The organism is Streptomyces sp. NPDC029122 (assembly GCF_055569445.1).
Map to the genome: position 1 here is coordinate 93,669 of NZ_JBVHWK010000021.1, position 44,487 is coordinate 138,155.

The window sequence follows — 44,487 nt, forward strand, 5'->3', positions numbered from 1 at the left end:
CCCGGCCCCCCCCCCCCCCCCCACCTCCCCTCCCCCCCCCCCCCCCCCCCCCCCCCCCCCCCCCCCCCCCCCCTCGGCAAGGCGCCGCGCGAGCCGGATCCTGCCCAACTCGCCCCGCATTCAACCGTGTTGCGAAGCGGTGCCGCCGTGAAGAGTCGGGGCCGCGGCTCTTGTCGTGCCGTCGGCGTTCCCCAATGATGCTTCCGGCGCACCCGCCGGCCCGGCCGGGATCCGCGCTCCGCCGAACCCCGACCCGCCGGAGGCCCGCTGTGCGGACGAGTCATCACGCCCGGAGATCGTTCGTCACCGTCGGCGCCGCACTCGCGCTGGTCGTCGCCGTGCCTCAGGTGGCCTTCGCGGCTCCGCCCCCGGCGCTGCCGGCCAACGCCGACGCCATGGAGCTGGCCTTCCAGCCGGCGTACGACTACGACACGGACGGCTGCTATCCGACGCCCGCCATCGGTCCGACCGGGGTGCTGAACGGCGGCCTCAGCCCCACGGGCGCGCTCAACGGCAACTGTCACGACGCCTCGGACCTCGCCAACACCAACGGCTACGCCCGCTCGGCCTGCAACAACGGCTGGTGCGTCGTGGTGTACGCGCTGTACTTCGAGAAGGACCAGGCCATCCCCGGCATCAGCCTCGGCGGCCACCGCCACGACTGGGAACACGTCGCGGTGTGGATCCAGGGCGGCGAGGCGAAGTACGTCGCCACCTCGGCCCACGGCGACTTCAACATCCACACGCGCGACCAGATCCGCTGGGACGGCACACATCCGAAGATCGTCTACCACAAGGACGGCGCCGGTACGCACTGCTTCCGTCCGGCGAACTCCAACGACGAGCCGCCGGAGAACCACCTGCGCGCCTGGCAGTTCCCCGCTCTGGTCGGCTGGTCGGGCTACCCCGCGACGCTCCGGGACAAGCTCAGCCAGGCGGACTTCGGCAGTGCCCACTTCGGTCTGAAGGACGGTTCCTTCTCCTCCCACCTCGCCGAGGCCAAACCGGCGGGCATCCCCTTCGATCCCCACCAGTAGGCGGGGAGTAGGGGATGACGGTGCGGCCGTACGTTCAGCGGGGAGAGAAGTCGTCCCGGGCCAGGGCGTAGACGGTGCAGGGCCGGCCGAGGACCGCGTCCTCGCGGAGGCGGGTGAATCCGAGCCGCCGGGCGACGGTGGTGGAGGCGGTGTTGCCGTGATGGATCATGGCGGTGATCTGCTGGAGGCCCAGGGTCCCGAAGCCCCATTCCAGAACCGCCCGGGCCGCTTCCGTGGCGTAGCCGCGCCCCCAGTGCGCCCGGGCGAGGGTCCAGCCGGCCTCGGTCTCGTCGAACTCCTCCCACCAGTTCAGGCCGCAGCGTCCGATCACCTCGCCGGTGCCGCGCAGTTCGACGGCGCACAGTCCGTGGCCGCGCTGGTCCCACTGCCGCTGTATCGCGCGCAGGCGCGCCGCGGCTTGCTCCGGGGTGTAGCTGCCGACGAACCGGTTGACCTCCTCGTCGGCGTGGAGGTCCACCCACCATGCGGTGTCGGCTTCGGTGAGGGGGCGCAGCCGGAGGCGTTCTGTGATGATCACTGTCGTTCGCTCCTCGAGGTCGGTGGATCACATGATGTAACAAGTTGAGTTACGACAAGGGGGGAAAGGAAGGCCGGCCCCTCGGGACCGGCCTGGACGGGCCGTGCGGCGGCTCAGGTTCGGGCGACCGTCGCCCTCGCCACGTCGGCGACGGTGACGGCGGCCAGTTCGGCCCTCATCGACTCCTCCGCACGGTCGTACACCTCCCGCAGCACGGACGGGACGGCCCGCCCGACGGGGCACTCCCGGTTGGGCGGCGAGGAGTGCAGGGCGATGAGGGGCTCCGGCTCGACGGCGAGGTAGACGTCCCTCAAGGTGATCGATTCCGGAGGGCGGGCCAGCCGCCAGCCCGCACCCTGCCCGCGCTGCGACTCCACCAGTCCGGCGTCACGCAGGCTCCCGAGAGCGCGGCGGATGACGACGGGGTTGGTGTTGACGCTGAGGGCGATCTGCTCGGACGTCACGATGCCGCCGGAGCGCCCGGGGCAGTACCGCGCCATCCAGGCCAGAGCGTGCGTGGCCACGGTCATGCGGCTGCTCGTACCCATGAGACCTCCCGTGCCCGGAGCCGTCGCCCCCCTGTGTCGCAACCAATTCTGTTACGACACAGGGTCCCGTGTCCAGCCGCACCGAAGGTCCCACCCCCCGCTCGGCAGCGGTCGGCAGGGGTCAGCCGGCGCCCTGCTGGTCGACGATGTCGCAGTCGGTGTAGGCGGTCGGCCGGGTCATGAGTGCCGAGAGCGCCTGGGCCAGCTCGTTGGTCTCCGGGGCGTCGCTGTTCGCCATGGCCGCGTCATGGGATTCGAAGTGGACCACCGCGAGGTAGCGGTTGGGGTTGGCGCGGTCCTTGAGGAGGGTACGGGCGACGGGCGCACCGCTGCGCCCCTGCGTGCGGGCCCGCTCCTCGTAGGCGCGGAGCAGGTCGCGCACCTCGTCGATGCGTTCCGTCTCGAAGTCGATGATCTGCGCGAACTTCATGTCTGCGGTTCCTCCCGGGGCAGGGGGGCCTCTCAGGCGGCCTCCTGCGCCCAGCAAACACCGTCCGGCGCGGGCCACCCGGTTCACACGCTCGACGCCGTGGCGAATGCACGAGATCGGCGGGGTGCGGAAGGCCACTCTCGGGACGCGGGATGCCGGGTGCCGGATGCCGGCGCCGGCGCCGGCGCCGGTGCCGGTGCCGGTGCCGGTGCCGGTGCCGGATGATCGGATGCGGATGATCGATGCGGTGCGGACACGGATGCGGATGCGGATGCGGATGCGGATGCGGCCGAAACGACGCGGAACCGCTGCGTTTTGCGCCCCGGCGGTGCCCGGTCCACGCTCGGAAGGGTGCGGCGCCGCCGCGCCCCGCCACCCGAGGGAGGAGCTACCCCATGGCAGGTGACGAGCGGGAACGCGGGACGCGCCGGGCAGCCCGCCGCGTCGGGAGGGTGACGAGCCATGACGGCTGACCTGTGCCTGGTCACCGGTGCCACCGGCTACATCGGCGGCCGTCTGGTGCCCGAGCTCCTCGACGCCGGATACCGGGTCCGGGCGCTGGCCCGCTCACCCGAACGGCTGCGCGACCATCCCTGGGCCGACCGCGCCCACGTGGTGCGCGGCGATGTCACCGACCCGGGCTCGCTGGACGCCGCCCTGCGCGGGGTGGACGTGGCCTACTACCTGGTGCACGCCCTGAGCGCCGGCCCCGGGTTCGAGGAGCGCGACCGGGCCGCGGCCCGTCTCTTCGCCGAGCGGGCGCGGCTCGCCGGCGTACGGCGCATCGTCTACCTCGGCGGCCTCACCCCCGGTGGGCCGTCCCCCGAACGCCTCTCGCCGCACCTGCGCTCCCGCGCCGAGGTGGGCCGGATCCTGCTGGACTCCGGTGTCCCGTGCACCGTGCTGCGGGCCGCCGTGGTCATCGGCTCGGGGTCGGCCTCCTTCGAGATGCTGCGGTACCTGACGGAACGGCTGCCGGTCATGATCACGCCGAGCTGGGTGGGCACCCGGGTGCAGCCCATCGCCATCCGCGACGTGCTCCGCTACCTCGTCGGGAGCGCCCGCATGCCGCCCGAGGTCAGCCGGACCTTCGACATCGGCGGCCCGGACGTCCTCACGTACGAGGAGATGATGCAGCGCTACGCCGCTGTCGCCGAGCTCCCGCGGCGGCGGATCCTGCGCGTGCCCATGCTCAGCCCGGGCCTTTCCAGTCTCTGGATCGGCCTGGTGACACCGGTCCCCCGGGCTCTGGCCCGTCCGCTGGCGGAGTCCCTGCGCCACGAGGTGGTGTGCGCGGAGCACGACATCGCCCACTGGGTACCGGACCCGCCCGGCACCCCGCTCGCTTTCGACCGGGCGTTGGCCTTCGCCCTCGAGCGGGTCCGGGAGGCGCAGGTGAGCACCCGGTGGTCCTCCGCCTCCCTGCCCGGCGCCCCCAGCGATCCGCTGCCCACCGACCCCGACTGGGCCGGCGGCAGCCTGTACACCGACCACCGCGAGGCCGAGGTGGCGGCCCCGCCGGCCGCGCTGTGGCGGGTGGTGGAGGGCATCGGCGGTGAACACGGCTGGTACTCCTTCCCGCTGGCCTGGGCCGTCCGCGGCTGGCTGGACCGGCTGGCCGGCGGTGCCGGCATCCGCCGCGGCCGCCGCGACGCCGTCCGGCTGCGGGTGGGTGACGCGCTCGACTTCTGGCGGGTCGAGGAGATCGAGCCGGGCCGGCTGTTGCGGCTGCGCGCCGAGATGCGGGTGCCCGGTCTGGCCTGGCTGGAGATGTACGCGGAACCCCACCCGGTGCACGCGGGCCGGTCCCGCTACCGGCAGCGTGCCCTCTTCCACCCGCACGGCCTGCTGGGCCACCTGTACTGGTGGGCCGTGAGTCCCTTCCACGCGGCGGTGTTCGGCGGGATGGCCCGCAACATCGCCCGTGCGGCCGAGCAGTCCGGCACCCTTTCCGGGACGCCCGCCCGGCCGCCCCGCGGGTAGGCGGGTCATCGCCGGGTGCGGTCGGTATGCGGCAGGACGACCGCCGTCACCTGCCCCCCAGGAAGGAGCGGGCCGGGACGAAGACCTCGTGCCCGGTCGGGAAGCGGACCCGTACCCCGGACTCCGTCCACGTCGTGGATTCGATGCCCTTGGCGCCCAGGGCGGTATCGACGTCCAGCCAGTGTCCGTAGGACACGCCGGGAGACCTGCCGATCACCATCCGGTAGGACTCCCGTCCGGACAGGCTGTGCTGGTGCACCAGCGTCAGGAAGTGGGCCGACTCGTCGGAGTAGGCGATGGTCGTGGGGGCGGTGCTGCGGTACGTCACCTCGGTCCGGGGCCACCACAGGACCGTCAGGACGGTGGCGGTCAGCAGGACGCCCGCCACACCGCCCAGGAGCAGCCTGCCGATGGCGGGCGTGCGGCGGGCCGGCGTGGTCGGGCCGGGTCGGTCGGGGGTGGACGTGGTGATGGCGCTCTCCAGGTTCGACGCTGCTCCGCACCGGTCGGCCGGAGATGGTTCGGCCAGGAGGACGCAGAACCGGGGGCGGTCGGTTGTGGGCGGGGCCGGGCGGGTACGCCGGGAGGCGGTGATTCCGGGCGGATCCGGGTGCCGTTCGGCCCGAGGGGCCCGCACCGGCCCCGTTGACGGCCTCCCGCCACCCCGCCTACCTCACGGCCGCTGTCACCGCCCGGGCTGCGCCGGCCGGAGCCGGGACACGAGCGCTTCCTGGCCGGCCGTGCCTTCCCGGATGGCAGCCGCCCGGTCCATCCGCCCCCACCCCGCGCCGCTCTCGGCGTTCACCTCTTCCCGGGCGTCCCGGATCCCGTAATGCGCGAACAGCTGCTGCTCCTCCGCCACCGAGAGGACGCTGCCGCAGTCCAGCGCCGCGCAGGGGGCCCGTTCGATCAGGGAGACGGCGTACGGCAGCACCAGACGCTGGTCCTCCAGTTCCGCGTGGCGCAACGGGACGAAGACGCCTCCCAGCCCGGAGGCCCGGTCGGTGATGCGGACCCATTCGGGCCTGCCGGTGGTGTCGTCCACCAGGACGTAGTCCACCCCGCCCAGCCGCTGGCCCTGGTCCGTGTACGCCGTACACCCGACCATGGCCGTCACCTGCTCCTGCGTGATCATCGAATCCCCTTGTCCTCGTGCCGTGCGCTGCTGTCACCGCCCGGCTACCCGCACTCGGCCCGGCGAAGCGGACGAACCCGCTCCGTCCGGTGTACGGGGCACCGCCGACCGCGTCACGCGCTTCCCTCCGGAGGAGCGGGGTGCAGGCCGCGGCCCGCCGCCGGGCCGGCCAGGGAGGTGGGGGAAAGGGTGGCGGGTTCCTCTCCCGGCTCCAGCAGGGTGTCGGCGGCGCCGACGATGAGGGGGTCGGGCTGGCCGACGGCCCGGTCGTCCTTGTTGTCGTAGTCGACGCGCCACAGCAGGTAGCGCATCGCGGCCAGCCGGGCCCGGCGTTTGTCGTTGCTCTTGACCACCGTCCACGGCGCCTCGGCGGTGTCGGTCGCGCGGAACATCTCCACCTTGGCGACGGTGTACGCGTCCCACAGGTCCAAGGAGGCGAGGTCGGTCGGGGACAGTTTCCACTGGCGCACCGGATCGACCTGCCTGATCGCGAAACGGGTGCGCTGCTCCGCGCGGGAGACCGAGAACCAGAACTTGACCAGCAGCGTCCCGTCCTCGACCAGCATGGCCTCGAAAGCCGGGCACTGCCGCAGGAAGAGGGCGTGCTCCTCCTCGGTGCAGAAGCCCATGACCTTCTCGACGCCCGAGCGGTTGTACCAGGAACGGTCGAAGAAGACGATCTCTCCCTTGGCCGGGAGGTGGGCGATGTACCGCTGGAAGTACCACTGCCCCGCCTCCCGCTCGGTCGGCTTGTCGAGGGCGACGATCCGAGCGCCCCGGGGGTTGAGCCGTTCGGTGAACCGCTGGATGGTTCCGCCCTTGCCCGCGGCGTCCCTGCCTTCGCAGATCACCACCAGCCGGGCCCCCGAGGCCTTCACCCAGCGCTGCAGCTTGAGCAGCTCGATCTGCAGGACCCGCTTCGTCCTTTCGTACTCCTTCCGGCCGATCTTGCGGTCGTAGGGGTAGTTCTCGCGCCATGTGCGGATGGGAGCGCCGTCCGCCTCCAGCAGCACGGGCTGTTCCGGCTGGCTCGTGTCCACCCGCAGGCCCGCGAGCAGGTCATCGGCCTTCGGTTCGTTCCGCATACCGTCCATGCCCCGTACCTACCCGGCAACGGCGCCCTCACGTGCGCCGCCGGCAACACCCCCGCAAGGGGCGCCTGGTGTCCCTGCCGGGCGGTGCGGGAGCCGCGCCCGCCCACCCGGCACGAGGGTCACGGCAGCCGGCCGGTTGCGGGACGCACTGCGCCGCAGCCAGGAGGGGTGTTCGGCTTCAGGGGGCGCCGTGTGCCCGGACGGGTCCCTTCGTCCTCCGGCCGGCCCGTTCGACGGCCCTGCGGTTCATCGCCGTGTGCAGGAGCCAGCCGGCTGCCGCGCCGACGGCGTACCAGAGGAGATCGGGTGCGTTGAAGGTGGAACCGAGTACCAGCCGGGCGACGACGCTGCGCTGCGAGAGTTCCGCGGGCAGGGTGCTGAGCTGGAGGAGTTCGACGGCCCAGCTCGCGGCCAGCGCTGACGCGGCGGCGCGCGCGGGCGGCATCCGGGGCGCGGCCAGGACGATGAGGGCGAGCAGCAGGACGGTGTACAGCGCGTCTCCGCCGTACTTGGCCACGCTGCCCGCCGCCACGGCCCTCAGCCCCAGCCCCGCGCCGACGGTCACCACCGCGGCCGCGGCGGCGGCCCGACGGATCCGTACGGCCTCGGGGGCGGGTCCGGCGGCGCGGTCACGGGTTCGGGTCAGGGGGTCCACGGGGTCATCCTGCCTCAGCGGTGCGGGGCGCTCCGGCGCCGGACCCCGGCGGCGTGCTCCCGGGATCGGGGCGGAGGCCGGGCCGGCCGGGAGCGGCGCCCCCGTGATCGCGGCAACCCGAACGTGATCATCGCGGCCGACGGGGAACAGGGGAAGGTATGCCCCGACTCGCACGCCCCTTCCCTCCCTCCCGTCACCTCCTGCGCCGGCTGCTGTCCTGGCGCCGGGACCCCGTGGTGGTGCAGAGCGTCCGGTCGACCGGGGCCGCCGTGGTGTCGTACGTCGTCGCGCTCCGGCTCAGCCACGAGCCCGCGCCGCTGACGGCCCCGCTCACCGCCCTGCTCGTGGTCCAGGTGACCCTGTACTCGACCCTCACCACCGGGGTGCGCCGCGTGAACTCGGTCGTGGCCGGGGTCCTGATCGCGATCGGCTTCAGCGCGCTCGTGGGCCTGACCTGGTGGAGCCTCGGGCTGGTCATCCTGGCCTCGCTGGTGGTGGGACACCTGGTCAGAGTGGACGAGTTCGTCCCCGAGGTGGCGATCAGCGCGATGCTGGTCCTCGGCGTCACCCGGGTGGCCGACACCGCCTGGGACAGGGTGCTGGAGACGCTGATCGGCGCGGTCGTCGGGCTCGGCTTCAACCTGCTGTTCGCCCCGCCGGTCTGGGTGGAGCCCGCCAGCCGGGCCATCGACGACCTCGCCTCCCGCATGGCCGCGCTCATGACCGGGATGTCGGACGAACTCACCGGGCGCACCACCGTCGCCGGGACCGCGCTGCGGCTGCACGAGGCACGCCGGCTCGACAACGACATCGCCGAGGTGGACGCCGCCCTGCGCCAGGCGGAGGACAGCCTGCGCATGAACCCGCGCGTACGGGAAGGGCTGATGTTCCGGCTGGTCCTGCGTACGGGCCTGGACACGCTCGAGATCTGCGCGGTGGTCCTGCGCGTCTCGGCGCGGGCGCTCACCGACCTGGCGAAGGCCCGCGCCGACGAGCCCCTGTTCACCCCTGCGGTGACCGCGGCCCTGCAGGACCTCTTCGGGCACATGGCACTCGCCGTGCACAGCTTCTCCCGGCTGATCACCGCCCAGGTCACCACGAACGCCGAGGAGCAGGAGGAGCGGCTCACGCGCGAGCTGGGGATGGCGCGGGAGAGCCGGGACCTGCTGGCGCGCCTGCTGCTGGAGCAGCTGCACACCTCACCGGCGCAGTGGCAGCTGCACGGCGCCCTGCTCGCCGACATCGACCGGGTGCTGGACGAACTCGACGTGGACAAGCGGTCCCAGCGGCTCATGGAGGAACTGGACCGGCACTCCCGGCTGCGCCACGAGCGCGGCAGCCGGGTCCACCGCGCGGTACGCCGGGTGGGCCTCCGCCGGCCCGGCTAGTGTGCCCGCAGCGCGGCCAGTCGCTGTTCGAAGGGCACCGCCGTGAAGCCGTCGGCCGGGTCCACCGAAGTGACCGCCCCCGTAGCGGAACGGGGCGCGACCGCGGCGGCGGTGGCCGCGTCCGGGGCGTCGCCCCCGGCGGAGGTCATGGAGCGCGCCAGCTCCGCGCCCGCACGGGTGAGCCGCTGCGCCAGTCCCTCCTCGCTCCGGTCCTCCGAGGCCGCGTACACGGCGGTCGGTACGACGAGCGGGCGCAGGGCGTGTTCGGTGACCAGGGAGTGCCGGGCGGTGCCGCCCGTCGCGCCGACGAGGGCGAGCTCAGCCCCGCCGATACGACGACGAGCTTCATGCCCGTCCCTCCCCCGTCGTGGTGGTGTTCCGGGCCGCCGCCACGCGGGCCGCGTGCGTCGGCGCGTCCGGCACACCGGCCGGGCGCAGGTTCGCGAACTCCTTGCGGAGCACCGGGACGACCTCCTCGCCCAGCAGGTCGAGCTGCTCCAGGACGGTCTTCAGGGGCAGGCCCGCGTGGTCGAGCAGGAACAGCTGGCGCTGGTAGTCGCCGGCGTAGTCCCTGAAGGAGAGGGTCCGCTCGATGACCTGCTGCGGCGAGCCGACGGTCAGCGGGGTCTGGGAGGTGAACTCCTCGAGGGAGGGGCCGTGGCCGTACACCGGCGCGTTGTCGAAGTAGGGGCGGAACTCGCGGACCGCGTCCTGCGAGTTCCTGCGCATGAACACCTGGCCGCCGAGTCCGACGATGGCCTGCTCGGGGGTGCCGTGCCCGTAGTGGGCGTACCGCTGGCGGTAGAGGTTCACCATCTGCCGGGTGTGGGAGGCCGGCCAGAAGATGTTGTTGTGGAAGAACCCGTCGCCGTAGTACGCGGCCTGCTCGGCGATCTCCGGCGAGCGGATGGAGCCGTGCCACACGAAGGGGGCGACGCCGTCGAGCGGGCGCGGGGTCGAGGTGAAGGACTGGAGCGGCGTACGGAACTTGCCGTTCCAGGTGACCACGTCCTCGTCCCACAGGCGGCGCAGCAGTGCGTAGTTCTCGATGGCGAGGTCGATGCCGTCGCGGATGTCCTTGCCGAACCAGGGATAGACCGGACCGGTGTTGCCGCGTCCCGTCATCAGGTCGACGCGTCCGTCGGCGATGTGCTGGAGCATCGCGAAGTCCTCGGCGATCTTCACCGGGTCGTTCGTGGTGATCAGCGTCGTGGACGTGGACAGGATCAGCTTCTCGGTGCGCGCGGCGATGTAGCCGAGCATCGTCGTCGGCGAGGAGGGGACGAACGGCGGGTTGTGGTGCTCACCGGTGGCGAAGACGTCGAGGCCGACCTCCTCGGCCTTCTCCGCGATCGCGAGCATCGCCTTGATCCGCTCGTGCTCGGCGGGCGCACGTCCGGTCGTCGGATCGGGCGTGACGTCACCGACGGTGAAGATCCCGAACTGCATGGCTCCCCTTCCCAAGATTGTTCATGATTCAACCATACTGGGAACGGAAAGAGGGGACCGCGGTATTCCCGCAGGAGTGCGGGTGCACTGCCGCGGGGGCGCGCGTCGCAGGCCTGGATGACGGCACGGCGGGTAGGCGCGGTGCATGACCGACGAGAAGACCTCCTGGCACCCGGGCGAGATCGTGCCGGCCAGCGGGATCTACGAGTGCGACTGCGGCGGCGAGCACCACTGGAGCACCGATGTGAAGGGGCACCGCTTTCCGCCGCTGCAGGACGTGTGCCTGGGCGAGTACTGGACGCTGAAGACGCAGGCGCATCCGGAGGACGAGCCCCGCTGACCGCCGCGCCCCCACTCCCGGCGCGCCCGACCGCCGCGGCCGGACCGGGCTTCGGCACGCCGTGTGCCCGTACGGAGTCGCCGTGGCCATGTGTGCGCCCGGCCGGACGCCGTGACCGAACGGGCGGTCACGGCGGCCGGCCGGGTCCGGTCAGAAGCCGCATGCCGCTCGCGCGTCCCGGAAGCGGTCGGGGTGCCGCCGCCGGTACTCGACGAGGGACTGGGCGACCGCGGCACCCTCGCCGACCGCGGCACCGACCCGCTTGACGGATCCGGACCGGACGTCACCCACCGCGAACACCCCCGGCACGCTGGTCTCCATCTGCAGCGCGCCCGGGCCGGCTCCGCCGCTTCCAGTCAGGACGTAGCCGCGCTCGTCGAGCTTCAGCGCGCCGCCCAGCCACTCGGTCGAGGGCCGGCCGCCGATGAGGACGTACAGGCAGTGCGCGGTGACGGCCCGCTCGCCGCCGTCGCGCTCGCGCAGCCTCAGCCCGGTGAGCGTCGCCCCGCCGAGGCACTCGGCCACCTCGGTGCCCAGCAGGACCCGCAGACCCGGGGTCCGCTCGATGCGCTGCACCAAGTAGCTCGACATGGAGGCGCCGAGGTCGGTGCCCCGTACGAGCAGGGTGACTGAGCGGGCGTAGCGCGCGAAGTAGAGGGCGGCCTGTCCGGCGGAGTTGCCCGCGCCCACCATGTACACGTCCTCCCCGACGGTGGAGGGGGCGTCGGACAGGCACGAGCCGTAGTACACCCCCGAGTGGAGGAGGCGGTCGACGCCGGGAGCGGTCAGGCGGTTCCAGTCCACTCCGGTGGCGACCACCACCGCGGCGGCGGTGACCGAGGCCGTCTCCTGCGTGCCGGCCTTGACGAACTCGACGCGGTGGTCGCCCGTGCCGGTGGGGGTGACCCGGCTGGCCACCCGGGTCGGCTGCCACTCGACGCGTGCCCGGCGGGCCTGTTGCAGGGCGCGCTGGGCCAGGTCGCCGCCGGTGAGGCCCACGGGGAACCCGAGGTAGTTCTCGATCCGCGAGGTCGATCCCGCCTGCCCGCCGGGCGCGTCGTCCTCGATCACGACGACGCTCATGCCCTCCGCGGCGGCGTACACGGCCGCGGACAGGCCCCCGGGACCGCCGCCGATCACGGCGACGTCGTAGTGGTCCTGCTCGGCCGGCCGGATGAGGCCGAGCCGCTCGGCCAGCTCGCTGATCGAGGGGTCGGTCATCCGGGTGCCGTCGCCGAGCCGGACGGTCACCGGGGCCTCCCGCCCCTCCTCCTCGGGCAGCCAGCGGAAGATCACGCCGCTGCGGCCGAGGAAGTCGCGCACCGCGTAGGCGGCGGGCGAGAAGCGGCTTCCGCGCACCTCGGCGGTCGGCAGGTCGCCGTGGCAGTCCGCGTTCCAGGTGCACAGGGAGTCGTCGAGCGCGCCGCGGAGGTGCTCGGCCCGCTCCTCGTCGCTCCGGGACCCGCCGCGGGCGCCGGGTACGGCGCCTGAGGGCCCGGCCAGGGGCAGCCAGCGCACACCGGGGTGGGCGGCGCCGGGCTCGGGGGCCTCGTCGGCGAGCACGGCCGCGACGGGTACGTTCCGATCGGCCAGTGAGTGCAGCGCCCGGACCACCTCCGCCGGCCCGCCGACCTGCAGCACGCGGAACGACGTCCGGTACCAGCTTTGCACCAGTTCGGCCGTCTCGTGCCGGCGGAGCGGATCGGAGTCGGAGAGAACGATCACCGGCAGTGCGGCATCGGCCATCAAGGGGTCCTCCAGGGTTGTGCGAAGATCGGCTTCCCTCCGGTCAACGAGCGGGGACGCGATACGAATCGGCCGCGCAGCGGCCGCCGCGGGCCGGCGGGAACGCTCCCCGGACAGGGGGCGGGGAGCCCGCGGTGCCGCTCCCCGCCCCCGGGCGCGTCTCAGAGACGGCCGAAGAACTGGTTCCCGCGGGCCGCGTGGTTCTCGCTCGTGTAGTACTCCTTCATCGCGGAGCTGATCTCCTCACGGCTCAGCTGCCCGTCGCCGTCGACGTCCAGCCGGTCGAAGGCCTCGTCGCAGGTCTGGTGGGGCAGGCGGAACATGCCGTGCAGCAGGGAGGTGTACTCGTCACGGCTCAGCATGCCGTCGCCGTCACGGTCGCCGAGCTCGGTCCAGGCGTTGCTCATGTTCCTGATCCGCTCCCAGATCCGGTTCTGGTCCGTGACGATCCGCGCCCGGAACGCCGCCCGGAACTCCTGCCGGTCGACTCCGCCGTCGTCGTTCCGGTCCATCCGCTGGAAGACGGTGTCCCAGAGTTCCGCCAGCGAGTCGCGGAGCCCGGCCACGGCGTCCGGGGCGAGACCGAGCGACTCGGCGAGCCTGTCCGAGAGGCCGATGACGTCCGACTTGTCGAGCCGCCCGTCTCGGTCCGAGTCGAAGACGTCGAACGACCGGTCCAGCTTCATGTCCAGAACGCTCATGACACCATCCCCTTCACTGCACGTAGCCGCACCGCCACGGTGCGAAGCGGGCCCAGGAAACCACAGGCCGTGGCCTGCCCGCATGGAAGGAACCGGATGAATGGGCATTCCGGGTGACGGCGCCCGCCCGGGACCCGAGCCGGCTCACTTCCCTCCGGCCTCCGTCTGGGGGCGCCGCTGGTGGCGCAGCCAGGCCGTCAGGGCGGCCTGGAGCTCGGCGACTTCGCGGTGCGTGAGGTCCTCGCCGACGGCACCGGCGTGCAGGCGCACGCCGGTGCCGGTGACGGTCCATCCGGCGCCGCGCCTCGGGCGGGAGGCGAGGCTGCGGCCGTCGGCGAGGGTGGTCAGCGCCTGGCGGACCGCCGGGGGGATGCCGGCCGGGCCGGGCGGGAGGGCGGTGCGGGGTCGTGGGATGAGGCCGATCGCGGCGTGGAAGGCGGTCAGGGCGTCGTCGAGCGTTCCGGGGCCGGCGGGGGCGGCGCCGGTGAAGTCGGCGATCAGCTCCGGATGGGCCCGGGGTGCGTGCTCGCCCCACGGGCGGGGGTGGAGTGGGTGTTCGTCGGTGTCGAGGCGGACGCAGACCGGCGGGATCAGCTCCCGGCCGTACCCCTGGTGGACCAGCCCCGCGTACACCCGGCGCAACGTCGCGGCCTGACGCGGCACCGGATGCGGGTCCGGGCCTGCCGGAGCCTGCGGCCGTGAAGGGCGCGGCGGCAGCCCGAGGAGGCCACGGCTGTGGTGCAGGACGCCGGCCTGTGTGAGCACCACCGTGGCCTGCCGGCCCTTCCTGTCCCAGCCGAGCCGGAACCCCACCACCACGGTCCCCATCCACCCGCTCCTCCCCGGCCGCCACCGGGGGCCGGCCGTCCCGCAGCACGGTAGCCACGGCCGCGTGCCCCCCGGGCGGGCATCCGCGAGGTCGCCCCCCGGCGGGGCCGTGTGTGCTACGGCGCACCGCCCGGCGACGGCTCCACCCCGGGGGCCGCACCCCCGGCCGGAAGGAAGACGGGATCGCCCTTCCGGAAGCGGCTGCGCTGACCGACGCCGGGCGCGGAGACCCGTACGAAGGGGCGAAGGGCCCGGCCCGCCCAGCATGTCGGTGGTGGGCGGGTGCACGCGTCGGGAGGCGGCCCTCAGCGTGGGGACTTGCGCACGGCGGTGTGGTGATCCACTCCCTTGAAGCCCTCCCGGCGGCCGGCCTCCTCCCCGGCCGGCTCCGTACGGCGTTCCGGGCGGAACCCGACGGCCAGGACCGCCGCGCCGGCCAGCGCGAAGCCCGCCGTCCAGAGCGCACCGGCGTGCATGGCGTGGAAGAAGGCGGTGTCGGCCGCCCGGGCGAGTCCGGCGTCGTGCGTGGCGGCCGCGACGTGCCTGGCGAGCTCTGCCGAAACCCGGGCCTGGAGCCGTACCTCGTCCGGCAGGCCGGTGAGGGAGCCGTCGATCGAGCGCCGGTAGACGATGGAGGTGATCGTGCCGCCGGCCGCGATGCCCAGCACGCTGCCCGTCTGGCGCAGGGTGCTGTTGACGGCGCTGCCCGCGCCGGAGCGCTCCAGCGGCAGGGAGCCCAGTACCGCTCCCGTGACGGGGGCGATCACCATGCCGATCGAGGTGCCCTGGACCACCATGACCGCCGAGTACCAGGCGATCGGTGTGGTCGCGCCGAACAGTGCCAGGGACCCCATCGCCAGGGCCGCGACGGTGAGGGAGACCGACGAGACGAGCCGGACGGACGTCCGGCGGGCCAGCCGGACGGCGATCGGCGAGCCGACGACCACTCCGAGCGCGGCCGGGAGTCCGAGGAGGGAGGCCTGGAACGCCGAGTACTGGCGGGCCCCTTGAAGGTAGAAGGCGAGGTAGAAGGAGCCGGCCGTCATGGCCAGGAAGACCAGCATCAGGGTGACGTTCCCGGCGGCGAAGCGGCGCTGTGCCAGCAGCCGGGGGTCGAAACTGGGGTGGGGGATCCGCAGCTCCGTGGCGACGAACGCCGCGATGAGGGCGATGCCCGCCGCGGTGCAGCCCCAGACGCCGGGGTGGGAGAAGGAGGCGTCCTGGCCGGCGCGGATCAGGCCGTACGCGAGGAGGCCGAGGCCGCCCGTCGACAGGACCAGCCCGGCCGGGTCGAGGCGTCGGACCTGCGGGCTGCGGAAGTTGGGCACGTACCGTGCGACGAAGCCGAGGCCGATGACGACCACCGGTACGTTCACGAGGAACACCGACCCCCACCAGAACGCCGCGAGCAGCGCCCCGGCCAGGATCGGCCCCGCGGCGATACCGACGCCGGCGAAGGACGACAGCACCCCGAAGGCCGCCGGCCGCTCCTCGGGCTCGAAGGTCCAGCTGACCACCGCCATGGTGGCCGGGACGAGCAGTGCGGCGCCGACACCCATCACGGCGCGGCCGGTGATGAGCTGGGCGGGGGTGGCGGCGTAGGCGGCGAGGGCGGAGGCGGCGCCGAACAGGGCCATGCCCGCCAGCAGGGTGTTGCGGTGGCCGAAGCGGTCGCCGAGCGCGCCGCCGGTGAACATCAGGCAGGCGAACGCCAGCGTGTAGGCGCCCGTGGCCCACTGGAGCTGGCCGGGCGTGGCGCCTAATCCCCGGACGGGGTCGGACAGCGTCTCGAAGGCCGTGGACAGGATCGTCCCGTCGAGCCAGATGAGGAGCTGGGAGAAGACGAGGACGCCGAGGATGAGACGGCGTCGGGCCGGTGGCGGTGTGGAACGGACGGGTGCCGGCGTGGATGTCGCGGGTGTGGCGGATGACATGGACGACTGCCTTCGGATCAGGAGGAGTTGGCCGCGAGCCCGGGGGTATGCTCGTCAAGTACCTGACGACGAGCACAGCGTGGCAAGTCGTCAGGTTCCTGTCAATCGCGATTTTCGGAGGTCGCCGCATGGGCGAGCAGACGCACGGCCGGGTGCTGAGCTTCCTGGTCCGCCACACCTGGCTCAGCATGCGGGCGGCGATCGGTGCCGAGCTGGAGGAGTTCGGACTGACCGTGCCGCAGTTCGCGACCCTGATGATGGTCAGGACATCCCCGGGCATGTCAGTGGCGCAGCTGGCCCGCTCGGTCGGGAGCACCCGGCAGGCCGCGAACGAGATGCTCACCGCCCTGGAACGCGACGGCCTGATCACCCGGTCCCCGCATCCCACCGATCGCAGGACGCACCAGTTGCACCTGACCGGCCTCGGGAGCACCCGCTACGAGGAGGCACTCCCGGCCGTCGTGCGCCGCGAGGCCGAGCTCGAGGAGGGGCTGCGCCCGGAGCAACGGGAAGCGGCCCTCGCCTGGATGGCGGCCGTCACCGGCGCCTGCCGCGCGCCGGCGGACCCGTGCGGCTGACGCCCTCGGGGGGCGGGTGGCCTAGGTGCGGAGGGGGGCGGGTTCCGGTTCGTTCAGCTCGGCGATCAGGGCGTTGCGGCCGGCCAGCATCTCCGTGAGGATCCTGCGGGCCGCGCGCAGGAGTTCGGCGACGTCGCCGCCGGCGAGGGCGTAGGTGACGGTCGACCCCTCGCGGGTGGAGACGACGATGCCCGAGCGTCGCAGGACGCCCAGTTGCTGCGAGAGGTTGGAGGCCTCGACGTCGATCTCGGCCAGCAGGTCCCGTACGGGCATCGGGCCGTCCTGGAGGAGCTCCAGCACGCGGATGCGGACCGGGTGGCCGAGCATCCGAAAGAACTCGGCCTTGGCCTGGTACAGCGGGACCTGCATGCCCACGACGCTCCTGTTCCCCTACGGACGGGCTCCGGCTCGGGTGGGGATCACCACCTCACCCATCGTCGCGTCCTGCCGGCCCACGCCGGACCGATGTTGACCGATTTCACATGTGCCGAGTTGAAGAGTTCTTCAACTCATGGGCATGCGCGGGCCCGACGGACACGGCGGTCAGACCTCCAGATCGGCTTCGATGCGGCTCAGCTGGTGGCGGGCCATCGCCAGGTTCGACCTGCCCCGGTCCAGCACCAGGTAGAGGAACAGACCGCCGCCCGAGCGGCTGCGCCGGATCCGGATCAGGTGGTACTGGCCGCCGAGGGTGATCAGTACGTCCTCGATCTCGTCCTGCATCCCGAGCATCTCCATCGTGCGGAGCTTCGCCCGGATGACGTCGGTGTTCCCGGCGGCGGCCACCGTCAGGTCCAGGTCCTTGCCCCCGCCGAGCGTGCCCAGGGCCATTCCGCTGGCGTAGTCCACCAGCGCCACTCCCAGGGCCCCCTCGATCGAGGTCATCGCTTCCTTCAGTGACACTTCCACGTTCGCCACGGCTGTCCTCCGTCGGTGTCATGTGCCGGGACCGGCACGGGTCTTCCGTACGGGGACGCTACCGAGCGCGCGGCTCCGTACGGCCGGATCGACGGAAATGGCGTGATTCCACCCTTCGTCACTCCGCGTACGCGGCCGGCTCGCGCAGACGCGCGGCCGCCGTGCGCCAGGCGTCGGTGACGGCCGCGTGCGCCTGGAGGGTGCGGGCGGCGGTGTCCCCGGTCAGTTCCAGCGGGTGTCCGACGTGGACGTGCAGCCTCGGCCGCCGCAGCGGGGCGGTGACGAGCCCGGCGACCTGTTTGGCCGCGCCGCCGGAGGTGACGCGCCTGGCCCCGGCCTGGCCCACCGGGACGACGGGCACTCCGGTGCGCGCGACGAGCCGGGCGAGCCCGCTGCGGAAGGCCAGGGGCGCGGCTTCGGCGGCGTCGCGGCGGGTGGGCAGACCGCCCTCGGCGTACATGAGGACCGAGCGGCCCGCCGCCAGCGCCGACGCGGCGCGGTCGAGGGCTTCGGCGGCCCGCCGGTCCCCCCGGTGGACGGGTATGTGGCCCTCCCGGACGAGCAGCCGCCCCAGGAGCGGGGTGCGCCACAGCCCGGCGGCGGCCATGACGACGGGCTCGACGCCGCAACGGCGCAGGGCGGCGAGGACCACGGCCGGATCGGCGAGGGAGGTGTGGTTGGCGACGATGACGCTGCCGGGCGGCACGTGGACGCCGGGCGCCGTGGTGACGCGGACGCGTCCGAAGGCGGGGACCAGGAGGTGGGCGAGGCGGCTGAGCATGGCGTTCTGTCCCGTTCGTGACGGCGGCTGTGAGGACTGCCCCCAGCGTCGTCGGCACGTGCCGGGGCCGCCTGAGTCGTCGTACTCAGACGCGCCGGTCGCCCTACTCGGAGGCGGACCGCGTACGGCCGGCCGGGCATCGGCGCCTGCTCCGGAGCTCCTCCACGTCGACGAACGCGGTCTCGTCCCGCCCCGGCGGTGAGGAAGGCGTCCACCGCCGGGGCGGAGGCGAGGCGGGCCTGCCAGGTGTTGACGACCTCGTACAGCCCGGCGAGGGAGAAGGTGCACCGTTCAACGGGCGCCGGCTGACGAACGGTTCGACGGTTCCGGGCACGCCGCCGGGGCCGGGCACGCCATGGCCGGCCCCGGCGGGGCCCCCTCGCGGTCACGCGTGCGCCCCACGCTCGGGCAGAACCGGTCATCCTGCGGTCGCGGAGCGCCGGTCCCGGGACGAGAAGTAGTCACGGAGTCCGCGCTCATGAGGTCGCGGCTGTCGTGCCAGGGGCCTTGAGGTCGCCGAACGCCCTGGGCCTGGTGCCGGGGCGGGTGGCTCTCGGTCAGGTCTGCGGCGGGCCGGTTTGACGGGCAACCCTCCGCGCCCGGCTCGCCCCGCCCGCGGCGGTGCTGATAGATCCCTCCCTGTACGCAGTCGACCCGGGCGACCACCCCATCGGAAGAACGGGAACAGCCATGCTCACACGCGCGAAGGCCGCTGTCGGTATCACGGCCGCCGGTCTGGCCCTCGGTCTGACCGGCGCCCTCGCCGGTGCGACCGCGGCCACCGCGGCGCCGGTACCTCAGGCGACCGTCGGGACCGTCACCGTCCAGGCCGTCGACAACCTCGGCCTCAGCACCGGCGAAGCCATGAGCGTGCAGTGTTACGTCCGCATCGCCGGATTCAGCCCCGGCTCCATTGACGGCCGGCTCGGCTCCGACAGTTGGAAGGCCTGGCAGCGCTTCCTCAACGACCGCGGGTACCCGGCCGGGGCCGTCGACGGCGAGGTCGGGCCCCGCACCATCCGCGGCCTCCAGAAGTTCCTCAACTACGTGGGCTACGACACCGGCGGCGTGGACGGCGTCGCCGGAAAGAAGACCAGGGCCGCCTGGAAGGCGTTCTCGCACATCGGCGACAACGGAACGTGGTGCTGACACCTCGCGCTCCCGGCGTCCCGGGCACGTGCCCGGGACAGCCCTTGCCGACCGGCCGCTACGGTCGCCTCGTCGGGAGCGGGCGGAGGCCGGGCCAGCGGGCGAGCACGCGTCGGCGCATGCCGGTGCTGAGGCGGCTCACGCTGCCGAGCGCGGCATGACCATCCGTCATGTCCGCGACGACAGCCAGCCGGTGGACGAGCCGTTCCCTGGCCGTGGCCGTGCCCCACTTCCAGTCCTCGTGCGGGATCCGGGCCAGGTGATCGGCGCTCTGGCGGCGAGCCCGTTCCACCAGTCCGTCGCCGCGGAGCAGCCAGCCTGCGCACGCGTCGGTGAGGTCGGTCGGGGCTTCCGAGCCGGTCGCGGTGCGCCACGCGTCGCGGTACGCGTCCTCCGCCCGTTCCAGCAGCCGCTCCGGTGCCGAAGTGACGCACCAGCAGGTCGGAAAGCCGATGCGCAGGTACGCGAGCTCCATCGAGCCGCTGCCCAGTGAGGCTTGCTCGAAGTCGACGAATCCGACCCCCGTGTCGGTGTGGAGATCGTTTCCGGGGCAGGGGTCCCCGTGGAGCAGGGCATGCCCGTCCGTCCGGGCGAGCCGCTCCACCAGCTCCTGGAGTTCGCCGCGGGCGCCGGGCGGCACAGGAACCTCCAGGGCCGCGGCCAGCCGTAGGAAGGCGTCGACGTCGGCCTGGTCCGGGCCCTGCCACCGGGGCAGCGACCCGGCGTCCTCCGGGCGGCCTGTGGCATGCAGCCGTGCCAGCGCCTCCGCATGGCCGACGATCCAGTCGTCGGCCGGGCGTCGGTGATCCAGATGCTCCAGCACCAGCACCCGCTCGCCGGGATCGGTCGCCAGCAACGCGGGCACCACGGGAGCCTCCGCCCGGGCGGCGAGCCGCAGGGCCGTCACCTCTCGGACGTACCGCTCGTCGGCGTCAGGACCGCCGACGATCTGCTTCACCACCACCGTCGCCTCGGGCAGCAGGACGCGCCACACCCGCGAGCGGGGGCTGCTGCCCAGCCTGCGCCAGCGTACCGGCGGTCCCAGCTCGGCCCGTAACGCGTCCCCGAAGGGCAACAGTCGCAACCACATGCGCCCACCCTCCCATGGGACCGGTGCCACATCGTGCCCGCGTCGACACGGCCAACTGGGCACCAGGGCACATCCCGGCGGATTCCGTGCGGATCGACGGAGACGCGGCGGCTTCAGGCCGTCGGCCGGCCGTCCACGGGGATGTCGAGCCGCTCGGCGACGGTGGTGAGGGCGGCCCCCAGAGGGAGTGCGATCCGCGTGGCGGCGTACCGGTCGCCGCGGGTCGGGTCCTGGTTGACGATCAGTACGGGCTTTCCGGCCCGGGCCGCCTCGCGGACGAACCGGAGTCCGGACATCACCGTCAGGGAGGAGCCGAGGACCAGCAGCGCGGTGGCCTCGCCGACCAGTTCGCGGCAGCGTTCGACCCGCCGCGCGGGGACGGACTCGCCGAAGAAGACCACGTCCGGTTTGAGGATGCCGCCGCATCGCGTGCAGGGCACCACGCGGAAATCGCCGACCTGCCGGTCCGTGAGGTCGGCGTCACCGTCCGGATTCATCGCGGCGGCCACCGGCTCGAACCCCCGGTTGGCCTGCTCCAGCCGGCGGGCGAGTCCGTCTCGCGAACCGGCGTCCCCGCAGCCGAGGCAGACGACCCGCGACAGGTTTCCGTGGAGCTCCACCACCCCGTCGCTGCCGGCCGCCCGGTGCAGGCCGTCGACGTTCTGGGTGATCACCCCGGCGAGCAGGCCGTGCCGTCCGAAGGCCGCCACCGCCCGGTGGCCGGCGTTGGGCCGGGCCCGGCCGAAGGTGCGCCAGCCGAGGTGGCTGCGCGCCCAGTACCGGCGGCGGGCCTGAGCGTCGGCGGTGAAGTCCTGGTAGGTCATCGGGGTGTGCCTGGTCAGGCTCCCGCCCTCGCCGCGGTAGGCGGGGATCCCGGACTCGGTGGAAATGCCCGCGCCGGTGAGCACCAGCACCCCTCCGGTGCCGAGCGCGTCGGCGACCGGGCCCAGATCGGTGGTGGCCGGCGGCGGGTTCTCGCTCGGGGTCCAGCTCAGAGTGGGGCGCATGCGCATGCTGCCAGCGTACGGAGGCGGCCGGGTACGGGCACCCGGCCGGCTCCCCCGCCGGGCCGCCGGGCGGGCGCGGCGGCCGTACCGGCGGATCCGGCAATCCCCCGTGCGGGCGACCCGGCCCTGTTCGAGCGAGTTTCAACGCCGCCCGCGCAGACCCCGCACGCCCGGCGGCCCCGTCCAGAACATGCGTCCACCGGCTGCCCCCGGATCCGCCGTTACGGACCCGATCGGGAGCCGTTTCTAGAGCACCAGTACCAGTCGTGAGCCCATCCGGAGGATGCCGTGCATATCGTGCCCACCCGCCCCACAGACCCCACCGAATTCGAACGTCCCCGCCCTCCGGCCCGCCTCCGCGCGCGCCACGGCCACCGGGTTGACGGCTCCGCGGGCTTCGGTGGCCACCGCTCACGACCGGGTACGAGGAGGGCGGCGTGAGCGGGGCATCCGCGTCCGGGCCGGCCGCCGCCGGGGTGTCGGAGTCGGAGCAGCTGCTGTTCGGCGGGCCCCTGGCGTACGACATCGGCTGGGACCAGCACGAGGGGGCCTGGCTGAAGCTCGGGCTGTGGACGATGGCACGGGACCTGCCCGCCATGGTGGGCACCGTGTTACGGCTGGCCCGCCTGGCCGACGCGCCGGCGCTGCGGACGGTCCTGGGCGCCGAGCTGGGACGGGGCATCGGCCAGGCCGCCGGGCTGGTCGCGGTGAACTCGGTCCTCGGCCACCTCATGGCCGCCGGCCCGACCGCGGCCCGGCTCACGGCGGCGGTCCCCGCGCTGGTCCTCGTAGCGGCGACGGGGGTGCTCGGGTCGCTGCTGCGGTCGGCTTCCACGGCGGCGACGGGGGCGCTGGAGCCGAAGGTGCAGCGGCTGGCCACCGAGCAGTACCTGGCCCTGGGGCACCGGGTGGAGCTGACGGCGATCGAGGACGACGAGTTCCACCGGCTGATGGACGCCGCCCGCTACGGCGCCGACTCGGCCCGCCGCATGATCCGTTACTGCACCGACGTGCTCAACTCTGCGGTCTCCCTGATCGCCGCGGCCGGCGTGCTGACCGTGCTGCATCCGCTGCTGCTGCCACTGCTGGTCCTGATGACGTTCCCCAGCGCGTGGGGGGCCCTCGTCATCAGCCGTCAGCGCTACGTCTCCTTCCACTCCTTCCTCCAGCACGCCCGCGCGGGGCACCTCCTCGGCCAGCTCCTCACCCAGCAGCAGGCCGCCGCCGAGGTGCGGGTCCACGACGTCGGACCGTTCCTGCTCACCCACTTCCGCGGCATGGCCGAGACCAACGAACGCGAGCAGACCCGGCTGGCCCGCCGGGCCGCCCGGACGGGTCTGATCGCCGACGCCGCCGGGGGGCTCGCCGCCCTGGCCACGTACGGGACGCTGGGCGTACTGCTGTGGGCCGGCCGGATGGACCTCGCGGTGGCGGGGACGGCGGTGCTGGCCATCCGCACCGGGGCCGCCAGCCTCGACAGCCTGGTCCTCCAGGTCACGGAGCTGTACCAGGAGAGCCTCTTCGTCGCCGACTTCAAACACCTCTGCACCGAGGCGGAGGGCCGCACCATCCCGTCCGGCGGGACGGCGCTGCCGGAGCGGGTGCGCGAAGTACGGTTCGAGAAGGTGACGTTCACCTACCCGGGCAGCGGCTCCGGGGAATCGCCCGAGCCGGCCCTGCGGGACGTCAGCCTCACCTTCCCCATGGGGAAGGTCGTGGCGCTCGTCGGGGAGAACGGCTCCGGCAAGTCCACCCTGATCAAGCTGCTGTCCGGGCTGTACCTTCCCGACGAGGGCGGCGGGACGATCTGGTGGGACGAGGTCGACGCCCGCGGCGCGGACCGCGGTCAGATCTTCGGACGGGTCGCCCTGATGTCGCAGAACTTCTACAACTGGCCCTTCACGGCCAGGGTGAACATCGGGATCGGCCGGCCCGGCGCGCCCATCCACGACGGCGCGGTGCGGACGGCGGCCGCCTTCTCCGGCGCCGACGAGGTCCTCGCCGGTCTCCCCCGGGGCCTGAACACGCTGCTGGGGCGCGGCTACCGCGGCGGGCACCAGATCTCCGGCGGTCAGTGGCAGCGCATCGGCATCGCCCGCGCGCACTACCGCGACGCGGCGATCCTCATCGTGGACGAACCCACCAGCGCTCTCGACCCGATGGCGGAGCAGAAGGTCTTCGACCAGATCCGCGAACAGGCCACCACCGGCCAGACGATCGTGCTGATCACCCACCGGCTGCACGCGGTACGGCACGCCGATCTGATCCACGTGCTCAAGGACGGCCGCGTCGCCGAATCCGGCACCTTCGACGAGCTCATGGACGAGCGCACCGGCACCGGCGACTTCCGCGACGCCTACCTCGTCCAGGCCAACGCCTTCGCCGACCCGCTGCCCGCGCCGCGGACCGGCGGCCATGAGCGGCTGCCCGCCGGAGAACACTCGTGACCGCCCGGGCGCCGGCGCCCGGGCGGCACGGGGCGGGCGGTACCGGTCAGGCGGCGCGGGTGGCGGTCAGGAGCCAGCCGGTGCCGCGCAGCCGGACGGCGCCCTCGGCTTCGTACGCGCGGAAGGTGTCGGTCAGGCGGTCGCGGGCGCGGGCCCGCTGGGCGGGGCCGACCGCGCTCAGCAGGTGGCGGCCGGGTCCGGAGCCGAGGAGGAAGTCCGCCGCGTCGCGGGCGGTGCGGCCCCAGGTCCCCGTTGCCCGGAGGTGCTGGGCGCGGACGTCGCGCAGGCCCGCCGTACGCAGCAGGCCGGTCGCGGTGCCGGGGTCGGCGAGGGAGAACATGCCCGGTCCGCCGGGGGACCCGAAGCCGCCGGCCGGCAGGACGTCCCGCAGCGCGGTGAGTGCCGTCAGCCATTCGTTGCCCTCGGGCTCGGCCGCGCACAGGAGGGCGACGCGGCCGCCCGGCTTCAGGGCGGAGGCGATGTTGGCGAACGCCGCGGCGGGGTCGGAGAAGAACATGATGCCGAACCGGCTGATCGCGACGTCGTAGGCGGCTTCGGGCAGCGGGTGGGTCTGGGCGTCGCCGTGGGTGAAGGATATGTTGGCGATGCCCTCCCGGGCGGCGGCCGTGCGGGCCTGCTCCAGCATGGGGCCGGAGAGGTCGAGGCCGTGCGCGTGGCCGCGGCCGGCCGCCCGGGCCGCCAGCCGGGTGGTGGCGCCGGCCCCGCAGCCGATGTCGAGGACGTGCTCGTCGGGCCGGATGGAGGCGGCGGCGAGCAGGGGCCGGTCGAAGCCGGCGTTGACGGCGTTCCAGCGGTCGTGGTGGGCGGCCCAGTGGGCTCCCTCGTAGCCGTTCCATGCCCGTGCCTGGGCGGTGTTGGTGGCGGAGTGCATGCCGAAGGACCTCCGGTGGAGTGGGACACGCCTAGTATGGGCGCACGCCCAAACAGTATGGGCGGCTGCCCATACTGGCAATCCCCTTACACCGGGAGGATGTTGATGTCACCGCGAGGAGTGGCCATCGAAGGCCTGCGGGAGCGGCTGTTCGAGGCGGCGGACCGCGTCCTGGCCCGGGACGGCGCCGCCGCCCTGACGAGCCGGGCCGTCACCGAGGAGGCGGGCTGCGCCAAGGGCGTCCTGCACACCCACTTCTCCGGTCTGGACGAGTTCGTCGCCGAACTCGTCCTCCACCGCTTCGGCGCCGCCGCCGCGCTCTCGGAAGACCTCCCGTCCCGGGCGGGCACGGGCGGGGTGGCGGACAACCTCGCGGACGTGAGCTCGGCCGTACTGTCCCTGGACCCGGGGCTCGTGGGGCTGGCCGTCACCCGGCCGGCGGCGGCGCGGCGGGTCCGCGAGGCGTGGGCCGGGGGCGCCCCCGGCTTCGCCGCCATCGAACGGGCCGTCGGCGCGTACCTGCGGACGGAGCAGGAGCTCGGGCGGGTGACGGCCGCCGTGGACGCGGAGTCGGCCGCGCTGGCCCTGGTCGGCACGCTGCACCATCTGCTGATGACCGGCCCGGCCGATGCGGAGGCCTCGTCCCGGGCCCGGGTCGACCGCCTGGTCCGGGCGCTGACCGGCACCGCCTGAACCGCGGCCGGGCAGGGAGCGGGGGCGGCCGCCGTGGTGTCCCCGCTGCCGTCAACCCCGACCATCGTCGGGGGTGGGGGCAATCCTTCGGCCGGGGCGGCCGGAGAGCGGCGCTCCTACCGTCGGCCGCATGGATTCGATCGAACGATGGAGCGGGGGGCGTCGCCTGTCCGTGGCGGTCGCCTCGGCGGGTGCGGGAGCGGCGGCGGTGGCCCGGCTGACGCCCGGCGGCTCATGGGGCGCGAACGCGCCGGTACACGTCACCGCGGGCTGGTCGGCCGACGGCTACCGTGCGCTGACCCGGAGCGTGGCGCAGGGCCCGCCGTGGGCGACGGCCGTCCTGGAGGCGGCGAGTGAGGCCACCTTGCTGCTGCTGGGGCTGCTGCTGGCCTGGGCCGGCTGGAGCGCCCTGCGCCGCCGGGACGCGCCGGGCCTGGCCGGGGCGGTGGCGGCCGCCGCCGGGACCGTCGCCGCCTACGGGACCAGCGAGGCGCTCAAGCTGCTCGTCGGCGAGGAACGTCCGTGCCGCGCCCTGGCCGGGGTCCCGGCCCTCGCGCCGTGTCCCGCGCCGGGCGACTGGTCGTTCCCCAGCAACCACGCCACCCTGGCGGTCGCGCTGGCCGTGGGGGTGGTCCTCGTACGGCCCCGGCTGGCCGCCCTGGCGCTGCCGGTCGGCGGGGCGGCCGCTCTGCTGCGGGTGCTGGTCGGGGTGCACTACCCGCACGACGTGCTGGCCGGCGCGGCACTCGGCACGGCGGCCGCGGTGACGGTACGGCTGCTCGTACTGCCGTTCGCCGTACGGGCGGTGTCAGCCCTCCTCGCGCGGCGGCCGGACGGACGGCACCGGGACCACGCCGGCCTCGTGCGCGACCACGGCCGCCGCGGCCCGGTTGCCGACGCCGAGGCGGGCGAGGATCGAGCTGACGTGGGCCTTCACGGTGCCCTCCGCCAGGCCGAGCCGGCGCGCGATCTGGCCGTTGGAGAACCCGCCGCCGAGGTGGCCGAGCACCTCCCGTTCCCGGCCGGTCAGGGCCTCGACCCGGGCGCGCGCCCCGGAGCGGCGGCCGGCTCCGGCCCCCGCGCCTCCGGCCGCCAGATGGGCGACGACCCGGGCCGCCACCTTCGGTGAGAGATAGGCGGCACCGTCGGCGACGGCGCGGATGCCGGCGATGAGTTCCTCGGGCTCACCGGACTTGATCAGGAAGCCGGCCGCGCCGTCGCCGAGGGCCCGCAGGATGTACTCGTCCTCACCGAAGGTCGTCAGCATCACGACTCCCGTTCCAGGGACGGTCCTGCGGATCTCGGCAGCGGCTTCCAGGCCGCCGGTTCCGGGCATCCGGATGTCGAGGACGGCCACCTGCGGGCGGTGGGACTGGACGAGTTCCACCGCCCGCCGGCCGTCGCCCGCCTCCGCGACCACGGTGATGCCGGGATCGCAGGCGAGGACGGCGCGGATGCCCGCGCGGATCATGGGTTCGTCGTCGGCGATCAGGATCCGGATCATCGGACGGCCTTCCCGGTGTAGTCGTCGGTGGAGACCAGGCGCCCGGCCCGGAAGCAGAGGCGGTAGACGTCCCCCGAGCGGTCGTCGAACGGATCGCCGGTCTGTACGTAGAACTCGCACGCCGCGCCCAGCGGCGCGGCCCCCGGTGCGGCCGGGCGGCGGGTCGTCTGCCGTTCGGGCAGGTACGGCGCCACCTCGGCGCGGGTCTGGCCGACGCGCAGGCGGGCGTAGTCCCCCGGTGGGAGGACCGACTGCCGAGCCGTCACGGTGTCCCACGCACGCACTCCGCCGACCAGCAGGGCGGCGGTGCACAGCGGCACGAGCACGGCCGCGGCGGCGGTACGGCCCAGCCGGCGACGGGCCCTGCGGTGCTCGGGCGGCAGTACGTCGCCCGGCCGGGTCGGGGGCGGGGGCGGCACGGTACCGGGGCGGTGCGGGAGCGTGGCCCGTACGGCGAAACCGCCGCCCTCGGGGCCGGAGGTGAAGGATCCGCCGGCCAGCCGGACGCGTTCGTCGAGGCCGATGAGCCCGAAGTGGTGGTCCTCCGAGGGCACGGAGGCCGGGGTGCCCGGGGCGTGCCGGACGGCGTGGTCCCGGGGCGCGGACCCGCCGGGCACCGGCTCGTCGGTCACACTGACCCGGGTCCGGTCCCCGGTGTGGCGCACGAGGACGGTCACGCGGTGCCCGGGCGCGTGCTTGGCGACGTTCGTGAGGGCCTCCTGGACGACCCGGTGCACGGCCCGCCCGACGGCGGGCGGGCCGTCCTGCGGCCCCGGTTCGCCCTCGACGTCCAGTCGTACGTCGAGGCCCGCCGCGGCCGCCCGGTCCACCAGGTCCTGGATCTCCGCGCGCCCGGCAGCCGGCCCGGAGCCGGGAGCCGAATCGGACGGCTCGCGCAGGACTCCGATCACCTCGCCGAGCCGGTCCACGGCGGCCCCTGCCCTGGCACGGATGTCCTGGGCGGCGGCCCGGTGTTCCTCCGGCAGGCCGGGTGCGAGCTTCAGCGCCCCCGCCGACAGGGCGATGAGGCTGAGGTCGTGGCCGAGCAGGTCGTGCATGTCCTGCGCGATCCGGGTCCGCTCGCGCAGCCGGGCCTGTTCGGCGACCAGCCGCTGTTCCCGCTCCAGCCGCGCGGCCCGCTCCCACCCCGCCCGTACGAGTTCGCGGTACTGGCGCAGGAACCGGCCCGCGAACCACGGCAGCATCGCCGCCACGAGGAGCAGCCCGACGAACCGGCTCGCCCACCCCAGCCACGCCGGCACGAGGAGTACGGCCACCACGGCCGCCGCGAGGACTCCGGACAGGGCCGCCACCGTGCTCCGGTTCCGTCCGGGTCGCCTGCCGCCGAGGAAGGCGCAGACGGCGGCCGGCAGGCCCCACCACAGGGTGGAGACGCCCGTGCCCACGCCGGCCACCGCCCCGGCGAACAGGAGGGCGGACAGGACCGGAACGGGTATCGGCACCCGTCGCGGTACCCGGATCCGGTACGTGTCGATCATCTTTCTCACGGACGCGACCCTACGGAACCCGGCCGGACCCGCGGCACTGCCGAAAGTCCACTACCGCCGGCCGGCTCCGGTGAGGACGACGAGCTGCCGGGTCGCCCGGGTCATCGCGACGTAGCGGTCGACCGCGCCTTCCACGCCCGTGCCGAAGTCCTCCGGGTCGACGAGGACGACCAGGTCGAACTCGAGCCCCTTGGACAGCTGCGGTGTCAGCGACCGGACACGGGAGGTCGTACGGAACGTGGGGTCGCCGATGACGCAGGCGACGCCCTCCGCGTTCGCGGCGAGCCAGGCGTCGAGCACCGAGTCCCGGTCCTCGGCGGATCCGTGGACCACGGGGATGCCGCTGCCGCGGATGGAGGCCGGCACGTTGGCGTCCGGGAGGACGGCCCGGATGACCGGCTCGGCCTCCTCCATGACCTCGCGCGGAGTGCGGTAGTTGACGCTCAGGGAGGCCATGGTGATCCGGTCGAGCCCGATCCGCTCCAGCCGTTCCTGCCAGGACTCCGCGAAGCCGTGCCTGGCCTGGGCCCGGTCGCCGACGATGGTGAAGCTGCGGGAGGGGCAGCGCCGCAGCAGCATCTGCCATTCGGCGTCGGTCAGTTCCTGGGCCTCGTCCACGACGATGTGGGCGAACGGGCCCGCCAGGAGGTCCCGGTCGGCGGCGGGCAGGGCGGTCTCGTCGATCAGACTGTCCTGGAGGTCCTTGCCGTGCAGCATCGTCACCGCCCCTTCGCCGTCGGCGTCGGCCGCGATGACGCTGTCGATGACGCCGGCCATCCGCTCGCGTTCGGCGGCGACAGAGGCCTCGTGACGGCGCTTGCGCAGGGACGCCTGCGAGTCGCCGAGCCGCTGCCGGGCCGCGTCCAGCAGGGGAAGGTCGGACACCGTCCAGTGCCCGGCGTCCTCGCGCTGCAGCGTGCGCACCTCGTCGCGGCTGAGCCAGGGGGCGCACTTGCGCAGGTAGGCGGGCACCGACCACAGGTCGGCGACCAGCTCGGTCGCCTCGAGCATCGGCCACGCCCGGTCCAGGGCGGTGACCAGCTCCCGGTTCTGCCGCAGCGACCTGCGGAACAGGTCCGGCGAGAGGTCGTCGTCGTCCCCGTCGCCCTCGTCGTGGTGCTTGTCGAACAGGATCGTGACCAGTTCCTCCCAGATCTGCTCGCGCGCCTCGTTGTGCGGAGTGCCCGGTTCGACCGCGTCGAACGCCGCGACCCAGTCGTCGGCGGTCAGCCGGACCTCGCCCCAGTGGGTCGTGACGGTCATCCCCTTGGCGGGCGGCTCCTCGTAGAACCTGACGGCCGTCTCGATCGCCCGCACCAGGTCCGCGGACGACTTCAGGCGGGCCGCCTCCGGGTCGCTCTCGACGGCCGCCGTGGCGCCCTCGGCGACCAGGTCCCGGACGGTGCAGGTCTGGACGCCCTCCTCGCCGAGGCTGGGCAGGACGTCGGCGACGTAGGACAGGTAGGGGCGGTGCGGGCCGACGAAGAGCACGCCTCCCCGGCGGTGGCCCAGGCGGGGGTCGGAGTACAGGAGGTGGGCGGTGCGGTGCAGGGCGACGACCGTCTTCCCGGTGCCCGGCCCGCCGTCGACGACGAGGGCGCCGCGGGATCCCGCACGGATGATGGCGTCCTGGTCCGCCTGGATGGTGCCGAGGACGTCCCGCATGCGGGACGACCGGTTGCCGGCGAGGCTCGCGATGAACGCCGACTGGTCGTCGAGCGCGGCGTGCCCCTCCAGCCCGTCGACGGTGAACACCTCGTCCCAGTAGTCACCGATCCGGCCCGCGGTCCAGCGGTACCTGCGGCGGCTCGCCAGGCCCATCGGGCTGGCATGGGTGGCCGCGAAGAACGGCTCGGCCGCCGGGGAGCGCCAGTCGATCAGCAGCCTGCGGCCCGTACTGTCGGTGAGGCCGAACCGCCCGACGTACAGGGGCTCGGGGTCGTCCGCGAGGACGATGCGGCCGAGGCACAGGTCCAGGCCGAAGCGGCGCAGCACGCGAAGGCGCGCGGTCAGCCGGTGGATCTCCGCGTCCCGGTCCATGGCCTCCCGGCCGATGCCGCCGGGCGCCCTGCGCGCGGCGTCGAGCCGCTCGGACACCTCGGCGATCGTCTGCGCGAGGCACTCCTCGATGGCGGTGAAGTGCTGCTCGTCGCCGGCGACCAGCTTCGGGTCGGCCTTGGCGGACAGGTGCTCGGGGAGGTTGAAGACGCTGGTGGTCAGCGGGTTCACGGATGCGGCTCCGATCTGAGGTCGCTCGCGACCTGTGGGGTGCGGTGAGTGCGGTGGGGGCGGGTCTTCCGGGCGGGCGGCCCGGCTCATGCGGAGGCTGGGGCCCGGTTCACGCGGAGCCGGGCACCGGGGGCCGGTTCACTCCGAGGCTGCGGCCCGGTTCACTCCGAGGCTGCGGCCCGGTTCACGCCGAGGCGGGGACCGGGGGCCGTTACCGGCCGAGCTCGTCGAGCAGCCGACGGGCGGCGACGGTCGTTCCGTCGGTACGGACGGTGGCCGCCACGGCGGTGGCGCGTTCGCGGACCCCGGGCGTCAGGACGGCCCCGAGCGCGGCCGAGAGGGAGTCGGCGGTGGGAACCGGCCCGTCGTGTTCCGCGCCGATGCCCAGGTCGCGGACCCGGCCGGCCCAGTACGGCCCGTCCCCGCCCCCGGGTACGACCACCTGGGGAGCCCCGGCCAGGGCGGCGGTCGTCGTGGTGCCCGCGCTGCCGTGGTGGACGACGGCGGCGACCCGGCGGAACAGCGCCTGCTGGTTGACCTCGCCGACGAGGAAGCAGTCGTCGTGGCCGTCGGGCAGGGTCAGGCCGGCCCAGCCCCGGGAGAGGAGCACGCGGCGGCCCCGGGCCCGGACGGCTTCGACGGCCGTCCGGGCGAGGCCCTCCGGGTCGGGGACGGGCGTGCTGCCGAAGCCCACGTACACCGGGGCCTCGCCGGCGTCGAGGAACTCCACCAGGTCGGCGGGGAGCGGCCGTTCGTCCGGCAGGAGCCACGCGCCGGTCTGCACGACGGCCGGCTCCGTCGGCTGCCACGGGGCCAGGGCCGGATCCGTGGCCAGCCACGGCCGGTCGGTGAAGGCGTAGTCGCGCACGCTGTCGACCGGCGGCAGGCCGGCCGAGGCGCGGTGGGTGTTGAGCATCTCCCCGAACATCGTGTGCGCGATCCGGGCGTCCTCGTCCCACAGGGTCCGGTTGGCGACGGTCTCCGGCGGCGCCGGCTGGCCCCGGCGCACGGGCGGCCTGCGGTGCGGCGACGGGAGGCTGACCGGCTGGTGGCTCGCGTGGACGTAGCGGATGCCGAGCTTGTCGGCGACCGAGCGGGCGGCGGCCGCGACCGGCAGCGGGCCGGTCACCACCAGCGCGTCGCAGCCCTCGGCCGCCGCCGCGACCGTGCCGAACTGGGCGGCCATCAGTTCGGAGGCCCGCTCCGCCAGACCGGCCGCCGACCCGGGCGTCACCGTGGTCACCACCGGCCGTACCGGCCGGCCGGCGGGCACCGTCTCCACCCCGAGCCCGGCCAGCCGCTCCACGAACTCCTCGTCCGGCGGGGCGCACACGCGCACCTCGGCGCCCAGCTCCCGCAACCGCACGGCGAGTGCCACGATCGGCTCCACGCTCCCGCGCGATCCGTAGACCGAGAACAACACACGCATGACCGGCTCCCCCGCTTTGATGATCTTGGCTTAGGCCGGTGATTCTGCTGCATCACCAGGGCCTTGCGGCAAGCCCCCCGGTGCGTTATAACTTGAGAGTGGCAAGGAGCGGTTATCCCTCCTTGCCTTTGTCGTTTCCGCCCCGGGTTCCTGTGGAGCGTGCCGAGGGATCGGCGGACGACACTCCCCCTCAGGGCCCGCAGCGGCCGGGCGCCTGCCTGCGCCCGCACGCGTGCACGGCGGTTCCGACCCGCCCCCGCACATCCGTCGTACGCCCGGGACAGCGGGAGCCGCTGGACGTCTTCCACCCGGGCCTGCGGGTGAGCGGTCTGCTCCCGACGCGCGACGCCGCACCCCACGGCTGCGCCACTTCGTGCCGCGCCGCCGCCGTTGGAAGCCCGGCCCGGCACGGTCAAGGCCCTGCGGACCGCGCTGACCGCCGATGCGGCCGACGGCGAGGTGCTGCTGACGGCGTCGGCGCTGGGGCTCGACGCGCTGCCGCCGGGCGGGTTACAGGACGGCCTGGCGCACGGACTGTTGTGCCTGGACGACCTGGACCGCCCCCTCCAGTACCCGCTCCTCGTGGACCGGGCCACATAATGGCACCGCCCGCACCGGCCCGCACCGGCCTGGCCGGGACCCGCACGGCCCGCACCGACCGAGGAACGAAGGATCCATGACGCTGAAGGAAGGCCGGCGGGTGAGGCTCGCGGCGGACATCAGGCTGGCCGACGAGCTGGCCGCCGCGGACGGCTCCGCCGGCTCCCCCGCGCCCGTGCCCGGGTTCCTCGCCCTGGCGGCGGGCAGCGAGGGGACCGTCGAGCGGGTGGACGACGAGGAGCGGCGCGAGAGCCACGGGGTGCGCGAGTACCAGCGCCTCACGTCGCTCTTCGAGTCCTTCGGGCACGCCATGCCCCCGGAGAGCAAGCGGCAGCTGGAGGAGCGGATCGCCGCCCTGGAACCCGAGTGGGCCGCCTTCCAGGAGCAGCGGCCCGGGGTGCGGCTCCGCGTCCGCTTCGACAACGGGTTCGTCCTCGACGGGACGCCCGGGGAGCTGTTCACCGAGGCGGCCGGCGGGGCCGGCTGAGCGGGTGCGGCCCGGGGTGGCGGACCGCCCCCGGCCGCACCGCCCGGCAGGGCGGCCCGCCGGCCTCACCACTCCCCGTGAGGGCTTTGCCTGATTTGTGAGAACGGTTACCTTCTCACCCGAATGGCGCGCTTCCAGGTTCATCATGGTTGACCGGAACTGTCGTCTACGCGCCCCCCGCCCCGGCCCCCGAGGCCGCCCGGCGACCGGGTCGGCGCCACAAGGGAGAGCCGTGCGACCTGCGGGCAGCTGGACGGGGAAGAACTGGCGGATCGCGCTGCCGGTGGCGGGAGGCGCCTTCGTGCTCGGGTTCGGCGGCCTGTACGCCGCCGGACTCGCCCTTGGCGACGACATCGCCGACGGCACCCGCGTGCGGGGCGTCGACATCGGCGGCATGAGCCGCGCGGCGGCGCGGAGCACGCTCCTGCGGGAGCTCGGGCCGCTGGCCGGCGCCCCGATCCCGGCGGGGATCGGGGACCGCGTCGAGCAGGTCGTACCGGCGTCCGTCGGGCTCTCCCTCGACGCCTCCGCGACCGCCGACCGCGCCTCGCACACCGGATACGGGCCGGTCGGCGTCATCGGCCGGCTCTTCGCCTCCGGCGACCCGGACGTCGAGCCCGTGATCCGTACCGACGAGCGGGCCGCCCGCGCCGGGATCGACCGGCTCGCCGCGAGCACCGCGCAGCCGGTCCGCGACGGGGCCATCACCTTCGACGCCGGCCGGCCGGAGGTCGTCACCGCGCGGACCGGCGTCTCCCTGGTCCGGGAGCGGGCCCTCGACACGCTGCGGGAGGCCTACCTGCGGCCGCGCCCGGCCGGCACCCCCGTCGCCCTTCCGGTCACCCGCACCGAGCCCCGGGTCGGCGCGGACGAGACCGGACGCGCCCTGCGCGAGTTCGCCGTACCGGCGGTCTCCGGGCCGGTCACCCTCACCGTGGCCGGTGCCCGCATACCCCTCAGCCCCGTGGTCCTGGGCGAGCACCTGAAGATGAACGCCGACGACGGCGGGCGCCTGGTCCCGGCCCTGGACTCCGAGGCCCTGCTCGGCGACCCCGCGGTGGCCGGCCCCGTCACGGACGCCGCCGGAGCGCCGCGCGACGCCGCGCTCGGCGTGGACGCGGACGGCCGCGTACAGGTCACGGAGCGCAGCCGCGCCGGCCGGCAGGTCACCGAGGAGGCCCTCGGCCGGGCCGTGATGCCCGCACTGACCCGCTCGGGCGCGGACCGCAGCGCGGAGGTGGCCACCACGGCCGTCGAACCGGAGCTCACCGATGCCGAGGTGCGCCGCCTCGGCATCAAGGAGCAGCTCTCCTCCTTCACCGTCGAGTTCCCGGCCGCCCCGTACCGGACCAAGAACATCGGCCGGGCCGTGGAGCTGATCAACGGTTCCCTGGTCATGCCCGGCAAGGAGTGGAGCTTCAACCGCACGGTCGGTGAGCGCACCGCGGAGAACGGCTTCGTCGACGGAATCATGATCAACGACGGCCGGTACGTGAAGTCGCCCGGCGGTGGTGTCTCGGCGGTCGCCACCACGATGTTCAACGCCATGTTCTTCGCCGGCCTCAAGCCGGTCGAGTACGGGGCGCACTCGTTCTACATCGAGCGGTACCCGGAGGGCCGGGAGGCCACCGTCGCCTGGGGCAGCCTCGACCTGCGCTGGCTCAACGACTCGGGCCACGCGGTCTACGTCAAGGCGTCCTCGACCGACACCTCGCTGACGATCAGCCTCCTCGGTACGAAGAAGTACGACGAGATACGCGCCACCAAGGGCCCGCGCACCAACGTCAAGCCGCCCGCCAAGCGCAAGGGCACCGGACCGGCCTGCGAGGTCCAGACGCCCCTGGAGGGCTTCGACGTCACCGTCGGCCGGATCTTCGTCAAGGACGGCCGGGAGGTCAGGCGCGAGGAGCGCACGACGCACTACACCCCGCGCGACGAGGTGACCTGCGAGCCGGAGGCCGCCCCCGGCACGGCCCCGGGCGGCGCTCCGGCCGCCGCACCGGCGGACGACGCTCCGGCGGCGGCCGCCGCCGCGGACCCGGCACGGGGCCGGTAGGGGGCCGGTAGGGGGCCGGTAGGGGGCCGGGCCGTCACCCACGGTGACCGGCGGCGCGCGCGGTGCGCACGTCGGGGGCCGTGGGGCGCCGGAAGTGCTACAACTGGGGACGTGACCCTTCCTCGCCAGCCGTACCGGGCAATGCGGTGCGGTCACCCCTGAGCAAGGGATTCAAGAGCGTCGCCGGACAGGTGTTCGTCCTTCAGGTGGCGATCGTGGTGTTGCTCGCCGCCGGTGCCCTCCTGGCGCTGCTCCTGCAGTCCCGCCACGACGTCGACCGTGAGGCACGCAACCGGTCGATCGCCGTCGCCCAGACCTTCGCGCACTCCCCCGACCTGCGGGAAGCGCTGCGCACACCCGATCCCTCCGTCATCCTGCAGCCCCTCGCCGAGGCCACCCGCAAGGCCGCCGGGGTCGACTTCATCGTCGTCATGGACACCCGGGGGATCCGCTACAGCCATCCGAAGCCGGACCGCATCGGCAAGCGTTTCGTGGGCACCATCGAGCCCTCGCTCGCCGGCCGGGTCCACACCGAGAGCGTGCGGGGGCCGCTCGGCAAGGAGATCCAGGCGGTGGTGCCGGTCACCGCGCCGGACGGCCGGGTCGTCGCGCTGGTGTCGGCGGGCCTGACCGTGGAGAACGTCAGCGGTGCCTTCGACCGCCAGCTCCCCGTCATCCTCCTGGTGATGGCCACCGGCCTGGCCCTCGCCACCGCCGGCACGGCGCTGACCAGCCGCCGCCTGCGCCGCCAGACGCACGGGCTCGGCCCCCAGGAGATGACCCGGATGTACGAGCACCACGACGCGGTGCTCCACTCCGTCCGCGAGGGGGTCCTGATCACGGACGGCGACGGGCGGCTGGTCCTGGCGAACGACGAGGCGAAGCGGCTGCTCGGGCTGCCCGAAGGGGCCGAGGGCCTGCACATCGGCGAGGTACCGGGCCTGGACAACCGGATGGCCGACCTGCTGCTGTCGGGCCGGGTGGCCACCGACGAGGTGCTGGAGACCGGGGACCGGCTCCTCGTCGTCAACCAGCGGCCCACCCACCCGCACGGCCGGCCCGAGGGCGCCGCCGTCACCATCCGCGACTCCACCGACATGCAGGTCCTCACCGGCCGCGCGGAGGCCGCCCGCAAGCGCCTCAAGCTGCTGTACGACGCCACCGGTGACATCGGCACCACCCTCGACGTGGAACGGACCGCCCAGGAGCTCGCCGACGTCGCCGTGCCCCGCTTCGCGGACTTCGTCACCGTCGACCTGGCCAACCCGGTGCTCGACGGCGATGAGCCCGGTCCCGGCTCCGACATGCTGCGCACCGCGGTCAGCGGGATCCGCGCCGACCACCCGCTGTACCCGCTCGGCCGGCTGATCGAGTTCAAGCCCACCACTCCGCAGGCCCGCGGCTACGACACCGGGAAGACGGAACTGGTGCCCCACCTGGCCGACGCGCCGGGGTGGCACGTCCAGGACCCCCGGCGGGCTTCCGCCATCGTCGAGTACGGCATCCACTCGCTGATCGCGGCGCCGCTCAAGGCCAGGGGCGTGGTCCTCGGCGTGGTCAACTTCTGGCGGGCCGCCAAGCCGGAACCCTTCGACGAGGACGACGTGTCGCTGGCCGAGGAGCTGGTCGCCCGCGCCGCCGTCGCCATGGACAACGCCCGCCGCTACACCCGTGAGCACACGCTGGCCGTCACCCTCCAGCGCAGCCTGCTGCCCCGCGGCCTGCCCGAGCAGAGCGCCGTGGACGCGGCGCACTGCTACCTGCCGGCGCAGTCCGGGGTCGGCGGTGACTGGTTCGACGTGATCCCGCTGCCGGGCGGCCGGGTCGCCCTGGTCGTCGGGGACGTGGTCGGGCACGGGCTGCACGCCGCGGCCACGATGGGCCGGCTGCGCACGGCGGTGCACAACTTCACCTCCCTCGACCTGCCGCCCGACGAACTCCTCGCCCGCCTGGACGACCTCGTGCAGCGCATCGACGAGGACGACACCGACGGCGCCGCCGGCGTGCTCGGCGCGACCTGCCTGTACGCCGTCTACGACCCGGTCTCCCGGTACTGCACCCTGTCCCGGGCCGGGCACCTGCCACCGATGGTGGTCGCCCCGGACGGCACCACGGAGATCGTCGACGTGCCGGCCGGTCCCCCGCTCGGGCTGGGCGGCATGCCGTTCGAGACGAGCGAGCTACGCCTGGCGGAGGGCAGCCAGCTCGTGCTGTACACGGACGGCCTGGTGGAGCAGCGGACCCGGGACATCGAGGAGGGGCTGGAGCTGCTGCGCGCGGCGCTCAGCCACCCGGACCGGGACCCGCAGGAGAGCTGTCACGCCGTCCTGGACGCCATGCTGCCGGCCCGGCCCACCGACGACGTGGCCCTGCTCATCGCCAGGACCCGGACCCTCGGCCCCGACCGGGTCGCGCAGTGGGAGGTGCCGCCGCGGGCGAGCGGGGTCGGCGTCGTACGGAACCTGGCGTCCGCGAAGCTCGTCGAGTGGGGGATGGAGGAGCTCGCCTTCACCACCGAGCTCATCCTCAGCGAGCTGATCACCAACGCGCTGCGGCACGGCGGCCCGCCGGTCCGGGTCCGGCTGATCCACGACCACACGCTGACCTGTGAGGTGTGGGACGGCAGCAGCACCGCCCCGCACCTGCGGTACGCGGCCACCACGGACGAGGGCGGGCGCGGGCTGTTCCTGGTGGCGCAGCTCAGCGAGCACTGGGGCACCCGGTACACCGCCGAGGGCAAGGTCATCTGGTCGGAGCAGGGGTTGCAGGGCCACCCGGACGGCGTACCGCTGGAGGTCTTCGGGGACCTCGGACCGTAGCGTGGAGGGGTGCGCCCCACGCGCTCCGTGTCCGCCTGCCTGACCGCGGTCGCCGTGCTGTACGCGAGCGCGACGCCCGGTTGCGCGCCCGCCGCCCGCGAGCGCTCCGGGGCGCCGGTACGGGCTGCCGCGCCGGTGCTCGCGGCGCAGGTGACGGAGGTGCCGGCGGGGAAGCTGGGGGCGAGCATGCGGGCCGGGTGCCCGGTGACGGCGGACCGGCTGCGGCTGATCCGGATGAACCACTGGGGCTTCGACGGGAAGGTCCACCGGGGCGAGCTGGTCGTCCACCGGGACGCGGTGCGGCCCCTGCTGTACGTGTTCGGCCGGGCCCTGGACGCCCGCTTCCCGATCCGGCGGATGCGGGTGACGGCCCACTACGGCGGCGACGACCGCGCGGCGATGGCCGACGACAACACCTCGGCCTTCAACTGCAGGCAGGTGACCGGGGACTCCGGGAGGCTTTCGCGGCACTCGTGGGGTCTCGCGGTCGACGTCAACCCGGTCGAGAACCCGTACGTGGACCGGCACGGGGTGGTGCATCCGGCGGCGGGCCGGGCCTATCTGCGCCGGGACCCGGTCCGCCCCGGGATGATCACGGCGGACGGGGTGGTGGCCAGGGCGTTCCGCCGGGTCGGCTGGCACTGGGGCGGCGACTGGTGGTCCCGCCCGGACTACCAGCACTTCTCGTCCGACGGCGGATAGGCCCTGTCGCCGAGGCGGCGCGGCGACCCGGCGGAAGACGCAGCGGCGGCTCGGCCCCGGGCATCACGCAGGGTCGCCGCCACGCCCACCTGCGGGTGAAGTCTCCTCCACGACCGGCCCGGGCGCCCGGGCGGCCGGAAGACTGGGCGCCGGTACGGGCTCGCGTACCCATGAACGCGTGGAGCGGATGAGATGACGAACGGCACGGTCCTGCTGGCACTGCGGGAGAACCCCATGGGCGGGGGTGTCAGTGCCGAGCAGCTGCGGCGCATCGGCAAGGAGCTGGAGAACCAGGGGCTGGAACTGCGCTGGGCGCCCAGTGCGCGGGACGCGCGCGCCGCCCTGCACACCGAGGCCGGTCTCGCGGCGGCCGTGGTCTCCTGGGACCTGCCGCGCACGGCGGGCGGCCCGAGCGAGGAGGGCGGTGGCGGGGAGGTCCTGCGGTACGTGGGGAGCCGCTTCAAGGACCTGCCGGTCTTCCTGGTGATGGCGGACGACTCCGACCAGGACCTGGAGCGGCTGCCGCTGTGGGTGTCGGAGACGGTGGTCGGCTACATCTGGCCGCTGGAGGACACGCCCTCCTTCATCGCCGGCCGGGTCGCGACGGCGGCCCGCGGCTACCACCGGGACCTGCTGCCGCCGTTCTTCAGGGCGCTGCGCCGCTTCGAGGACTCCCACGAGTACTCCTGGCACACTCCCGCGCACTCCGGCGGTGTCGCCTTCCTCAAGTCCCCGGCCGGGCGGGCGTTCTTCGACTACTACGGAGAGCGGCTGTTCCGCACCGACCTGTCGATCTCCGTGGGGGAGCTCGGGTCGCTCTTCGAGCACAACGGTCCGATCGGTGAGGCCGAGCGCAACGCCGCCCGGGTCTTCGGCTCCGACCGCACGTACTTCGTCCTGCACGGCGACTCCACCGCGGACCGGATGGTCGGCCACTACAGCGTGACGACCGACGAGATCGCGCTCGTGGACCGCAACTGCCACAAGTCGGTGCTCCACGGGCTGGTGATCTCCGGGGCGCGCCCCGTCTACCTGGTGCCGACCCGCAACGGCTACGGGCTCGCCGGCCCGCTGCCGCCCGCGGTGACCGACCCGGCGGCGGTGGCCGCGAGGATCGCGGCGAACCCGCTGACGGCCGGGGCGCTCTCGCCGGAGGCGCAGTACGCGGTGGTCACCAACTCCACGTACGACGGCCTGTGTTACGACACGGTGGCGACGGCACGGGCGTTCGCGCCGAGCACGCCGCGGCTGCACTTCGACGAGGCCTGGTTCGCGTACGCCCGTTTCCACCCGCTGTACGCGGGCCGTTACGGCATGGCCGTCGGGCCGGACACCTTCCCGGACACCGACACCGGCACCGGCACCGGCACGGACGCAGGCAGCGACGCCGGGCCGGGCCGGCCCACCGTCTTCGCCACCCAGTCCACGCACAAGCTGCTGGCCGCCCTCTCGCAGTGCGCGATGGTGCACGTCAAGTCGGCGCCGCGGGCCCCCGTCGAACACGAGCGGTTCAACGAGGCGTTCATGATGCACGGCACCACCTCGCCGCTGTACCCGGCGATCGCCTCCCTGGACGTGGCGACGGCGATGATGGACGGTCCGCAGGGCCAGTGGCTGATCGACGAGGCGGTGACGGAGGCGATCCGGTTCCGCCAGGCCGTGGTCCGCACCGGGCGCCGCATCGCCGCCGCCGGGGACCGGCCGGGCTGGTTCTTCGGCGTGTGGCAGCCGGAGACGGTCGTCGATCCGGCGACGGGGGCGCGGATCGGGTTCGCGGACGCCCCCGCCGCCCTGCTGAGCCGGGAGCCGGCCTGCTGGCACCTGGAGCCGGGCGCCGACTGGCACGGTTTCGCCGGCCTCGGCGAGGGCTACTGCCTGCTGGACCCGGTCAAGGTCACCCTGACCTGCCCCGGAGTGACGGCCACGGGCGAGACCGATGACTGGGGCATTCCGGCGCGGATCCTGACCGCCTACCTGGCGGGCCGGGGGATCGTCGTCGAGAAGACCGACAGCTACACCACGCTGATCCTCTTCTCGATGGGCATCACCAAGGGCAAGTGGGGCACCCTGATGGACGCCCTGATGGACTTCAAGGGGCTGTACGACGCGGACGCCCCGCTGGACCGGGTGCTTCCGGAACTGGTCGAGCAGTTCCCGCTGCGGTACGGGCGCACCACCCTCGCCGGCCTGTGCCGGCAGATGCACGAGCACCTCACGCGGGCCGAGCTGATCACCGCCCTGGACGCGGCCTTCCAGGAACTGCCGGAGCCGGTGGCCCCGCCGCGCCACTGCTACCAGCAGCTGATCCGGGGCGGCACCGAGCGGGTACGGCTCGCGGACGCCGCCGGAAGGGTGGCCGCGGCGATGGTGACCGTGACCCCGCCGGGGATCCCCGTGCTGATGCCCGGGGAGTCCACCGGCGCCGAGGACGGGCCGCTGCTGAGGTACCTGCGGGCCCTGGAGGCCTTCGACCGGGCCTTCCCGGGCTTCCACAGCGAGGCCCACGGGGTGTCGGTGGATCCCGGGAGCGGCGACTACCTCATCGAGTGCGTCCGCGCGGCCGGCCGTGAGGAGGCCGGCCGACCCGCTCGGTGACGGTGTGACGGGAGCCCGCGGACGGGGTGGCGCGGGCGCGGTCACCCCGTCCGCGGCCTTGGCGGGGTCGGCACCCGGGTTCCGTTCGTCGCGAGCGGGCCGGTGCCCGGGCAGCGGTCCCCGCCCGGGGCGTCGGGGAGCGCCGGCGTGCGGACCCAGGCGTGCCGCGGCGGGCATCCGGACCACCGCCAGCACACGCCGTCCGCCCGGTATCGCACGGGTGATCCATTCCCGGACGGCCGTATGATCGAGCCCGGTCGGCCCCGTTCGGGGAGGGCCGCGCACGCCTGCCGCCGCGGCCCCGGGCGCCGTCCGAGAACTCCACGATCACAGAGGCGAGGACCTGCACGTGCACAGGACCGTCACCGAACTCGCGGACGGCCGCGAGCTCATCTACTACGACAGCGCCCCCGGCCGGGACCGCGAGGCCAAGGACCTGCGGCCGCTCGACCCCGTCGAGAGCACGCCCGAGCTGCGCCGGGATCCGGCCACCGGCGACTGGGTCACCATCGCCGCCCACCGGCAGTCCCGCACCTACCACCCGCCCGCCGACGCCTGCCCGCTCTGTCCCTCCCGGGACGGCCGGCCGAGCGAGATCCCGGCCGCCGACTACGAGGTGGCCGTCTTCGAGAACCGTTTCCCCTCGCTCTCCGGCCGGGCCGGCCGCTGCGAGGTGGTGTGCTTCACCCCGGAGCACGACGCCGGTTTCGCCGCCCTCACCCCCGAGCGGGCCCGGCTGGTGCTGGACGCCTGGACCGACCGCACCGCCGAACTGTCGGCCCGTCCCGGCGTGCACCAGGTCTACTGCTTCGAGAACCGGGGCACCGAGATCGGCGTCACCCTCCCCCACCCGCACGGCCAGATCTATGCCTTCTCCGCCCCCACCCCGCGCACCGTCAAGCACCTCGCCGCTGCCGCCGCCCACCGGGCGGCCACCGGGCGCAACCTCTTCGAGGACCTGCTCGGCGAGGCCCGCGCGGCCACCGAACGCGTGGTCCTCGCCGGGGAGCACTGGACGGCCTTCGTCCCGTACGCCGCCCGCTGGCCCTACGAGGTCCACCTGTACCCGCACCGCAGGGTGGCCGGTCTGACCGGCCTCGACGAAGCGGAGCGGGCCGAGTTCCCCGGGCTGTACCTGGACCTGCTGCGGCGCTTCGACCGGCTCTTCGGGCTGGCGGAGCCCACTCCGTACATCTCCGCCTGGCACCAGGCCCCGCTCGTGGGCGGTGGGGAACTCGCCCTGCACCTCGAGCTGTTCACGGTCCGGCGGACCGCCGACAAGCTGAAGTTCCTGGCCGGCACCGAATCCGGCATGGACGCCTTCATGAACGACGTGGCTCCCGAGACCGCGGCCCGGCGACTGCGGGAGGTCCGGTGAGCACGCGGGTGCGCCGGGACTTCGAGCGGATCCACGGCCGTGCCCCGGAGGGGGTCTGGGCCGCCCCGGGCCGGGTGAACCTGATCGGTGAACACACCGACTACAACGACGGCTTCGCCCTCCCCATGGCCCTGCCGCAGACCACGGTGCTCGCCGCCGGCCGCCGCGACGACGGCGTGCTGCGGGTGCACAGCGCCCAGGGCGACGGGCGGGTCAGCGAGTTCGCGGTGGCGGAGCTCGCTCCGGGCGGGGGCGGCGGCTGGGCCCGCTATCCCGCCGGAGTGGTCTGGGCGCTGCGCGAGCGGGGTCTGGCCGTCGGCGGTGCCGACCTGCACCTGGACAGCTCGGTGCCCACCGGTGCGGGGCTGTCCTCGTCGGCGGCCCTCGAGTGCGCGGTGGCCGTCGCGTACGACGAGCTGTACGGGCTGGGGCTGTCCCGGCCGGAGCTGGCGCGGGTGGCGCAGCACGCGGAGAACGCCTTCGCCGGTGTGCCGTGCGGGGTCATGGACCAGATGGCCTCGCTGTGCTGTGCCGAGGGCGGCGCCCTGTACCTGGACAGCCGCGGTCTGGACGTCCGGCAGGTCCCCTTCGACCTCGCCGGGCACGGCCTGACCCTGCTGGTGCTGGACACCCGGGTCAAGCACGACCTCGCCGACGGGGCGTACGCCGCCCTGCGGGCCGGGTGCGAGCGGGCGGCGCGGCTGCTGGGCCTGCCCGCCCTGCGGGACCTCGCCGAGACGGAGCTGCCGGAGGCCCTGACGGAGCTGCCCGGGGAACTCGTCCCGCTGGTGCGGCACGTGGTCACCGAGAACGGCCGGGTCGGCCGGGCCGTCGAGCGTCTGGCGGCGGGCGAGCCGGAGGCCCTGGGCCCGCTGCTGACCGCCGGGCACGCCTCCCTCCGGGACGACTACCGGGTGTCCTGCCCGGAGACCGACCTCGCGGTGGAGGCCGCCGTCGCCGCGGGTGCGCTGGGTGCCCGGATGACCGGCGGCGGGTTCGGGGGCTCCGTGATCGCCCTGGTCCCGGCGGAGCGGGCCGCGTCCGTGGGCGGGGCCGTGACGGATGCCTTCGCGGCGGCCGGGTTCGCTCCCCCGGCGGTGCTGGAGGCCGTGCCCTCGGCGGGAGCCCGCAGGATCGCCTGACCCGGCCGGGGCGGGAGACCGCCCGACGCGGCCGGGGCGGAAGACAGCGTTCCTACTCGGGTGGGGGTGAGTATCCGCGCTCTGCCGGGGCGGCCGGGCCGGCCGAACACTGGAGGCATGAACAAGCGAACGCACGGACCGGCTCACGAACTGTCGGCGGCCCTGGTGCTGGCCGGGGTGGCGATGGCGGCCTGGGCCGCCTGGCTGGGGTGGGACCAGCAGCGGGACGTCCAGCCCGACGGTTCGACGACCGGCCCCTACGGGGCGTGGCAGGTGATCGGGCTCGTGCTCACCCTGCTGGTGCCGGTGTACTGGGCGGCCGCCCGGCAGTACGTCCTGGCCGCGGTGCTCGGCACCAGCGCCGGGTTGGGCGCGGCCGCCTTCGTCGACTGGTCGGACGACGGGAGCGGGCTGTTCGTGATCGGCGTGGGCATGGTCGTGATCGGAAGCCTGGTGGTGACCGGTGCGCTGGCGCTCGGGGTCGCCTCGCTGAAGCGGAGGCCTTGATACCGCCGATACCGCCGATACCGCCGATACCGCCCGATGTTCCGCTCGCGGATCCTGACCGCGCCGACGGGTCCCGGGGGGGGGGGGGGGGGGGGGGGGGGGGGGGGGGGGGGGGGGGGGGGGGGGGGGGGGGGGGGGGGGGGGGGGGGGGGGGGGGGGGGGGGGGGGGG

Annotated in this window: 39 protein-coding genes and 2 pseudogenes; 18 read left to right on the top strand and 23 right to left on the bottom strand. The window is 74.1% G+C overall.

The features are described 5' to 3' along the window. Positions 1-269 precede the first annotated feature (269 nt). Positions 270-1,037: an NPP1 family protein gene (locus ACZ4WZ_RS23460; protein ID WP_467893114.1), complete on the top strand. Its 768-nt coding sequence runs from the start codon at positions 270-272 to the stop codon at positions 1,035-1,037. A gap of 34 nt (positions 1,038-1,071) precedes the next feature. Here the strand turns inward: ACZ4WZ_RS23460 and ACZ4WZ_RS23465 are convergent, their stop codons facing one another. From ACZ4WZ_RS23465 to ACZ4WZ_RS23475, 3 genes are all read right to left on the bottom strand, one after another. Continuing rightward, entirely contained in the window at positions 1,072-1,575 is a 504-nt protein-coding gene (locus tag ACZ4WZ_RS23465) for a GNAT family N-acetyltransferase (protein WP_467893116.1), read from the bottom strand. A gap of 113 nt (positions 1,576-1,688) precedes the next feature. Beyond that, positions 1,689-2,123, bottom strand: coding sequence for an Rrf2 family transcriptional regulator (locus tag ACZ4WZ_RS23470; protein ID WP_467893118.1), 435 nt, complete (start codon positions 2,121-2,123; stop codon positions 1,689-1,691). A 121-nt stretch (positions 2,124-2,244) separates the two neighbouring features. Next, positions 2,245-2,553: a hypothetical protein gene (locus tag ACZ4WZ_RS23475; RefSeq protein ID WP_467893120.1), complete on the bottom strand. Its 309-nt coding sequence runs from the start codon at positions 2,551-2,553 to the stop codon at positions 2,245-2,247. A 462-nt stretch (positions 2,554-3,015) separates the two neighbouring features. Here ACZ4WZ_RS23475 and ACZ4WZ_RS23480 point away from each other — a divergent pair, with 462 nt between their 5' ends. Beyond that, positions 3,016-4,536, top strand: coding sequence for an SDR family oxidoreductase (locus tag ACZ4WZ_RS23480; RefSeq protein WP_467893122.1), 1,521 nt, complete (start codon positions 3,016-3,018; stop codon positions 4,534-4,536). Positions 4,537-4,582: 46 nt separating this feature from the next. On the opposite strand, the gene ACZ4WZ_RS23485 is transcribed toward ACZ4WZ_RS23480, so the two are convergent. The 4 genes from ACZ4WZ_RS23485 to ACZ4WZ_RS23500 all read right to left on the bottom strand — a co-directional run bounded on the left by ACZ4WZ_RS23485 (position 4,583) and on the right by ACZ4WZ_RS23500 (position 7,411). Then, complete coding sequence (locus ACZ4WZ_RS23485) at positions 4,583-5,173, bottom strand: hypothetical protein (RefSeq protein ID WP_467893123.1); 591 nt, start codon at positions 5,171-5,173, stop codon at positions 4,583-4,585. A 48-nt stretch (positions 5,174-5,221) separates the two neighbouring features. After that, positions 5,222-5,671 carry a PRC-barrel domain-containing protein gene (locus ACZ4WZ_RS23490; RefSeq protein WP_467893124.1) on the bottom strand — a complete coding sequence of 150 codons (450 nt, stop codon included), beginning with the start codon at positions 5,669-5,671 and terminating at the stop codon, positions 5,222-5,224. 113 nt (positions 5,672-5,784) lie between these two features. Beyond that, the gene (gene ppk2, locus ACZ4WZ_RS23495; protein WP_467893126.1) at positions 5,785-6,765 is read right to left on the bottom strand and encodes a polyphosphate kinase 2; all 981 of its coding nucleotides are present in this window, start codon (positions 6,763-6,765) and stop codon (positions 5,785-5,787) included. Positions 6,766-6,943: 178 nt separating this feature from the next. Then, entirely contained in the window at positions 6,944-7,411 is a 468-nt protein-coding gene (locus ACZ4WZ_RS23500) for a ribosomal maturation YjgA family protein (protein WP_467893182.1), read from the bottom strand. A 167-nt stretch (positions 7,412-7,578) separates the two neighbouring features. Between ACZ4WZ_RS23500 and ACZ4WZ_RS23505 the strand changes: the two genes are divergently transcribed. Then, on the top strand, positions 7,579-8,808 hold the full coding sequence (locus ACZ4WZ_RS23505) for an FUSC family protein (protein ID WP_467893128.1): 1,230 nt from the start codon (positions 7,579-7,581) through the stop codon (positions 8,806-8,808). Here the strand turns inward: ACZ4WZ_RS23505 and ACZ4WZ_RS23510 are convergent. Beyond that, positions 8,805-9,119, bottom strand: a pseudogene (locus ACZ4WZ_RS23510) (NADPH-dependent FMN reductase family protein); the annotation flags it as partial. The gene ACZ4WZ_RS23505 and the pseudogene ACZ4WZ_RS23510 sit on opposite strands and share 4 nt — an antisense overlap. A 34-nt stretch (positions 9,120-9,153) precedes the next feature. Next, positions 9,154-10,257 carry an LLM class flavin-dependent oxidoreductase gene (locus ACZ4WZ_RS23515; protein WP_467893130.1) on the bottom strand — a complete coding sequence of 368 codons (1,104 nt, stop codon included), beginning with the start codon at positions 10,255-10,257 and terminating at the stop codon, positions 9,154-9,156. A 145-nt stretch (positions 10,258-10,402) separates the two neighbouring features. On the opposite strand from ACZ4WZ_RS23515, the gene ACZ4WZ_RS23520 reads away from it, so the two are divergent. Continuing rightward, on the top strand, positions 10,403-10,597 hold the full coding sequence (locus tag ACZ4WZ_RS23520) for a hypothetical protein (RefSeq protein WP_467893132.1): 195 nt from the start codon (positions 10,403-10,405) through the stop codon (positions 10,595-10,597). A gap of 150 nt (positions 10,598-10,747) precedes the next feature. On the opposite strand, the gene ACZ4WZ_RS23525 is transcribed toward ACZ4WZ_RS23520, so the two are convergent. The 4 genes from ACZ4WZ_RS23525 to ACZ4WZ_RS23540 form a co-directional block, all read right to left on the bottom strand. Beyond that, positions 10,748-12,343: an NAD(P)/FAD-dependent oxidoreductase gene (locus tag ACZ4WZ_RS23525; RefSeq protein ID WP_467893134.1), complete on the bottom strand. Its 1,596-nt coding sequence runs from the start codon at positions 12,341-12,343 to the stop codon at positions 10,748-10,750. Positions 12,344-12,504: 161 nt separating this feature from the next. Continuing rightward, entirely contained in the window at positions 12,505-13,044 is a 540-nt protein-coding gene (locus ACZ4WZ_RS23530; protein ID WP_467893135.1) for an EF-hand domain-containing protein, read from the bottom strand. 144 nt (positions 13,045-13,188) lie between these two features. Next, positions 13,189-13,872 carry a hypothetical protein gene (locus ACZ4WZ_RS23535; protein ID WP_467893136.1) on the bottom strand — a complete coding sequence of 228 codons (684 nt, stop codon included), beginning with the start codon at positions 13,870-13,872 and terminating at the stop codon, positions 13,189-13,191. Between the two features lie 305 nt (positions 13,873-14,177). After that, a complete protein-coding gene (locus ACZ4WZ_RS23540) occupies positions 14,178-15,806 on the bottom strand; it encodes an MFS transporter (RefSeq protein WP_467893137.1) in 1,629 nt (542 codons plus the stop codon). 128 nt (positions 15,807-15,934) lie between these two features. On the opposite strand from ACZ4WZ_RS23540, the gene ACZ4WZ_RS23545 reads away from it, so the two are divergent. Continuing rightward, positions 15,935-16,384 carry a MarR family winged helix-turn-helix transcriptional regulator gene (locus tag ACZ4WZ_RS23545; RefSeq protein ID WP_467893139.1) on the top strand — a complete coding sequence of 150 codons (450 nt, stop codon included), beginning with the start codon at positions 15,935-15,937 and terminating at the stop codon, positions 16,382-16,384. Positions 16,385-16,405: 21 nt separating this feature from the next. Here the strand turns inward: ACZ4WZ_RS23545 and ACZ4WZ_RS23550 are convergent, their stop codons facing one another. The 3 genes from ACZ4WZ_RS23550 to ACZ4WZ_RS23560 all read right to left on the bottom strand — a co-directional run bounded on the left by ACZ4WZ_RS23550 (position 16,406) and on the right by ACZ4WZ_RS23560 (position 18,083). Continuing rightward, positions 16,406-16,753, bottom strand: coding sequence for an ArsR/SmtB family transcription factor (locus ACZ4WZ_RS23550; protein ID WP_467893140.1), 348 nt, complete (start codon positions 16,751-16,753; stop codon positions 16,406-16,408). A 174-nt stretch (positions 16,754-16,927) separates the two neighbouring features. After that, entirely contained in the window at positions 16,928-17,302 is a 375-nt protein-coding gene (locus ACZ4WZ_RS23555) for a hypothetical protein (protein ID WP_467893141.1), read from the bottom strand. 118 nt (positions 17,303-17,420) lie between these two features. Then, positions 17,421-18,083: a lysophospholipid acyltransferase family protein gene (locus ACZ4WZ_RS23560; RefSeq protein ID WP_467893143.1), complete on the bottom strand. Its 663-nt coding sequence runs from the start codon at positions 18,081-18,083 to the stop codon at positions 17,421-17,423. 690 nt (positions 18,084-18,773) lie between these two features. Between ACZ4WZ_RS23560 and ACZ4WZ_RS23565 the strand changes: the two genes are divergently transcribed. Continuing rightward, positions 18,774-19,232, top strand: a complete 459-nt coding sequence (locus tag ACZ4WZ_RS23565; RefSeq protein ID WP_467893144.1) for a peptidoglycan-binding domain-containing protein — start codon at positions 18,774-18,776, stop codon at positions 19,230-19,232. A gap of 58 nt (positions 19,233-19,290) precedes the next feature. Here the strand turns inward: ACZ4WZ_RS23565 and ACZ4WZ_RS23570 are convergent, their stop codons facing one another. Further along, a complete protein-coding gene (locus tag ACZ4WZ_RS23570) occupies positions 19,291-20,322 on the bottom strand; it encodes a phosphotransferase family protein (protein ID WP_467893145.1) in 1,032 nt (343 codons plus the stop codon). Positions 20,323-20,435: 113 nt separating this feature from the next. Beyond that, positions 20,436-21,335 carry an NAD-dependent protein deacetylase gene (locus tag ACZ4WZ_RS23575; protein ID WP_467893146.1) on the bottom strand — a complete coding sequence of 300 codons (900 nt, stop codon included), beginning with the start codon at positions 21,333-21,335 and terminating at the stop codon, positions 20,436-20,438. Positions 21,336-21,904: 569 nt separating this feature from the next. On the opposite strand from ACZ4WZ_RS23575, the gene ACZ4WZ_RS23580 reads away from it, so the two are divergent. Next, on the top strand, positions 21,905-23,776 hold the full coding sequence (locus ACZ4WZ_RS23580) for an ABC transporter ATP-binding protein (RefSeq protein ID WP_467893183.1): 1,872 nt from the start codon (positions 21,905-21,907) through the stop codon (positions 23,774-23,776). 46 nt (positions 23,777-23,822) lie between these two features. Here ACZ4WZ_RS23580 and ACZ4WZ_RS23585 read toward each other — a convergent pair whose 3' ends face one another. Continuing rightward, positions 23,823-24,668, bottom strand: a complete 846-nt coding sequence (locus ACZ4WZ_RS23585) for a class I SAM-dependent methyltransferase (protein ID WP_467893147.1) — start codon at positions 24,666-24,668, stop codon at positions 23,823-23,825. 105 nt (positions 24,669-24,773) lie between these two features. Here ACZ4WZ_RS23585 and ACZ4WZ_RS23590 point away from each other — a divergent pair, with 105 nt between their 5' ends. Beyond that, on the top strand, positions 24,774-25,361 hold the full coding sequence (locus ACZ4WZ_RS23590; protein WP_467893148.1) for a TetR family transcriptional regulator: 588 nt from the start codon (positions 24,774-24,776) through the stop codon (positions 25,359-25,361). A 130-nt stretch (positions 25,362-25,491) separates the two neighbouring features. Then, positions 25,492-26,079: pseudogene (locus tag ACZ4WZ_RS23595) on the top strand (phosphatase PAP2 family protein); the annotation flags it as partial. A 90-nt stretch (positions 26,080-26,169) separates the two neighbouring features. Here ACZ4WZ_RS23595 and ACZ4WZ_RS23600 read toward each other — a convergent pair. The 4 genes from ACZ4WZ_RS23600 to ACZ4WZ_RS23615 form a co-directional block, all read right to left on the bottom strand. Next, the gene (locus ACZ4WZ_RS23600) at positions 26,170-26,865 is read right to left on the bottom strand and encodes a response regulator (RefSeq protein ID WP_467893150.1); all 696 of its coding nucleotides are present in this window, start codon (positions 26,863-26,865) and stop codon (positions 26,170-26,172) included. Further along, a complete protein-coding gene (locus ACZ4WZ_RS23605) occupies positions 26,862-28,364 on the bottom strand; it encodes a sensor histidine kinase (RefSeq protein WP_467893185.1) in 1,503 nt (500 codons plus the stop codon). The genes ACZ4WZ_RS23600 and ACZ4WZ_RS23605 overlap by 4 nt, the downstream gene beginning before the upstream one ends. A gap of 60 nt (positions 28,365-28,424) precedes the next feature. Next, complete coding sequence (gene helR, locus ACZ4WZ_RS23610; protein ID WP_467893151.1) at positions 28,425-30,602, bottom strand: RNA polymerase recycling motor ATPase HelR; 2,178 nt, start codon at positions 30,600-30,602, stop codon at positions 28,425-28,427. A 211-nt stretch (positions 30,603-30,813) separates the two neighbouring features. Continuing rightward, positions 30,814-32,031 (bottom strand): glycosyltransferase, encoded by a 1,218-nt coding sequence (locus ACZ4WZ_RS23615; protein ID WP_467893152.1) that lies wholly within the window; start codon positions 32,029-32,031, stop codon positions 30,814-30,816. A 390-nt stretch (positions 32,032-32,421) separates the two neighbouring features. Between ACZ4WZ_RS23615 and ACZ4WZ_RS23620 the strand changes: the two genes are divergently transcribed. The 9 genes from ACZ4WZ_RS23620 (at position 32,422) to ACZ4WZ_RS23660 (ending at position 44,317) form a co-directional block, all read left to right on the top strand. Beyond that, on the top strand, positions 32,422-32,631 hold the full coding sequence (locus ACZ4WZ_RS23620) for a hypothetical protein (protein ID WP_467893153.1): 210 nt from the start codon (positions 32,422-32,424) through the stop codon (positions 32,629-32,631). A 76-nt stretch (positions 32,632-32,707) separates the two neighbouring features. Next, on the top strand, positions 32,708-33,118 hold the full coding sequence (locus ACZ4WZ_RS23625) for a hypothetical protein (protein ID WP_467893155.1): 411 nt from the start codon (positions 32,708-32,710) through the stop codon (positions 33,116-33,118). A gap of 232 nt (positions 33,119-33,350) precedes the next feature. After that, positions 33,351-35,174, top strand: coding sequence for a VanW family protein (locus ACZ4WZ_RS23630; protein WP_467893156.1), 1,824 nt, complete (start codon positions 33,351-33,353; stop codon positions 35,172-35,174). 146 nt (positions 35,175-35,320) lie between these two features. Next, positions 35,321-37,993 carry a SpoIIE family protein phosphatase gene (locus ACZ4WZ_RS23635; protein WP_467893158.1) on the top strand — a complete coding sequence of 891 codons (2,673 nt, stop codon included), beginning with the start codon at positions 35,321-35,323 and terminating at the stop codon, positions 37,991-37,993. Positions 37,994-38,002: 9 nt separating this feature from the next. Beyond that, positions 38,003-38,695, top strand: coding sequence for a M15 family metallopeptidase (locus tag ACZ4WZ_RS23640; protein ID WP_467893159.1), 693 nt, complete (start codon positions 38,003-38,005; stop codon positions 38,693-38,695). 192 nt (positions 38,696-38,887) lie between these two features. Then, on the top strand, positions 38,888-41,290 hold the full coding sequence (locus ACZ4WZ_RS23645; protein WP_467893161.1) for an Orn/Lys/Arg family decarboxylase: 2,403 nt from the start codon (positions 38,888-38,890) through the stop codon (positions 41,288-41,290). Positions 41,291-41,639: 349 nt separating this feature from the next. Then, positions 41,640-42,668: a galactose-1-phosphate uridylyltransferase gene (galT, locus tag ACZ4WZ_RS23650; RefSeq protein ID WP_467893162.1), complete on the top strand. Its 1,029-nt coding sequence runs from the start codon at positions 41,640-41,642 to the stop codon at positions 42,666-42,668. Then, entirely contained in the window at positions 42,665-43,810 is a 1,146-nt protein-coding gene (gene galK, locus ACZ4WZ_RS23655) for a galactokinase (protein ID WP_467893164.1), read from the top strand. The genes galT and galK overlap by 4 nt, the downstream gene beginning before the upstream one ends. A gap of 117 nt (positions 43,811-43,927) precedes the next feature. After that, positions 43,928-44,317, top strand: a complete 390-nt coding sequence (locus ACZ4WZ_RS23660) for a hypothetical protein (RefSeq protein WP_467893166.1) — start codon at positions 43,928-43,930, stop codon at positions 44,315-44,317. The last annotated feature ends 170 nt before the right edge of the window (positions 44,318-44,487 follow it).

What these genes read in the sequence shown, in the direction of transcription:
- ACZ4WZ_RS23470 (WP_467893118.1), bottom strand. Translation starts at nt 2,123, where the DNA reads ATGGGTACGAGCAGCCGCATGACCGTGGCCACGCACGCTCTGGCCTGG.
- ACZ4WZ_RS23475 (WP_467893120.1), bottom strand. Translation starts at nt 2,553, where the DNA reads ATGAAGTTCGCGCAGATCATCGACTTCGAGACGGAACGCATCGACGAG.
- ACZ4WZ_RS23480 (WP_467893122.1), top strand. Translation starts at nt 3,016, where the DNA reads ATGACGGCTGACCTGTGCCTGGTCACCGGTGCCACCGGCTACATCGGC.
- ACZ4WZ_RS23490 (WP_467893124.1), bottom strand. Translation starts at nt 5,671, where the DNA reads ATGATCACGCAGGAGCAGGTGACGGCCATGGTCGGGTGTACGGCGTAC.
- ppk2 (WP_467893126.1), bottom strand. Translation starts at nt 6,765, where the DNA reads ATGGACGGTATGCGGAACGAACCGAAGGCCGATGACCTGCTCGCGGGC.
- ACZ4WZ_RS23505 (WP_467893128.1), top strand. Translation starts at nt 7,579, where the DNA reads ATGCCCCGACTCGCACGCCCCTTCCCTCCCTCCCGTCACCTCCTGCGC.
- ACZ4WZ_RS23515 (WP_467893130.1), bottom strand. Translation starts at nt 10,257, where the DNA reads ATGCAGTTCGGGATCTTCACCGTCGGTGACGTCACGCCCGATCCGACG.
- ACZ4WZ_RS23520 (WP_467893132.1), top strand. Translation starts at nt 10,403, where the DNA reads ATGACCGACGAGAAGACCTCCTGGCACCCGGGCGAGATCGTGCCGGCC.
- ACZ4WZ_RS23525 (WP_467893134.1), bottom strand. Translation starts at nt 12,343, where the DNA reads ATGGCCGATGCCGCACTGCCGGTGATCGTTCTCTCCGACTCCGATCCG.
- ACZ4WZ_RS23530 (WP_467893135.1), bottom strand. Translation starts at nt 13,044, where the DNA reads ATGAGCGTTCTGGACATGAAGCTGGACCGGTCGTTCGACGTCTTCGAC.
- ACZ4WZ_RS23535 (WP_467893136.1), bottom strand. Translation starts at nt 13,872, where the DNA reads ATGGGGACCGTGGTGGTGGGGTTCCGGCTCGGCTGGGACAGGAAGGGC.
- ACZ4WZ_RS23540 (WP_467893137.1), bottom strand. Translation starts at nt 15,806, where the DNA reads ATGTCATCCGCCACACCCGCGACATCCACGCCGGCACCCGTCCGTTCC.
- ACZ4WZ_RS23545 (WP_467893139.1), top strand. Translation starts at nt 15,935, where the DNA reads ATGGGCGAGCAGACGCACGGCCGGGTGCTGAGCTTCCTGGTCCGCCAC.
- ACZ4WZ_RS23550 (WP_467893140.1), bottom strand. Translation starts at nt 16,753, where the DNA reads ATGCAGGTCCCGCTGTACCAGGCCAAGGCCGAGTTCTTTCGGATGCTC.
- ACZ4WZ_RS23560 (WP_467893143.1), bottom strand. Translation starts at nt 18,083, where the DNA reads ATGCTCAGCCGCCTCGCCCACCTCCTGGTCCCCGCCTTCGGACGCGTC.
- ACZ4WZ_RS23565 (WP_467893144.1), top strand. Translation starts at nt 18,774, where the DNA reads ATGCTCACACGCGCGAAGGCCGCTGTCGGTATCACGGCCGCCGGTCTG.
- ACZ4WZ_RS23570 (WP_467893145.1), bottom strand. Translation starts at nt 20,322, where the DNA reads ATGTGGTTGCGACTGTTGCCCTTCGGGGACGCGTTACGGGCCGAGCTG.
- ACZ4WZ_RS23575 (WP_467893146.1), bottom strand. Translation starts at nt 21,335, where the DNA reads ATGCGCATGCGCCCCACTCTGAGCTGGACCCCGAGCGAGAACCCGCCG.
- ACZ4WZ_RS23580 (WP_467893183.1), top strand. Translation starts at nt 21,905, where the DNA reads ATGGCACGGGACCTGCCCGCCATGGTGGGCACCGTGTTACGGCTGGCC.
- ACZ4WZ_RS23585 (WP_467893147.1), bottom strand. Translation starts at nt 24,668, where the DNA reads ATGCACTCCGCCACCAACACCGCCCAGGCACGGGCATGGAACGGCTAC.
- ACZ4WZ_RS23590 (WP_467893148.1), top strand. Translation starts at nt 24,774, where the DNA reads ATGTCACCGCGAGGAGTGGCCATCGAAGGCCTGCGGGAGCGGCTGTTC.
- ACZ4WZ_RS23600 (WP_467893150.1), bottom strand. Translation starts at nt 26,865, where the DNA reads ATGATCCGGATCCTGATCGCCGACGACGAACCCATGATCCGCGCGGGC.
- ACZ4WZ_RS23605 (WP_467893185.1), bottom strand. Translation starts at nt 28,364, where the DNA reads ATGATCGACACGTACCGGATCCGGGTACCGCGACGGGTGCCGATACCC.
- ACZ4WZ_RS23615 (WP_467893152.1), bottom strand. Translation starts at nt 32,031, where the DNA reads ATGCGTGTGTTGTTCTCGGTCTACGGATCGCGCGGGAGCGTGGAGCCG.
- ACZ4WZ_RS23625 (WP_467893155.1), top strand. Translation starts at nt 32,708, where the DNA reads ATGACGCTGAAGGAAGGCCGGCGGGTGAGGCTCGCGGCGGACATCAGG.
- ACZ4WZ_RS23645 (WP_467893161.1), top strand. Translation starts at nt 38,888, where the DNA reads ATGACGAACGGCACGGTCCTGCTGGCACTGCGGGAGAACCCCATGGGC.
- ACZ4WZ_RS23660 (WP_467893166.1), top strand. Translation starts at nt 43,928, where the DNA reads ATGAACAAGCGAACGCACGGACCGGCTCACGAACTGTCGGCGGCCCTG.